This window comes from Spongiivirga sp. MCCC 1A20706 (assembly GCF_046524175.1).
In the GTDB taxonomy this organism is placed as follows: Bacteria; Bacteroidota; Bacteroidia; order Flavobacteriales; family Flavobacteriaceae; genus Spongiivirga.
In genome coordinates, this window is the sequence record NZ_JBEFZF010000004.1 from 57,672 (window position 1) to 115,342 (window position 57,671).

Annotated in this window: 53 protein-coding genes (1 of these 53 only partly in view); 26 read left to right on the forward strand and 27 right to left on the reverse strand. The window is 37.0% G+C overall.

The window, feature by feature from the left end:
* The 5 genes from trhA to pruA all read right to left on the reverse strand — a co-directional run.
* Positions 1 to 463: the 5' portion of a PAQR family membrane homeostasis protein TrhA gene (gene trhA, locus ABN763_RS10530; RefSeq protein WP_410485422.1), read on the reverse strand. The gene continues 158 nt to the left of window position 1, outside the view; only the first 463 of its 621 coding nucleotides appear in the window; the start codon lies at positions 461 to 463; the stop codon falls past the left edge of the window.
* A gap of 97 nt (positions 464 to 560) precedes the next feature.
* Positions 561 to 1,103 carry a DUF4287 domain-containing protein gene (locus ABN763_RS10535; RefSeq protein ID WP_410485423.1) on the reverse strand — a complete coding sequence of 181 codons (543 nt, stop codon included), beginning with the start codon at positions 1,101 to 1,103 and terminating at the stop codon, positions 561 to 563.
* 3 nt (positions 1,104 to 1,106) lie between these two features.
* Positions 1,107 to 1,688 carry an SRPBCC domain-containing protein gene (locus tag ABN763_RS10540; protein ID WP_410485424.1) on the reverse strand — a complete coding sequence of 194 codons (582 nt, stop codon included), beginning with the start codon at positions 1,686 to 1,688 and terminating at the stop codon, positions 1,107 to 1,109.
* Positions 1,689 to 1,742: 54 nt separating this feature from the next.
* Entirely contained in the window at positions 1,743 to 2,573 is an 831-nt protein-coding gene (locus tag ABN763_RS10545; RefSeq protein WP_410485425.1) for a DUF6597 domain-containing transcriptional factor, read from the reverse strand.
* Positions 2,574 to 2,648: 75 nt separating this feature from the next.
* Positions 2,649 to 4,274, reverse strand: coding sequence for an L-glutamate gamma-semialdehyde dehydrogenase (gene pruA, locus ABN763_RS10550; protein WP_410485426.1), 1,626 nt, complete (start codon positions 4,272 to 4,274; stop codon positions 2,649 to 2,651).
* Between the two features lie 123 nt (positions 4,275 to 4,397).
* Between pruA and ABN763_RS10555 the strand changes: the two genes are divergently transcribed.
* On the forward strand, positions 4,398 to 5,132 hold the full coding sequence (locus tag ABN763_RS10555) for an NRDE family protein (protein ID WP_410485427.1): 735 nt from the start codon (positions 4,398 to 4,400) through the stop codon (positions 5,130 to 5,132).
* Complete coding sequence (locus tag ABN763_RS10560; RefSeq protein ID WP_410485428.1) at positions 5,111 to 6,142, forward strand: DUF6695 family protein; 1,032 nt, start codon at positions 5,111 to 5,113, stop codon at positions 6,140 to 6,142. The genes ABN763_RS10555 and ABN763_RS10560 overlap by 22 nt, the downstream gene beginning before the upstream one ends.
* Here the strand turns inward: ABN763_RS10560 and apaG are convergent.
* Together apaG and ABN763_RS10570 are read right to left on the reverse strand one after the other, a co-directional pair.
* Positions 6,111 to 6,497, reverse strand: a complete 387-nt coding sequence (gene apaG, locus ABN763_RS10565) for a Co2+/Mg2+ efflux protein ApaG (protein ID WP_410485429.1) — start codon at positions 6,495 to 6,497, stop codon at positions 6,111 to 6,113. The genes ABN763_RS10560 and apaG overlap by 32 nt on opposite strands.
* Before the next feature lie 87 nt (positions 6,498 to 6,584).
* A complete protein-coding gene (locus tag ABN763_RS10570) occupies positions 6,585 to 7,823 on the reverse strand; it encodes a DUF5103 domain-containing protein (protein ID WP_410485430.1) in 1,239 nt (412 codons plus the stop codon).
* 180 nt (positions 7,824 to 8,003) lie between these two features.
* On the opposite strand from ABN763_RS10570, the gene ABN763_RS10575 reads away from it, so the two are divergent.
* From ABN763_RS10575 to ABN763_RS10610, 8 genes are all read left to right on the forward strand, one after another.
* The gene (locus tag ABN763_RS10575) at positions 8,004 to 9,359 is read left to right on the forward strand and encodes a Na(+)-translocating NADH-quinone reductase subunit A (RefSeq protein ID WP_410485431.1); all 1,356 of its coding nucleotides are present in this window, start codon (positions 8,004 to 8,006) and stop codon (positions 9,357 to 9,359) included.
* A 10-nt stretch (positions 9,360 to 9,369) separates the two neighbouring features.
* On the forward strand, positions 9,370 to 10,524 hold the full coding sequence (locus tag ABN763_RS10580; RefSeq protein WP_410485432.1) for an NADH:ubiquinone reductase (Na(+)-transporting) subunit B: 1,155 nt from the start codon (positions 9,370 to 9,372) through the stop codon (positions 10,522 to 10,524).
* An 11-nt stretch (positions 10,525 to 10,535) separates the two neighbouring features.
* Positions 10,536 to 11,264, forward strand: coding sequence for a Na(+)-translocating NADH-quinone reductase subunit C (locus tag ABN763_RS10585; RefSeq protein WP_410485433.1), 729 nt, complete (start codon positions 10,536 to 10,538; stop codon positions 11,262 to 11,264).
* A 6-nt stretch (positions 11,265 to 11,270) separates the two neighbouring features.
* Entirely contained in the window at positions 11,271 to 11,972 is a 702-nt protein-coding gene (locus tag ABN763_RS10590; protein ID WP_410485434.1) for an NADH:ubiquinone reductase (Na(+)-transporting) subunit D, read from the forward strand.
* A gap of 22 nt (positions 11,973 to 11,994) precedes the next feature.
* Positions 11,995 to 12,609 (forward strand): NADH:ubiquinone reductase (Na(+)-transporting) subunit E, encoded by a 615-nt coding sequence (gene nqrE / locus ABN763_RS10595; RefSeq protein WP_410485435.1) that lies wholly within the window; start codon positions 11,995 to 11,997, stop codon positions 12,607 to 12,609.
* A 12-nt stretch (positions 12,610 to 12,621) separates the two neighbouring features.
* Positions 12,622 to 13,914, forward strand: coding sequence for an NADH:ubiquinone reductase (Na(+)-transporting) subunit F (nqrF, locus tag ABN763_RS10600; RefSeq protein WP_410485436.1), 1,293 nt, complete (start codon positions 12,622 to 12,624; stop codon positions 13,912 to 13,914).
* A gap of 80 nt (positions 13,915 to 13,994) precedes the next feature.
* Entirely contained in the window at positions 13,995 to 14,354 is a 360-nt protein-coding gene (locus ABN763_RS10605; RefSeq protein ID WP_410485437.1) for a Na(+)-translocating NADH-quinone reductase subunit F, read from the forward strand.
* Entirely contained in the window at positions 14,311 to 15,363 is a 1,053-nt protein-coding gene (locus ABN763_RS10610; RefSeq protein ID WP_410485438.1) for an FAD:protein FMN transferase, read from the forward strand. Before ABN763_RS10605 ends, ABN763_RS10610 begins: the two co-directional genes overlap by 44 nt.
* Before the next feature lie 7 nt (positions 15,364 to 15,370).
* On the opposite strand, the gene ABN763_RS10615 is transcribed toward ABN763_RS10610, so the two are convergent.
* From ABN763_RS10615 to gpmI, 5 genes are all read right to left on the reverse strand, one after another.
* A complete protein-coding gene (locus ABN763_RS10615) occupies positions 15,371 to 16,135 on the reverse strand; it encodes a class I SAM-dependent methyltransferase (RefSeq protein WP_410485439.1) in 765 nt (254 codons plus the stop codon).
* 49 nt (positions 16,136 to 16,184) lie between these two features.
* Positions 16,185 to 17,003, reverse strand: coding sequence for a type I methionyl aminopeptidase (gene map / locus ABN763_RS10620; RefSeq protein WP_410485440.1), 819 nt, complete (start codon positions 17,001 to 17,003; stop codon positions 16,185 to 16,187).
* A gap of 86 nt (positions 17,004 to 17,089) precedes the next feature.
* Complete coding sequence (locus ABN763_RS10625) at positions 17,090 to 17,584, reverse strand: GyrI-like domain-containing protein (protein WP_410485441.1); 495 nt, start codon at positions 17,582 to 17,584, stop codon at positions 17,090 to 17,092.
* A gap of 8 nt (positions 17,585 to 17,592) precedes the next feature.
* The gene (locus ABN763_RS10630) at positions 17,593 to 18,135 is read right to left on the reverse strand and encodes a thioredoxin family protein (RefSeq protein WP_410485442.1); all 543 of its coding nucleotides are present in this window, start codon (positions 18,133 to 18,135) and stop codon (positions 17,593 to 17,595) included.
* A 121-nt stretch (positions 18,136 to 18,256) separates the two neighbouring features.
* Positions 18,257 to 19,774 (reverse strand): 2,3-bisphosphoglycerate-independent phosphoglycerate mutase, encoded by a 1,518-nt coding sequence (gene gpmI / locus ABN763_RS10635; RefSeq protein ID WP_410485443.1) that lies wholly within the window; start codon positions 19,772 to 19,774, stop codon positions 18,257 to 18,259.
* A gap of 264 nt (positions 19,775 to 20,038) precedes the next feature.
* Between gpmI and ABN763_RS10640 the strand changes: the two genes are divergently transcribed.
* Positions 20,039 to 20,452, forward strand: coding sequence for an ankyrin repeat domain-containing protein (locus ABN763_RS10640; RefSeq protein ID WP_410485444.1), 414 nt, complete (start codon positions 20,039 to 20,041; stop codon positions 20,450 to 20,452).
* Between the two features lie 92 nt (positions 20,453 to 20,544).
* Here ABN763_RS10640 and ABN763_RS10645 read toward each other — a convergent pair whose 3' ends face one another.
* Both ABN763_RS10645 and ABN763_RS10650 read right to left on the reverse strand, forming a co-directional pair.
* Positions 20,545 to 21,312: a M48 family metalloprotease gene (locus ABN763_RS10645; RefSeq protein ID WP_410485445.1), complete on the reverse strand. Its 768-nt coding sequence runs from the start codon at positions 21,310 to 21,312 to the stop codon at positions 20,545 to 20,547.
* A 116-nt stretch (positions 21,313 to 21,428) separates the two neighbouring features.
* The gene (locus ABN763_RS10650) at positions 21,429 to 22,160 is read right to left on the reverse strand and encodes a M15 family metallopeptidase (protein WP_410485446.1); all 732 of its coding nucleotides are present in this window, start codon (positions 22,158 to 22,160) and stop codon (positions 21,429 to 21,431) included.
* A 112-nt stretch (positions 22,161 to 22,272) separates the two neighbouring features.
* Between ABN763_RS10650 and ABN763_RS10655 the strand changes: the two genes are divergently transcribed.
* From ABN763_RS10655 to ABN763_RS10665, 3 genes are all read left to right on the forward strand, one after another.
* A complete protein-coding gene (locus ABN763_RS10655; RefSeq protein ID WP_410485447.1) occupies positions 22,273 to 22,644 on the forward strand; it encodes a SnoaL-like domain-containing protein in 372 nt (123 codons plus the stop codon).
* A 221-nt stretch (positions 22,645 to 22,865) separates the two neighbouring features.
* Positions 22,866 to 23,438 carry a thrombospondin type 3 repeat-containing protein gene (locus ABN763_RS10660; RefSeq protein ID WP_410485448.1) on the forward strand — a complete coding sequence of 191 codons (573 nt, stop codon included), beginning with the start codon at positions 22,866 to 22,868 and terminating at the stop codon, positions 23,436 to 23,438.
* A gap of 55 nt (positions 23,439 to 23,493) precedes the next feature.
* Positions 23,494 to 24,198, forward strand: coding sequence for a hypothetical protein (locus ABN763_RS10665; protein ID WP_410485449.1), 705 nt, complete (start codon positions 23,494 to 23,496; stop codon positions 24,196 to 24,198).
* A 24-nt stretch (positions 24,199 to 24,222) separates the two neighbouring features.
* On the opposite strand, the gene ABN763_RS10670 is transcribed toward ABN763_RS10665, so the two are convergent.
* From ABN763_RS10670 to pepE, 5 genes are all read right to left on the reverse strand, one after another.
* Positions 24,223 to 25,374 (reverse strand): gliding motility-associated C-terminal domain-containing protein, encoded by a 1,152-nt coding sequence (locus ABN763_RS10670; protein WP_410485450.1) that lies wholly within the window; start codon positions 25,372 to 25,374, stop codon positions 24,223 to 24,225.
* An 11-nt stretch (positions 25,375 to 25,385) separates the two neighbouring features.
* On the reverse strand, positions 25,386 to 26,468 hold the full coding sequence (locus tag ABN763_RS10675; protein ID WP_410485451.1) for a hypothetical protein: 1,083 nt from the start codon (positions 26,466 to 26,468) through the stop codon (positions 25,386 to 25,388).
* 82 nt (positions 26,469 to 26,550) lie between these two features.
* On the reverse strand, positions 26,551 to 27,429 hold the full coding sequence (locus tag ABN763_RS10680; RefSeq protein WP_410485452.1) for a hypothetical protein: 879 nt from the start codon (positions 27,427 to 27,429) through the stop codon (positions 26,551 to 26,553).
* A 175-nt stretch (positions 27,430 to 27,604) separates the two neighbouring features.
* Positions 27,605 to 32,230: a beta strand repeat-containing protein gene (locus tag ABN763_RS10685; RefSeq protein WP_410485453.1), complete on the reverse strand. Its 4,626-nt coding sequence runs from the start codon at positions 32,228 to 32,230 to the stop codon at positions 27,605 to 27,607.
* Positions 32,231 to 32,439: 209 nt separating this feature from the next.
* On the reverse strand, positions 32,440 to 33,141 hold the full coding sequence (pepE, locus tag ABN763_RS10690; protein WP_410485454.1) for a dipeptidase PepE: 702 nt from the start codon (positions 33,139 to 33,141) through the stop codon (positions 32,440 to 32,442).
* A gap of 85 nt (positions 33,142 to 33,226) precedes the next feature.
* Here pepE and ABN763_RS10695 point away from each other — a divergent pair, with 85 nt between their 5' ends.
* From ABN763_RS10695 to ABN763_RS10725, 7 genes are all read left to right on the forward strand, one after another.
* On the forward strand, positions 33,227 to 33,961 hold the full coding sequence (locus ABN763_RS10695) for a carboxypeptidase-like regulatory domain-containing protein (RefSeq protein ID WP_410485455.1): 735 nt from the start codon (positions 33,227 to 33,229) through the stop codon (positions 33,959 to 33,961).
* Positions 33,962 to 34,058: 97 nt separating this feature from the next.
* Positions 34,059 to 34,823: a hypothetical protein gene (locus tag ABN763_RS10700; protein ID WP_410485456.1), complete on the forward strand. Its 765-nt coding sequence runs from the start codon at positions 34,059 to 34,061 to the stop codon at positions 34,821 to 34,823.
* Positions 34,816 to 35,610: a hypothetical protein gene (locus ABN763_RS10705; RefSeq protein WP_410485457.1), complete on the forward strand. Its 795-nt coding sequence runs from the start codon at positions 34,816 to 34,818 to the stop codon at positions 35,608 to 35,610. Before ABN763_RS10700 ends, ABN763_RS10705 begins: the two co-directional genes overlap by 8 nt.
* A gap of 68 nt (positions 35,611 to 35,678) precedes the next feature.
* Positions 35,679 to 36,194 carry a DUF6702 family protein gene (locus ABN763_RS10710; protein ID WP_410485458.1) on the forward strand — a complete coding sequence of 172 codons (516 nt, stop codon included), beginning with the start codon at positions 35,679 to 35,681 and terminating at the stop codon, positions 36,192 to 36,194.
* 59 nt (positions 36,195 to 36,253) lie between these two features.
* Entirely contained in the window at positions 36,254 to 38,563 is a 2,310-nt protein-coding gene (locus ABN763_RS10715; RefSeq protein ID WP_410485459.1) for a M1 family metallopeptidase, read from the forward strand.
* A gap of 215 nt (positions 38,564 to 38,778) precedes the next feature.
* Positions 38,779 to 39,051 carry a twin-arginine translocase TatA/TatE family subunit gene (locus tag ABN763_RS10720; protein WP_410485460.1) on the forward strand — a complete coding sequence of 91 codons (273 nt, stop codon included), beginning with the start codon at positions 38,779 to 38,781 and terminating at the stop codon, positions 39,049 to 39,051.
* Positions 39,051 to 39,617, forward strand: coding sequence for a phosphatase PAP2 family protein (locus tag ABN763_RS10725; protein WP_410485461.1), 567 nt, complete (start codon positions 39,051 to 39,053; stop codon positions 39,615 to 39,617). Before ABN763_RS10720 ends, ABN763_RS10725 begins: the two co-directional genes overlap by 1 nt.
* Here the strand turns inward: ABN763_RS10725 and ABN763_RS10730 are convergent.
* Both ABN763_RS10730 and asnB read right to left on the reverse strand, forming a co-directional pair.
* Positions 39,614 to 40,255: an O-methyltransferase gene (locus ABN763_RS10730; RefSeq protein WP_410485462.1), complete on the reverse strand. Its 642-nt coding sequence runs from the start codon at positions 40,253 to 40,255 to the stop codon at positions 39,614 to 39,616. The genes ABN763_RS10725 and ABN763_RS10730 overlap by 4 nt on opposite strands.
* A 262-nt stretch (positions 40,256 to 40,517) precedes the next feature.
* The gene (gene asnB / locus ABN763_RS10735) at positions 40,518 to 42,206 is read right to left on the reverse strand and encodes an asparagine synthase B (RefSeq protein ID WP_410485463.1); all 1,689 of its coding nucleotides are present in this window, start codon (positions 42,204 to 42,206) and stop codon (positions 40,518 to 40,520) included.
* Positions 42,207 to 42,470: 264 nt separating this feature from the next.
* On the opposite strand from asnB, the gene ABN763_RS10740 reads away from it, so the two are divergent.
* A complete protein-coding gene (locus ABN763_RS10740; protein ID WP_410485464.1) occupies positions 42,471 to 43,019 on the forward strand; it encodes a DUF2911 domain-containing protein in 549 nt (182 codons plus the stop codon).
* Positions 43,020 to 43,262: 243 nt separating this feature from the next.
* Here ABN763_RS10740 and ABN763_RS10745 read toward each other — a convergent pair whose 3' ends face one another.
* From ABN763_RS10745 to ABN763_RS10755, 3 genes are all read right to left on the reverse strand, one after another.
* The gene (locus ABN763_RS10745; protein WP_410485465.1) at positions 43,263 to 44,885 is read right to left on the reverse strand and encodes an amidohydrolase; all 1,623 of its coding nucleotides are present in this window, start codon (positions 44,883 to 44,885) and stop codon (positions 43,263 to 43,265) included.
* A gap of 129 nt (positions 44,886 to 45,014) precedes the next feature.
* A complete protein-coding gene (locus ABN763_RS10750; protein ID WP_410485466.1) occupies positions 45,015 to 46,739 on the reverse strand; it encodes a TonB-dependent receptor in 1,725 nt (574 codons plus the stop codon).
* A gap of 27 nt (positions 46,740 to 46,766) precedes the next feature.
* On the reverse strand, positions 46,767 to 49,793 hold the full coding sequence (locus ABN763_RS10755) for a tetratricopeptide repeat protein (protein ID WP_410485467.1): 3,027 nt from the start codon (positions 49,791 to 49,793) through the stop codon (positions 46,767 to 46,769).
* Between the two features lie 169 nt (positions 49,794 to 49,962).
* Between ABN763_RS10755 and ABN763_RS10760 the strand changes: the two genes are divergently transcribed.
* Both ABN763_RS10760 and ABN763_RS10765 read left to right on the forward strand, forming a co-directional pair.
* Positions 49,963 to 50,646 (forward strand): cell division ATP-binding protein FtsE, encoded by a 684-nt coding sequence (locus ABN763_RS10760; protein WP_410485468.1) that lies wholly within the window; start codon positions 49,963 to 49,965, stop codon positions 50,644 to 50,646.
* A 47-nt stretch (positions 50,647 to 50,693) separates the two neighbouring features.
* Positions 50,694 to 51,608 carry a glutaminase gene (locus tag ABN763_RS10765; protein ID WP_410485469.1) on the forward strand — a complete coding sequence of 305 codons (915 nt, stop codon included), beginning with the start codon at positions 50,694 to 50,696 and terminating at the stop codon, positions 51,606 to 51,608.
* Between the two features lie 3 nt (positions 51,609 to 51,611).
* On the opposite strand, the gene ABN763_RS10770 is transcribed toward ABN763_RS10765, so the two are convergent.
* A complete protein-coding gene (locus ABN763_RS10770; RefSeq protein ID WP_410485470.1) occupies positions 51,612 to 51,872 on the reverse strand; it encodes a uroporphyrinogen decarboxylase in 261 nt (86 codons plus the stop codon).
* A gap of 76 nt (positions 51,873 to 51,948) precedes the next feature.
* On the opposite strand from ABN763_RS10770, the gene ABN763_RS10775 reads away from it, so the two are divergent.
* Positions 51,949 to 53,763, forward strand: a complete 1,815-nt coding sequence (locus tag ABN763_RS10775) for a serine hydrolase (protein ID WP_410485471.1) — start codon at positions 51,949 to 51,951, stop codon at positions 53,761 to 53,763.
* 56 nt (positions 53,764 to 53,819) lie between these two features.
* Here the strand turns inward: ABN763_RS10775 and ABN763_RS10780 are convergent, their stop codons facing one another.
* Positions 53,820 to 54,911: an amidohydrolase family protein gene (locus tag ABN763_RS10780; RefSeq protein WP_410485472.1), complete on the reverse strand. Its 1,092-nt coding sequence runs from the start codon at positions 54,909 to 54,911 to the stop codon at positions 53,820 to 53,822.
* Positions 54,912 to 55,037: 126 nt separating this feature from the next.
* On the opposite strand from ABN763_RS10780, the gene ppgK reads away from it, so the two are divergent.
* On the forward strand, positions 55,038 to 55,769 hold the full coding sequence (gene ppgK, locus ABN763_RS10785; RefSeq protein ID WP_410485473.1) for a polyphosphate--glucose phosphotransferase: 732 nt from the start codon (positions 55,038 to 55,040) through the stop codon (positions 55,767 to 55,769).
* A 3-nt stretch (positions 55,770 to 55,772) separates the two neighbouring features.
* Here ppgK and ABN763_RS10790 read toward each other — a convergent pair whose 3' ends face one another.
* Complete coding sequence (locus ABN763_RS10790; RefSeq protein ID WP_410485474.1) at positions 55,773 to 57,563, reverse strand: MAC/perforin domain-containing protein; 1,791 nt, start codon at positions 57,561 to 57,563, stop codon at positions 55,773 to 55,775.
* Between the last annotated feature and the right edge of the window lie 108 nt (positions 57,564 to 57,671).

Here is a 57,671-nt window from a genome sequence, read left to right on the forward strand (position 1 = left end):
CTGAAGAATGGATGGAGGTCATGGCTTCCCAATCCCAGACAATCAACCACCCCATAACCGCATATAATATTAGGGAGATCGCTTCAAACTTTCCGGTAAAAAATAGTTTTAGTAAGGTACCGACTGCGGTTATTCCCCAAACTACGTAAAAAAGTGGCCAACCTTTACTTTCAATTAGACTTATAAGGCAAACCGGAGTATAAGTGCCGGCTATAAGAAAATAGATGCTTATGTGATCTAACTTTCTTAAGTTCGATTTACTTCTAACATTTTCAATGCTATGATATAGTGTAGATGCTGAAAAAAGTAATACAACAGAAAAGCAATACGTAATGATCGAAATAGTGCTGTAGCTGGTTTTACTATTGTTATCGGTTAATAATATGAATAAGCCAATTACTCCTAGTATAGCGCCCAAAAGGTGCGAGCCGGCATTCCAACGTTCTTCGGTTTTTGAATACATTGGGTCAAAGATAAATGAAAAAGGAGCGCTACGCTGCAAGAATCTAGAGCCAAAAAACAAGACCGTGAAAGGTTAGATAATCTATGAAATATTGAGTTTATATCGACTCGTCGTAGGCTTCCTTTAGCCATTTGATCAATTCTTGATCGATATCATTTAGGTTCGTTAATTGAACACGATGTGTGCACATGGTGCCAAATGGTCCTGAGTTGCCTAATCGATCTGTAGTTGGTTTGTTTTTGAACTTCAACCCCAGATCAATTCTTGTTTTTGTGGCAGGCTTTATTAATGCAAATTGCCGTTTTCGAATAATACTAACGCTAGTTTTTTTGGGCGTAATGGTCACGTCATCCCCAAAATTGCTTACTACAGAAATAAGCTTATCATGCATGGGTTTTAGCGTTTCTTTTCCTCTGTATTGATTGAAGACAAGATCGTCTGTGCTATCATTATCTTCTTTTGATAGACTGACAATGGTATTGGCAAATCCATGAGTTACACCATGCTCTTCTTTTAAAAACTTAACAGCTTGACCATGTTTTTCAAATGATTTTGTTTTTAAGATTGTTTTCCACTCTTCTAACGACTTACCGGTTTTTTCCGGCATATTATTAATCATAGTTTGTAGTGCCTTTTCCATACATTAAAATTTTACTTTTTCACCTGTTTCTAAATACTTAATCAGGTTGAGATACCCTGCCTCATTCCCCTTTATAAAGAAGTGAAGTAATTCTTTATACTTTCTAGTGTTTTTATATCCTATCCCGTAAGAAGTAACTTCCGTGTTCGATGCATTAATTTCATCAAAATAAATAATGTTGTAGAAATCTTGAGCATCTTTTTTCATAAACTCTGGAAAGTGCGGAGATAGTTCCGCTTGAAGTGTGATTACTTTTTTAGGAACAAAATTGATGATGTTATTGACGATTGTACTGCTATCTCCGATTGTTGCATTTTTATCGTAACTAGATCGAATGCTTCCACCTATCTTAAAATCAACTTCAGCTAAAGGAACAAAAACAGATTCCCAGCCTTTTTTGGTTGTAAACACATTCCAAACGTCTTCTAATGGTGCCTTTATGTAAAATTTTTGAATTAGGACAATGTTACCTGTATGTGTTGAATCAATCGTTGATTCTACTCGATTTTTGTTTATAAGATTTGTTTGAGAAAATGTCAAACAAGAAAATAAAAAGGTGCACCCTAGAAGAAAACAACGTTTCATATTTTTAATTTGAACTAAAATACAATATCAAATACACTCCGGTATTGTAAAAAATTAACCTTTGCTATCAAGTGGGAAAAAGTTAGGTTGATTTTTATGATGATCAAATGCAATGAATTCTTCTGGATTGAAGCCTGAGAATTCTTTAAACTCTTTTATAAAATGAGCTTGATCGGCATAGCCCGTATCATGCGCTACTTTAGCCCATTCTGGTTTTTCTTTGTTTTGAATTTGCCCTAACAGATTATTAAAACGCATTATTCTGTGAAAAACCTTAGGAGTAAGTCCAACATATTTTTTGAATTGTTGTATTAAATGTTTTTGAGTTTTTGAGTATTGCCTGATAATTCCACTGTGATTGGCAACTGGATTTTTGGTGAAACTATCAATAATTGTAATAAGCTCTTCTTTCGGTGTTCTGGTTTGATCATACTCAGATTTCAACCAACTTTGTACTTTAGAAAATTTGGTTTTGAAATCTTCGATTACCATTAATTCGTTTCTTAGAATAACTATTTCCTCGCCAAAAATTGAACTGGCATCCACCACACTGTTATTAAGTTCATTGACAGAAATTTTTAAAAACGGATGTGCTCCATAAGGTTTAAACTGGATTACCAGCATTTCTGAGTTTTCATGTGCTGATATAGATAGATAATTCTTATGCATTCCAGATATCCATACGTTATTAAAAATTCCGTTTGGTTCTAAATTGTCATTGTCAAAAGTGTTTCGTTCGATACCATCTAATTCAAAAATAATAAATAGATGCCCTGTTGGCACCACACGTTCGATAGAATGATCGGGCATAAAACCCTTGTAATAAAATATAGACTCGATGTAAGTGCTAAAAGGTTGGGAAAGTGGACAAATTTCGAATTGCATTACATCAATAAAAAAGGGTTGAGCTTTCAATGTACTAAGAAAGACTCAACCCTAAAAATTATTTTGTAATACTAACTACCCTAAAAACGGATAACGATAATCTGTTGGTGTAACAAAGGTTTCTTTAATTAACCTTGGAGAAACCCAACGGAGCAAGTTTTGTGCTGATCCTGCTTTGTCGTTAGTTCCTGAAGCGCGTGCACCACCAAATGGTTGTTGACCAACTACTGCTCCTGTTGGTTTATCATTTATATAAAAGTTCCCAGCCGCGTTTTGCAATGCAGTGGTTGCTTCTTCAATGGCGTAACGATCGGTTGCTAAAACAGCACCTGTTAATGCGTAATCCGATGTCTCATCAACTAATTGTAATGTCTCCATCCATTTATTGTCATCGTAAACATAGACAGTAACTACAGGTCCAAATAACTCTGTTTCCATTGTAGTGTATTTTGGATCTTTAGCCACAATTACAGTTGGCTCAATAAAGTACCCTTTGCTCTTGTCATAACCACCACCTGCAAAAACTTCTGAGTCACTATCAGCTTTTGCTTGATCAATATATTTCGCAAGCTTATCAAATGAGCCCTCATGAATAACCGCTGTCATGAAGTTACTCATGTCCTCCGGGCTCCCCATTTTAATACTATCAATATCCGCTTTTACGAAATTTAATATTTCGTCAGCAGTCGATTTTGGTAAGTACACCCGAGAAGCAGCGCTACACTTTTGTCCTTGAAATTCAAATGCACCTCTAGTAATTGCGGTAGCAACTTGTTTGGTATTGGCTGATGGATGCGCTACAATAAAGTCTTTACCGCCAGTTTCCCCTACAATTCGTGGATAGGTTTTATAATTATGGATATTCTCACCAATCTTTTTCCAAAGTTCTTTAAAAACATAAGTCGATCCGGTAAAATGTAATCCTGCAAAATCAGGGCTGTTTAACACAGTTTCCGTTATCATAACAGGATCACCATAAACAACATTAATAACCCCGTCTGGAACGCCCGCTTCTTTAAAAACATCAACAATCACCTGAGCGGAGAATACCTGGCTGTCACTTGGTTTCCAAACTACTACATTACCCATCATTGCCATGCAACTGGTCAAATTTCCTGCAATTGCAGTAAAGTTAAATGGTGTAACGGCATAGGTGAATCCTTCTAACGGTCTATATTCAACGCGGTTCCATAAACCTTCGTTACTATCTGGTTGCTCAGCGTAAATCTGAGACATGTATTCAACATTGAATCTTAAAAAGTCGATTAACTCACATGCTGCATCAATTTCCGCTTGATGGATGGTTTTTGACTGAGCGATCATAGTAGCTGCATTGATCTTTGCGCGGTAAGGACCCGCAATCAAATCAGCTGCTTTTAAAAAAATAGCCGCACGTTGTTCCCATTTCATTTGAGACCACTTTTTTCGAGCTTCTAAAGCGGTACTAATGGCCTTTTCTACATGACTTTTATCAGCTAAATGATAGGTGCCTACTACATGTTGATGATCATGTGGCGGGGTCATATTTCGGGTATTACCGGTGCGAATTTCTTCACCATTAATGTACATTGGTATATCAACATTACCGTTAAAATATGATTGATATTGTGCTGCCACAGCATCTCGTTCTGGTGTCCCCGGTGCGTAAGATTTTACGGGCTCATTAATTGCGGTTGGTACTTGAAAAAAGCCTTTTGACATGGATTTTTTAGTTTTTGTGTTTAAGAGCAGCAAAAGTACCAAAAAAGCAACATTTAAATAACTGCGCAGAAGGCGTTTCTCATATTTTTTGTAAGTTGCCAACAGATTTCTGACCAAACCTACATGTGTACAGTTACTTTTTTATATAAGGGTGATGATCAATTCATTCTTACTTCTAATAGAGACGAAGCCCCGGCACGTAAAACAGTGCCGCCAACCATATATAATGATCTTGGCATTAAAATGATCTATCCTAAAGATGTGGTTGCTGGTGGAACGTGGATAGGCGCTAGCGAACAAAAGAGGATTGTTTGTTTGCTTAACGGCGGTTTCGAATTACATAAAAGAAAATTACCATATCGTAAGAGTAGAGGACTTGTTGTAAAAGAGTTTCTTGCGGCTTCTGACATTAATTTGTTTTGCAATACCTATAACTTTGATAATCTAGAGCCTTTTACCATGATTTTAGTTGATTGGAATGAAGGGCTACAGTTAATTGAAATTGTTTGGGATGGTGAAGAAAAACACCAGCGAGAACTTCCTTTAACATCACACATTTGGTCTTCTTCAACCTTGTATACCGATGAAATGAAAGTAAAACGAAAAGACTGGTTTGAGGATTTTAAAATGCAAGCTGATTTTAGTGAAGAAGCCATTTTGAATTTTCATAGAACAGCCGGCGATGGTGACATTACAACTGATGTGATGATGAATCGTGTTTTTGTAAGAACTGTTAGTATTACGCAAATAAAAAAGAATAGTCGAGATATCGATGTTCAATATATTAATGTGTTGAACGAAGAAGTTTTAAGTACCAACCTGCAATTAAATAGTTCGTGGAGTATAACGGAAAGATAATATCAATAGCGTATCCTGATACTTTTGTCACGATGTCTACCGAAGCAATTTGTAAAGTTTTACCTTGGGTGGGAATCGGCACAAAAGAATATTTAAAGGCAGGCCATGCGGCCCTTGTTTTGATATCCAATGATACAGAAATGGCCTATTACTATGATTTTGGTAGATATATTACTCCACAAGGGAAAGGGAGAGTTCGAGGCGCATTGACTGATAGCGAACTTGAAATTCCTTTTAGGGCAACCTTTGACAAAGATGGTACCTTGATCAATCTGGATGATTTTTTATTGTGGTTAGATGCAAATCCTCATAAAACTCATGGCGAGGGTCGATTAGTAGCTTCGGTTTGTGAAGATATTAATTTTGAAGCGGCACAGCATTATATTATGAACTTGCAGCGTAAAGGGAGTATACCTTACGGTGCATTCGACAAGAGAGGAAGCAATTGCTCTCGTTTTGTAACGGATACCATTTTATTTGCTACCCGTAACCGTCGTATAAAACTAGGCTTAGGCTTCAACAAACTTTTTACACCTAGTCCTTTAGGAAATGTTCAAAAGGCAGCGACTATTGGTAAAATGTTTTCTGTTGAAAATGGAAATATTTCGGTTTATGATCGATCGGTGTTTGTTGAGAATCTTACCAATTACTTTCATAAAAAGCCTGGAGAAATCACTTTTGATGAAGAAGAAAAGTACCCGCTTCCTGCCAATGCGCAATATCTCTCTGGTACGGGTTGTGGTGCGTATTTTGTTCTTGAAAAGGTGCAGAAACGGTATGAATATCGTATTCAAAAATACGATGATCATGGACGCTTAGATCATGATGGTATTTTTGAAGTAAACGATGCTGATTTCAATATAAACCAGTTTTATCAATTTATGTATGACAGCAATTGTCAATATTGTCACATAAAACAAAACGGTTATATATTTCAGTTCGATTTTTTAAGAAAAACTATAAAAAAGGAAAAAACACCTAGTTTACGGCAAAAGGGGCGCTTAACTTAAAGTTAGGAATAGTCGCTTTAATATGACCGTTGGTGTTTAGATTAATAAGGTTATAATAGCCTTGCATAGCACCTATTGGAGAGGAAAGCAGGCAACCGGAGCTATAAACATGTGATTTTCCTGGTGCGATAACAGGTTTTTTCCCAACGACTCCTTCGCCGTCAACAGTTTCTGTAGTATTTAGCGCATCAAGCACTTCCCAATGCCTTGAGAGTAATTGCACGGTGTCTTCGCTTAAGTTTTCGATAGTTATTTTGTAGCCAAAGGCAAAGTGCATTTTATAATCTTTATAAAACGTACCTTCAAAATTAGTCGTTACCGAGATTTTAATACCGCTGGTAATTTGTGTAACCATGAGTTCACTTAAGGTGATTAAAGATATTAATTTTAGTGAGTGAATGGTAAACTTTAACTATTTGCTTTTGTAAGAAATGTGAAATAATTAGTTGGTAATGACTGAAGAATCACCAAGGCCGACACCGATTACACTATCATACATAGCACCGAATTTTCTAAAGTAAACTAAAACCGTGTAGTTGTTTTCGGTTTGAGATAATGAGCCACTAATTGAAACATCATTGATAATTCCGTTGTCGACCGTTACATATTTGTAGTTGTAAAAACCTTGTTTAAAAAGTGCATTACCTTTATATAACCCAACCTTTTGATCTAAAAGCAATTCATATTCATCGGTTACCTGATAATTATTAAATTTTCCTACGACATATACTTTTTGCAGCCCAATATCACTGTTGTAAGGCAGACTAAAATGCATTCGGGCATAATCGGCTTCAATATCGGGGTCTCCGTTAACTGAAGTGACTAAAAAGTCTCCATTAATATCGGGATTGTAAGTATAGGGAAGACCACTTCTTATTTCGTCGGTATATAGATATTGATTATAAATTGTACCAAGCTCAACATGTGATACATTAATATTCGATGTGCGAATGTCTTTACTGTCAAAATTTAGAAACTCATTTCCACCATCAAATCGTGCCTGCTCATCGTATCGATATTGCAGTTTATTTCCTAGTACAAACTGAGGTTTAAGATCAGTGATAGCGGTATCCCAAAGATAATTTTGTAGGATGGCTACTTTTATTTCTTTTTCCGGATTACGGTATTGCAAGCTATTGGTATTAATGTCAAGTTGTACCACTTGTTTTTGGTCAATTACAGCAACGTCACGAGCTCGTTTAATGGTGACACCGACATTAACTATGTTTTCATACACTATAAAACGTCGGGAAAACATGAGGTCGCCCTGCTGATTAAAAATTTCAAGAATATAATTGCCGCCGATTTTAAAGCGGGTTTTGTTATTTGGTAAACTCAGCTCATAGTGCGAATAGATCGTTAGCGCATTTAATGAGTTACGGTAATTAATTATTCTTTCGTTGTCAAAGCCGTCAAGAAATCGGTTTTTAGGAATGTTAGAAGGTGTCCAATCAAAATTACAATGTGTCAACTTGTAATAGTAGTTGGCTTCGTCGCCATTTAGGTCATCAAATTTTAACAGTACACTTTCATTTAATTTAATAATCGGAAACTGATCATCATCATCGCTACCTTTAAAAACAATCGTTTTGATGTTTTCTGGCGGATTTTCCTCATACTTTATCTGGGCAATGGCAAAATGACCAACAAAAATAAAAAGCAATAAATGTTTAAGGTTCATGCTGATAAATCCGATTTATTTTGGCTAAAGATAAACAAAATGTGTGCCTAAGTTAATTTTGTTATTTAGAATAATTATAAATAAAAATTACAGCCAATTCACACCTTTTAGATTGGTGTTTTAATTAGTAAATTTGCACGAAATTTTAGAACGGAATTTTCTAAATAATATTCTGGAAATATGTCTAAAGACATTCGAATTAAAAAGGGTTTAGATATTAAACTCAAGGGGCAAGCAGAAAAGGTTTTATCCGATGCTCCTAAATCACAAATTTTTGCAATAAAACCCACTGATTTTCACGCTGTAATGCCAAAAATGGTAGTTAAAGAAGGTGAAAGTGTAAAACAAGGTCAGGTTATTTTCTTCTCAAAATACAGCGATCAAGTCAAATTTGTTTCACCCGTAAGTGGTGTTTTAAAGGAAATTGTACGCGGAGCAAAACGAAGAATTCTGGAAGTGCGTATTGAAGCGGATGACAAAAATATCGCTGTCGAGCATGGATCGAAGAACCCGACTGAAATGTCTGGTGAAGAGATCAAGAATTTTATCTTAGAGAGTGGTTGTTGGCCATTTATTAAACAACGACCGTATGATGTAATTGCTAATCCGGTGGATGCGCCTAAAGCTATTTTTATTTCAGCTTATGCTACCGCTCCTTTAGCTGCTGATATTGAATTTGCTCTTAACAACGAAGAAGAGGCATTTCAGACTGGTGTAAATGCTATTTCTAAGCTAACGGAAGGGAAAACACACTTATCAATTGATAAAACGGGTAATTCCTTTTTGAACAATATCAATAATGTTGAGGTTCATCGAGTTTCAGGACCACATCCTGCTGGAAATGTTGGGGTACAAATACATCATATCGACCCGATAAATGCAGGTGAACGCGTTTGGGTAATTAACCCTGCGGATGTAGTTATTATTGGTAAGCTTTTTTTAACCGGTACGTTTGATCCGTCTAGGATAATTGCCGTTGCAGGTTCTTCAATAAAGAACCCTAAATATTATAAAACAAAAATAGGTGCTCAAATTTCAACTTTTGTATATGATGCAGGAGTTGAAAATCCTGAGCGTGTACGTATGATCAACGGAGATGTTTTAACAGGTGATGAAGTTCAGCCAGATAATTTCCTAGGTTTTTACAACACCACGTTCTCAGCGATTCCTGAAGGAAATAATTACAGAATGTTCGGATGGGTTCCATTTATTGGGAATAATATTCACAGTATGTCACGAACTTCATTAGCGTGGTTGTTTAAAAACAAGCGTTTTGAAGCAAATACCAATTTAAATGGTGAAGAACGAGCTTTAGTAGTAACCGGTGAGATGGAGAAAGTAATGCCGATGGATGTGTTTCCTATGCAACTTATAAAAGAATGCATGGCCGGTAACATTGAAAAAATGGAAAACCTAGGTATTTATGAGGTAGCACCTGAAGATTTTGCCTTGATCGATTATGCATGTACTTCTAAAATTGAGGCACAGGCTATTATTCGTGAAGGCCTAGATATAATGATTGAAGAAGTTGGATAAAAAATAGACTATGAAATTTTTAAGAAAACAACTCGATAAAGCAAAGGAAAATTTCAAGCCAGGAAGTAAGTTTGAAAAATTTGCTCCAGCGCTTAACGCATTCGATACCTTTTTATTTGTACCTAATCACACTACAAAAAAAGGGGCTCATATTCGAGATGCGGTAGATTTAAAAAGAACAATGATCACAGTTGTTCTTGCATTAGTACCAGCCTTGATATATGGTATTTATAATGCAGGTGCTCAATATTTCGGCCAGACAGGTGAAGAGTTCACCTTTATGGATGCCTTTATACATGGTTCGTGGAAGATTGTTCCTATGATTGCTGTATCCTATATTGTAGGTTTAGGTATTGAATTTGGGTTTGCTGTGTATCGCGGTCATGAAGTAAATGAGGGATATTTGGTAACGGGCTTGCTAATACCAATGATCATGCCGGTTGACATCCCATTGTGGATGGTGGCTGTGTCAACTGCTTTCGCAGTAGTAATTGGTAAGGAAGCATTTGGAGGTACCGGAATGAATATCTTAAATCCAGCACTAACAGCACGTGCATTTGCCTTTTTTGCGTATCCTACGTACATGTCAGGAAACGAAGTATGGGTCTCTGAAGCTTCTGCTTCAAAAGTAGATGCCATAACTGGGGAAACCATTCTTGGTTCTCTTGCTTCGGGAAATGAAGTGAGTTATACGTTTATGGATATGTTTAGCGGAGCCATTCCTGGATCAATTGCAGAAACTTCTACACTGTGGATATTAGTAGGAGCAGCCGTATTGATCCTGACTGGAGTTGGAAGCTGGAGAATCATTGTAAGCGGCTTTATTGGTGCTGCTGCTATGGGACTTATTTTTAACGCATTTTCAGTAAATGCATTAATGAGTTTTGAGTGGATGAATCACCTCGTGGTTGGAGGACTGGCATTTGGTGTTGTTTTCATGGCAACAGATCCTGTTTCGGCGGCTCAAACTACTAGGGGAAAATGGATATATGGCTTCTTGATAGGACTTTTCGGCATCATGATTCGCGTATTCAATCCAGCCTATCCCGAAGGTATTATGTTGGCAATACTGTTAATGAATGTATTTGCACCAACAATTGATCACTATGTGATACAGGCAAATATTAAAAGAAGAAAGAAACGTTTGGCGGCAGTCCAAGCTTAATTATATCAAGCATGAATAGAGATAGTAACGCGTATACATTTTTATTTGCAGCGGCAATGGTTGTTGTGGTAGCGGCATCACTAGCTTTTGCAGCAACATCGCTTAAAGATCTTCAGCAAGAAAATGTGCGTAAAGAAAAAATGCAAAATATTCTGTATACCATCGGAATTGAAACTGATAGAGATGGCGCGGAAGAGTTATTTGGAAAATACATTCAAGAGCAACTTGCTTTAAAACCTGGTGGAGGTGTTGATGCTGAAAGAGATGCTTTTAAGATTGAACTTTCAAAAGAGGTTAAGAAGCCTGTAGAAGAGCAGCGTTTTCCTTTATATGTTGCCAATGTAGAAGGTAAAAAGTACTATGTTATTCCTTTATATGGTGCAGGACTCTGGAATGCCATCTGGGGATATGTTTCCTTAGAACAGGACATTAATACAATTAAAGGAACCATTTTTGATCACACCGGAGAGACATCTGGTCTTGGTGCCGAAATCACCCAAAAGTGGTTTCAGGATCGTTTTGAAGATGAAAAAATCTTTAACGAATCGGGCGAACTAGTAGGGGTTACTGTATTAAAAGGTAATAATGATCCTAACGGAGAAGATAAGACAGATAATGAGGTAGATGCCATATCGGGTGCTACCATTACTGGTGATGGGGTAACCGATATGTTTAAAGAGCGTTTACAGCACTACCTTCCTTATATAAAATCACAAAAAGCAACATTTGCTTTAAAATAATCATCCATGGCAGAGAAGAAACAAACCAAGGAAAATCAGGAAAAACCCGTTGTACTTTTTGTGGCGGAAGAAAAAGAGCCGTTGTTCTCTAAAAAGAACAGAAAACTGCTTAGTGACCCTCTTAATGACGACAACCCAATTACCGTTCAGGTTTTAGGCATCTGCTCGGCATTAGCAATTACAGTTCAGTTAAAACCTGCAATTGTGATGAGCTTGTCGGTAATGGCGGTAATGGCTGCAAGTAATGTCATTATCTCTTTACTGAGAAATTTAATTCCTAACCGTATTCGTATCATCGTACAGCTGGTAGTAGTGGCGTCGATGGTGATTTTGGTAGATCAAGTGCTTCGCGCTTATGCATATGATGTGAGTAAAGAGCTTTCCATTTTTGTAGGATTGATAATAACCAACTGTATCGTGATGGGGCGTTTAGAAGCCTTTGCTTTAGGTAATGGCGTTTGGAAATCGTTTTTAGATGGTGTAGGGAATGCGGCTGGTTATGCGTTTATCCTGATTTTGGTTGCGTTTTTCAGGGAGCTTCTAGGGTCTGGTACCTTATTTGGCTTTAAGATCATTCCACAATCATTTTACGATGCAGGATATGAAAATAACGGTTTGATGTTGTTATCTCCAATGGCATTAATCGTAGTAGGCTTGATTATCTGGGCGCAAAGAGCCAGAAATAGAAAATTGATAGAAAAGAACTAGTACATCAGCTAAATAGTATATTATGGATCACGTAAATTTATTTGTAAAAAGTATTTTCATAGAAAATATGGTGTTCGCATACTTCTTTGGTATGTGTTCATATTTGGCGGTGTCAAAAACAGTAAAAACTGCCGTTGGTTTAGGTGCAGCTGTTATTTTCGTTTTGGCGATAACCGTGCCAATCAACTTCTTGTTAGATGAGTATGTACTGCAACCAGGAGCTTTAAAGTGGTTAGGTGCTGAGTATGCCGAAATAGACTTGAGTTTCTTGAGTTTTATCATGTTCATTGCCGTAATTGCCTCTATGGTACAATTGGTTGAGATGATTGTTGAGAAATTTGCGCCTGCATTATATGGTGCTCTTGGTATATTCTTACCACTTATTGCAGTAAACTGTGCAATTCTCGGAGGATCATTGTTTATGCAACAAAAAGACTTCGGTGGTGTAAGCGAATCATTAGTGTATGGTTTCGGTTCTGGTATCGGATGGTTTTTAGCAATTGTTGCCATTGCAGCGATACGGGAAAAAATTGCGTATTCAAATGTACCGGCTCCTCTAAAAGGACTGGGAATTACCTTTATCATAACAGGCCTAATGGCGCTTGGTTTTATGAGTTTTATGGGTATTAAATTGTAAGAGAAAATAGATATGGATATTTCAGTAATCATAGCCAGTTTAGTCGTATTCTTTATCTTGACATTTGCCCTTGTGGGTATTTTGTTAGGTGCTAAAGCTAAACTGTTACCTTCAGGACCTGTTAAACTAAAAATAAACGGACAAGAAGATGTAGAAGTTTCCTCAGGTGGGACTTTGCTCGGAACATTAGGGAATAACAAAATATTTTTGCCATCTGCTTGTGGCGGTGGCGGGACTTGTATTCAGTGTAAGTGTATCGTTTCTGAAGGTGGAGGAGAGATTTTACCAACCGAAGAGCCTCACTTTACAAGAAAAGAGATTGCCGAAGGATGGCGCCTTGGTTGCCAAGTGAAGGTAAAGCAAGATATGGTGATCGAAGTACCTGAAGAGGTTTTCGGTATTAAAAAATGGGAGGCTACCGTTGTGCGTAACTGGAACGTAGCTTCCTTCATTAAGGAATTTGTAGTAGAGATTCCTGAAGAAATGGATTATGAAGCAGGAGGGTATATTCAAATTGAAATACCACCATGCGAAATTAAATATCAAGATTTTGATATTACTGCACACCCTGAAGAACATGATGATCCCAAGAAATTCCAATTAGAATGGGATAAATTCAACCTTTGGCCATTGGTAATGAAGAATTCTGAAACCGTAGAACGTGCTTATTCTATGGCTTCTTATCCTGCAGAAGGAAGAGAGATCATGCTAAACGTGCGTATTGCAACCCCGCCATGGGATCGTGCTAAAAATGGGTGGATGGATGTGAATCCTGGAGTAGCATCTTCTTATATTTTTAACCAAAAGCCAGGCGATAAAGTGGTTATTTCTGGTCCTTATGGTGAGTTCTTTATTAACGAATCAGAAGCTGAAATGCTTTATGTAGGTGGTGGTGCCGGTATGGCGCCAATGCGATCACATCTGTATCACTTATTCAGAACCCTAAAAACGGGCCGTAAAGTTACCTATTGGTATGGAGGTCGTTCGAAGCGTGAGTTATTCTATACGGAGCACTTTAGAGCCTTAGAGCGCGATTTTCCTAACTTCAAATTTTATATCGCTTTATCTGAACCTTTAGAAGAGGACAACTGGAAAGTAAAAGACGGTTTAGATGGTGAAGGAGATGGTTTCGTAGGTTTTGTTCATCAAGTGGTGATTGATAATTATTTATCAAAACATGAAGAGCCAGAAGAAATAGAAGTATACTTCTGCGGACCACCATTAATGAATAAAGCGGTTGAAAAAATGGCAGAAGATTTTGGTGTGCCACCGGAAAATGTGCGTTTCGACGACTTTGGAGGGTAATCATCAAAAGACTAAATAATATCTAACCTGCAAGGTTTTCAAAAATCTTGTAGGTTTTTTGATTTTGACCTTTTCTATCGATGCAACCTTTAACTGAGCAAGAGTTACACAATCTGGCGATGAATATCGTTGGTAAAGACCTGGAAAGCAATGGCTTCGAGTTCATGGCAGTAAACAGCAAACTAAAAAAGAATCCTCAGTTTGTTTGTTTAAAGAATAAAAAGCTTCATTTTGTCATTGTAAAAGCGGTGTCATACCCGGATGATCCTGCTAATTACGATCCCATTTTTATGCAGACGATTAAAGAACATGCAATAAAGTTTAAAGCACGCTGTTATTATGCAGGTGTAGGGTTGGCAAATACTAAAAATTTAAACACACCTTTAACTAAAAAAGATGATTACACGATTAATTACAAAGGACTCATTGAAATCAAATAGAGTATTCACATTGGCTCTTGGCTTCATTGTGATATCATTTGCTTTCACAAGTTGTGGTTCCAATGGGATGAAGGTGCATAAAGGCACTGTCTTTGGGACATCATATACCGTGAAGTTTTTCAGCGATAAGAAATTCGATTCACGTAAAAAAATAGATTCTGTTTTCCAGTTGGTTAACAGTTCGATGTCAACCTATATTCCTGATTCTAAGATTTCAAGAATCAACAAAGGCGATACCACTGTAATACTAGATGCTCCTTTTAAAGAAGTACTAAGCAGGTCGTATAGAATATGGGGACAAACTTATGGGTATTTTGATCCTACGGTGGGTGCATTGGCTGACGCTTGGGGTTTCGGCCCCAGTGGTGATTTTATAGAAATGGATTCGACTAAGGTCGACAGTATTATGGAATTTACTGGATTTTCTAAAATAAAGTTGACTAGTGAAGGAGATCGCATTCTTAAAGCGGATCCTAGGGTAACTTTAGATTTTAATGCGGTTGCCAAGGGCTATGCTGTTGATTTGGTAGCAAGAGTGCTAATCACTGAAAAAGTTGATAATTTTTTGGTTGAAATAGGCGGTGAGGTAGTTGCATCAGGGCAAAATTTAGAATCAGAAAAACCATGGGTTGTAGGTGTTGAAAACCCTAATCGCGAAGCAAGTAACCAATTTATCGCAGCGGTTACGCTAGATAAAAAGGCACTCGCAAGTTCTGGCAATTACAGAAAATTTCGCATTGATGAAGGAACTGGAGAAAAGTATGTTCATACCATAGATCCTAAAAGTGGATTTACCAAGAAAGGAGATATTTTAGGAATTAGTGTGTTGTCCACATCCTGTTTAAAAAGTGATGCTATGGCGACGGGACTTATGGCAATGAATCAATATTTGGTGAAGGATTTTGCCAGAAAAAATGCCGATATCGAGATTTTAATGGTGTATCTGGACGAGAATGAGGAAGAAAAAACTTGGATGACCTCGGGATTTCAAGAGTTAGTGGTAGAATAAAATAAATCTACTTTCTGCAAACTGGAATAATTTCTCCTTTTGCCAGTCGATATTTATCCACTAATTCGTTAGATAAGGTCGCTGTATAATTAACTTCTTCAACTGTGAATCCGATTGTACGCAACTTATCAAAATAATCTCGGCCATAAACACGGACATGATCATATTGACCAAAAATCTTGGCACGTTCTTTAGGATCTGTAATACTATTATCTTCAAAAGTAGAAGCGCTATTTAAGTCCTGGGGGATTTGAAAAATTCCCATTCCACCAGGCCTTAGAATTCTATATAGTTCTTGCATTGCTTTGGTGTCATCGGGAATGTGTTCTAACACATGATTGCATAAGATGATATCGTATGTATCATCTTCGAACGGAAGATTGCAAATATCGGCTTTGACATCAGCTAGTGGTGAATTAAGATCAGTGGTGGTGTAATCTAAATTTTGTTGTTTTCTAAATCCTTTATAAAATGCTTGTTCTGGTGCAAAATGCAATACCTTTTGAGGTTTTGTAAAGAAATCAGTTTCGTTTTTAAGGTATAACCATAATAGGCGATGGCGTTCTAGTGACAAGGTGCTCGGTGATAACACGTTTGGGCGTTGTTTGCCATAGCCATAGGGAAGAAATTTTCTAAAACTTTTCCCATCAATTGGATCAGTATATTTTTTCCCTTTTAAAAAGAGAACCAATAATGGACGCACAAAAAAACTCAACCGTATTAATACTGGCCTTGGTATGGTGTTTAAAATTAACTTAAAGAGTTTTTTCATATTTGGTTGTTACCCTGAGCTGGATGCTTTGCGAAGCTCTGTGTAATAACTAAAAAACAATTTCTTTAGCTCGAAACTCCTCCTCTTCATCGCTTTCAATTCCTAAGGCTTCATAGATATAATGAAAAGTAGAAAGTATTTCTGGTTTTCCGTTTACTAGTGCAACGTCATGCTCGAAATGAGCACTAGGCTTTCCATCTCGGGTGACGATTGTCCAGCCATCCTTTAATTGCTTGATTTTTTCGGTACCCATATTAATCATAGGTTCGATCGCTACTACCATACCTTCAATAAACTTTTTGCCACGCCCCCTTCTACCATAATTTGGCATTTCAGGATCTTCATGCATTTTTCTTCCTAAACCATGACCAACTAGTTCACGCACCACGCCGTAGCCATGACCTTCGCAATATTGCTGAATTGCATAACCGACATCTCCTACACGATTACCGGCTTTAAACTCTCGGATACCTATATAAAGTGACTCTTTAGTAACCTGAAGTAGCTTCTTGGTTTCTTCTGCTACATTACCAATCTCAAATGTATAGGCATGATCACCATAAAATTCATTTTTTAAAGCACCGCAGTCAATGGCAACAATGTCACCATCTTTAAGGGGAATATCTGTTGGTAGACCATGCACCACTGCTTCATTAACACTAGTAAGCAGGGTCGAGGGACAGTCATATAAACCTAAAAAACCGGGAACAGCACCATGATCTCGAATAAATTCCTCCGCTAAAGCATCCAATTGATTGGTAGTAACACCCTCTTTAGCTTCTGTAGCCAACATCCCTAATGTTTTAGAAACAATTAGTGCGCTTTCACGCATTAATTCAATTTCTTCTGCAGATTTAGTAATTATCATTTAATGAATTTTGTAGCGCACAAAGTTAGCAAAACAAAGTCATTACAACTAAACTAAGCTGAGCTGTAAAGCAAATACTGAAAATATTACTTCTTTTTTATCGGTACCCAAACCTCTTCTTCAGAGTTTGGGTTATCATGGCCCAAATAGGTGTCACCTAAAACTTCAAAATGGTTGCGATGATCCAACTGGTAGATTGATTGTGGTAACCATTCTTGATGAATGTATTGTAATGTTTTTCTAAACTGAGTCATCGTTCCTTTATGGTTAAAAACAGCATATAAACCACCTACTAGTTGTTTCGGTTCAATTCCTTCCGGGAGCATATTTTGATCGCTAACTTCTATTCCTGCAATATAGGTAAACTGAGTATAAGGTGTGAATGTTTTGTAATCATAGGCTTGATCATAAACCTGAATAGAGTATCTATTGTTGCTTACGGTATTGGTAATTTCATTTCGCTTTGGCATTAGCTGTTGCCATGCACGCGGCATTCCAAATTCTTCGATTGATGTTCTTACACTTACCGCAGCCAATAATTTTTTCGGTATAGTTGTTATTTTTGGTTCAGTGAGTATCATTATTTCGATTATTCTGCGTAGGCATGTTTATATTCGTTTCCACTTAAAATAGCCAACATGTCTTTTTCAAGACTCTCTATAGGGAACTCAACAATTCGGTTTATTTCCTTACCGTCCTTGTATAATATTATGGTAGGGACATTAATGATATTCAGTCCTTTTTCTAGTTCTTGCGGTGTAGTTTTATCTCGCGTAACCGCTATCAACTCCAACTTGTTGTAGTTAAAACTGGCAGCATCCATGATCTTATAAAAGTTAGGGACCTCTCGCTGACTATCCTCGCACCAAGTACCCATAAATAACTTTATCGATACATTTTTTAGCAATGGTTTTATCTCTTGTATACTAGTATCATCAGCTACGTAGTTATTCGCATTTTTGCCAAACCAGTACGAAAAGGGTTCTTTTTCAAGGCCAGCTCTGTTAGCAGGGCCTACCATGATCGCAGTGTATTCTTCATCTGGATCAGGAACAGTAATATTAATAGCTGTTTTTGACTTACAGCCCATGAGAACAATAAAAAAAAGAAATAAAAGAATGTTATTCTTCATCTGTTCAAGTTTTATCATTTTTTAAAAGGTGAGATGAAATATGCCATTAAACACTAAAAGAAATCATCTTTTAGTTATCATGACTCATTTCATAAAACATGATTTACTAGGGAGATTATGTTTATACTAACGAATGTTGCGTCATTTCTTTCGGTTTTTCAATACCCATCATATCTAGAATGGTAGGAGCCATATCACCTAAAATACCATCTTTAATCTTTTTTAATTCTGGATCTATTAAAATTACCGGAACTGGATTGGTTGTATGCGCCGTATGCGGACTTCCATCGGGATTAAGCATCGTTTCGCAATTACCATGATCTGCAATTAACAAGGTACTATAGCCATGTTCTAAACCGGTAGTTACAACATCTCTTACACATTTATCTACTGCTTCGCATGCCTTTATGGCTGCTTCCATCACTCCAGTATGACCTACCATATCACCATTTGCGAAATTAAGACATACAAAGTGCGTTTCCTCCTTTTCAAGTTCGGTTACCAAAGCATCTTTAAGTTCATAGGCACTCATCTCCGGTTTCAAATCATAGGTAGCTACTTTAGGAGAATTTTTGAGAATACGCTGTTCACCATCAAAAGGCTCTTCTCGACCACCATTAAAAAAGAAAGTAACATGTGGATATTTTTCAGTCTCCGCTATTCTAATTTGTTTTTTACCATGGGTGGCAAGGACTTCGCCCAGGGTTTTTTCAATATTATCTTTGGTATATACTACCTGAATACCTTTAAAAGTTTCATCATAATTGGTAAGGGTTACATAATAAAGGGGTAGTTTTTCCATTTTATATTCTGGAAAATCACGTTGCGAAAGTGCATCCGTAAGTTGGCGTCCCCTGTCCGTTCTAAAATTGAAGAATATAATAACATCATCCATTTCAATGTTTCCAACGGGAGTACCCTCAGAACTGACCATCACAATCGGTTTGATAAACTCATCAGTAATATCATTGTCATAGTTTGCTTGAATAGACTGTAAAGCGTCGATTGAATGTTCACCTTGGCCCTTTACCATACAATTATATGCTAAAGCTACCCGTTCCCAACGTTTGTCACGGTCCATAGCATAATATCTACCAGTCACTGTTGCCAAGGAAGCGTTGGTTTTGTTCAAGGTAGCTTGTAAATCTTGGATAAAACCCTTTCCAGATTTGGGGTCTACATCACGTCCATCTGTAAATGCATGAACATACATATTTTTAACTCCACTTGCATGGCCTGTTTCAAGCAATCCTTTTAAATGGTTAATATGGGAGTGCACACCACCGTCTGATACCAAACCTAAAAAGTGGACTTTCTTATTATTGGTTTTTGCATAGTCAAAAGCATCTGTTAGTACTTTTTCTTTTTCCAAAGTGTTGTTTTCAACAGCAAGATTAATTTTTGCTAAATCTTGATATACGATGCGCCCTGCGCCCAAGTTCATATGTCCTACCTCACTGTTACCCATCTGTCCTTCAGGCAAGCCCACATTCATACCGTCAGTTCGTAAAGTTGCATGAGGGTATTTATCATATAAGCCGTCTATAAATGGTGTATTGGCATTGTCGATCGCAGATACTTTAGGATCAGGAGACATGCCCCAACCATCTAGAATCATAAGGATAACTTTCTTATTCATAAACACGAGTTAAAATCAATTAGCAAAGATACTAAGATTGTGTTGTAGGTATTGGTGCTATATTCTTAAAAATGTGTCCCAGAAATTATGAATATTTCATCCGCTTAGGGTGGAGATTATCCGAAAATAAGAGACCTATATTGTTAACATTTTTGTTTACAGATCGTTAAAATTAGGTTATTTATAATTTTTTTGTGATCGGTGCTTGATTTTGATACGTAATTTATTTAATGAATCTAATCATTAATCAAAAAATCAATCATCATGAGAAAAACTTCAGTTTTTGTGCTGTTGTGCTTATTTCTTAGTACCGCAGCTTTTTCAAACCACTTTGTTTTAAAGAAAGAAATCATCATTGAAAAGCCAGCTGCAAAGGTTAGTGCTTTTTGTAAAGCTATTGTAAAAGGTGACGTTGACACTGTAAAGAAAATGATAAATTTAGGTGAAGACGTCAACGAAAAATCTAATGGGCTTAGTCCATTAATGTATGCTGCTCGCTACAATAAAACAGAGATCGCAGCTTTGCTTATTGAAAGTGGCGCTAATATCAAGGCAACTTGCCCTAAAGGATATACTGCGCACAAATACGCATTGTTATCAAATGCTGATGACGCCGCCAAGGTTATTGAAAAGGCCTTGAAAGATCAAAAGAAAAAGAAGAAACGACGAAAAGCTTAAGTACTTCCTTAAGGTTATTTGAATTAGTTAGTTAGAAGTAAAAAGTCCCAGAGAATCTGGGACTTTTTTATTTGCTATACTTTGTGCATTCACTAGGTGCCACGGTATTCACGAATTGCTTCCTTAATTTTTTCGATTCGATTATCCGGGTCAGGATGGGTGCTTTGAAATTCAGGAACCCTGTTAGGTCCTGCAGCAGCCTTTAGTATTTTCATGACGCCAATCATTTCTTCAGGATTATATCCTGCTCGCATCATAAAACGTACTCCTAATTTATCACTTTCAAGTTCATCATCGCGACCATTGCCTAGTAGAATGTTTTGCCCAATACCACCTACAACACCACCCATGTCTGCACCGACAGAGGCACCAGTGGCTAAAGTTTGCCAATGTTTTGACTCAGCAATCCGTTCAGCACTATGTTTACCCAAAACATGTCCTATTTCATGACCTAATACACCTGCCAATTGATCTTCAGTTTGTAATCGCGAAAACAATGCACGCGTAATAAAAATTTGACCTCCTGGTAATGCAAATGCATTTATTGTGCGGTTATCGGCCAGCAAATGAAATTCGTAACGATAAGGAGTTTCTCTTGCCATACTGTTATCAACTAATTTCTTTCCAACATAATCAACTAAGGCCTGTGCTTTGGAGTCAGGGTCCAAACCCCCGTGTTGCTGCGCCATTTTAGGAGCACTTTCAAGACCAATTGCGATTTCTTGGTCAGTAGACATATCGATATTTTGAACACGACCCGTATAGGGATTTTCCTGCTGATTACTGCATCGCTTAAAATAAGCAAATGCCACAATAGCAAGACCAATTAATAAACGAATTTTTAACTTACTTCCTCTCAATTTGATTTAACGTTTAAGGTTTTAATTTGGCTTAAAATTTATTAGGTAGGGTTCAAGGTGCTGCGTTTTCAAAATTTCAAAACGCTAAACTTTCAATTCTAAAGATACGAAATTGTCTACTTAAGTAGCTCAGGGTTAATGTCCAAGATATTTTCATTGATATATTGATTGATAAAGTCTTCAGTGAAATACTCACTACCCATTAGCTTTTCTTGCTGCAGCATCGATTTAACATCTAATGTTCTATATTCTTTAAGCATAGGTATAGAAATAGCTGCATAACTAACATGCCACGGTTCATATTTAAATCCTTTTCTATTAGCATTAGAAGTGTACACTGTGTAAAAGCCAAAAGACTCAGAGTACTCATCTAACCACTCTCGTAGTTTACAGAAAGGTCCATTACCATGAAATTTTGAAGCAACTAATACGTCACCTTCCACTTTTTTACTTCCGTCTATGATATCAATGTCAGTTCCCCAGTGGTGCCTTGATGTACCAGGAATCGTTGAGTATTCAACAATTTTACGAATAGCCTGAATAGGGGAGTGTCCTTCTTTTGTAAAACGCTCGTACTTACGAGTCCATATTCTATTTTGATGGTCGTAATTCCGATAACTGCTAACAGCTTTAATTTTGATCCCATCCTTTAAAGCCGCTTTGCACATTTTGGTATATGCGTCAAAAGCTTCTTTTCTTAAAAGAAAACCATCACCAAAAAGCTCTGGATTTCCTTTTCCTATTAACTCTTCTTTTGAAAAATTATTTTTCCAAATGCGAAAACTAGATAGGCTTAAAATACCAGCAGTTGCCATTGCAGTGGATTTGAGAAAAATACGGCGTTGCATAATCTTATTAATTAGCTATAGCCCTAAAGATAGTAATGAATTAACTTTTTATTTAAAATAAACAGAAGGTATTTTTTTATCTTGAAAGCTAATAATCTAAAAACCAATCATTATGACAACCAAAGAAGTAGCTGATAGGCTCGTTAGTTTATGCAGAGAAGGTAAATACGAGGAAGCCTATAACGAATTATATGCTGAAAATTGCATTAGTCAAGAAATGCCGGGAATGCCAAACGCACTAGCTGAAGGTAAAGAGCAAATTATTAAGGATTTTCATCAATGGCAAAATAACATTCAAGAAATGCATGGCGGTGAAGTAGGAGATCCAATGGTCGCAGGCAATCATTTTGCAATACCAATGTCATATGATATTACCTTTAAAGAAGGAGGGCGACAAGCAATGGAAGAAATATGTATGTACCAAGTGCAAAATGGGCAGATAACCAAGGCCTCATATCATTATGAGGTCCCGGAAATGGGATAAGTAAGTAATAAATAAATCTGAAATAGAAGCAGGCGGATGTAGACTACATTCGCCTATTTTTTACTAAAAAATGTTAAATAATATGCATTTCATCGATTAAATATGTTTTTTAGCTTGTCGTATCATTAAAAGAGCATATATTCGTCAACGGCTTTATAAAAACTTTACGAACAGATTGATCCCTAACTAGATCTGTAAATTAATTATTAAAATTTTAATTTATGGATAGAGAATTACTTTTACTATTACTTTTTTCTTTTTTTGTTGCATTTGGAAATATATCCAATGCCAATGCAAATACTACTTTTTTGAATAATGAAACTACGTCAACATTTTCTGATGTTGATGGAGATGGAGTATTGGATGTAAATGATAATTGTCCTACAATAGCAAACCCCAATCAACTAGACACCGATAATGATGGTATTGGTGATGTTTGCGATGATGATGATGACAATGACGGTGTTTTGGATAGTCATGATCAATGTGCTGGTTCTATGAATTTTACTGTGGATGTGAATGGATGTCCCGTTTTTACGCTCCCTTCTAACAATTTTGAAATCGGATTTGCCAAAGAAGAATGTTCTGTAAACAGCACAGAGGCCATGATCAGTATCAGTACTATTGAAGAACATGATTATGAACTTACGTTGATTGATTCCGACAAAAATGCAGTGCAATATAGCTTTAGAAAAGAAATTGAGATAACGGGGCTTACTCACGCTTCCTATGTCCTGATGATTACAGTTAGAAGGCAGCCGAATTTTTTAAGGAGATACACAATTAATTTGTAATAGAAGCTGGAGTTTCTATTAAAATTTTATCACACTACCCTAAATACTTACACATATGAAATACAATTATATTTGCGGAATACTAGGCCTTATTTTTTTTACTACTGCTTGTAATGAACCTACCAATGAAGAGATTTTTGAAAGTGATTTTTTTGCGGCCAAACTAGAATACCCTGTAGATAATATACCTTGTAGTACGCTTTCTTTTAATGGGGAAAATGCTATCGTGACCTTTAGATGGGAAGAGTCAAATGATAATGTTGACTATTACAATTTGTTCTTGACTAACAATAGCACATTCGAAACCGCTATTTTTGAATTAGAAACGAATAGTTTGGATATTGAGGTTAGTGTTAACGATAGTTACTCGTGGTACGTTAGCACTTTTTTTGAAAACAATCCATTACATAAGGTCAGTTCGGTATCAAATTTCATCATAGAATCTTCCAGTTATAGTGTGCATCCCCCGAATGCTGCAATGCCGATTAGTCCTAAACGCGGAGAGTGGATTAGTTCAAGTTTTGTCAATTTAAGTTGGATGTGTACTGATCGTGATGAGGATATAGTAAATTATGAAGTGATATTAGATACAAAGTTTCCACCAATAGAAGCAGTAGGTTCAACCCAAAATAATGAATTGACGCACGCAGTTAATTCAGGGACACTTTATTATTGGATGGTAAATACCGAGGATTCGCAAGGAAATATAACAAGTTCAGAAGTGTTCCAATTCCGAACAGATGATGTTAATTTTAATTAGAATTTGGATATACTAGTTGGTAAATTATCGGTTGATGTATATATAACCCGTCACTTTTTCGCCAGTATCCTTGAATTCTAAAATATAGAAGTACGTACCAACTGGTAGTCCTTTATCCCTAGAAATTGTTATACGACCATCAGAGGTTCCGTTCCAATCGTTTGTATATCCGTCGGCCTCATACACCTTAACGCCCCAACGGTTGTAAATTTCTAAATGATTTTGTGTTCTATTTCTTGTGGCTTCAATTACCAATACATCATTTATACCATCACCATCGGGACTAATACCATAATTTAGGTTTTCAGCAGTCGTATTAGCGGCTCCTATAGTGATAATAGCATAATCACTCGGGCTGAAGGTAAATGAAGTAATACTACCAGACGTAATATCTCCCGTGACCTCAGTATTTCCAAGATCCTGCCATTCGGCATCGTTTTCATTCCAGCCTACTACTAATAAATTTTCAATATCATCAACAAGAAAACTAATGTTGCTGTTAGCGTCCCAAGTAAGAGTGACTGAGGTTTCAGTTTTACCATTTAGATCCCAGAATTCTGTAGGATTTACTGACCCAATTCTTCCCTGTTTAGTATTGGTATTAAAATTAGTTCCAAAAGTCGATGGGCTATTCGGATCTTCAAAAAAGTATGCACCACTAAAAAATTGTTGGGACGAACTTGAAGAAACACTCATCGGTCGAAAACGGCTATCATCGCCTATAGGAAAGGTAAAAGCATCAGTTCCTGAAACGGATGAGTACCCATCAGTATGACTAGTATTGACAACTCCAGAATAAAAAGCATCATTAATAAAATCTAAGGATACACCCAATTGGTTCCGGTCCGTAACCACTAATCCGGTAATAAAATTTGCACCGTTTGATACACCAACAGCTGTTCTTAAAAAAAGATTATTTGTAACGTCAATTTCCAGATCGTTAAAAACCACAGCGTTGCCAGATACTATAAGCGGATTATTCTGATTATAAAACCCTGCTAGTCCCAGATTTTGATTGAATACCCCTTGATTAATTAAGTCAATGTGAAAACCCATTTGGCCTTGATCATGAATTTGCACGTTTCCGTTATTTTGAAAAGCAACTTGTGCATTAACAACCAACGCAAAAGTGCAGCTTATTACAGTAATCAGCGTATATGGAATTTTCTTTTTCATTGCTATTAATCTTATTTTCTTGTGGCAACTTCAATTAACACTTGTGGATTAGAAACACCTCCCGCGACTGTGGGAAGAAAACACTGAATAAAATCACCCTCAGAAACATCAATATTTATGGTGTTATCATGGCCGCCCTCGGCTGCGGTCACCGTAAACGTCAATATTGGAGCAGTATTATCATTACTGCGTATCTGTATGTCAAACGTATCTACGTTATTACTTTGTACAGTAATGGCGGTGATGGTAGCATCTCGAATCATGCGCCAGCCGTTATTATTCGATTGTGAACCATTAAATTGTCTTAAATATTCATTGGAGGCACTTCCGCTATTTCTGCCCCACCCGAGCATAACGCGATCTACACTTAACCATTTGGTTCTTGTAGCATCATATGTATATAACAATCCATCCGTATCAACAAACATTTGCCCTCCTAAAGTTCCTGTAGGGGTCGTTGCACTTGGTTGAATTCTTAACGGAACATCGGCACTTTCTATATCTAACTGCGCATCTGGAGTATTGGTATTAATACCTATTTGTCCACCTTGCTCCATGAAAATACGATAGTCGGCAACGCCGGTTTCCACAAAATTTAAACCGTTACCCAATAGGTTCCAGTGCCATTCCGTTGTTCCTGTGTTGTCCTGAAAAGCCATTACATCGTCACCATTTGCCCTGATGATAAACGGATGGTTGCCAAATTGAGTTGCTTGGTTTACACGAACAGTTTGGTTTCCTTGCGAAAGGCGTAATCGCTCAGCACCATTTGCTGAAAGAACGAAATCTTCCGCATCTGTAGTGCCTATAAAATCAGTTGTATCGTCGGTACCTGCGTTGCCATCAGTTTTCCAAGCACTATTGTTAGTCGTCACTTCCAGCCAATTCGTACCATTGAATTCAAAAACTGAATTTTCGGTGGTATTAAAAACTAATGATCCCACTCCGGGGGAAGCAATTCCATTCATTTCTGTTGTTGTTACTTGAACCAATGTTAATATAAGGTTCGGATCCAGTTGTGCCTTTACCTGAAGTATAAAACAGATAGCTACACAACAAATGATTTTTTGTGTTAGGGAATAAAAAATCTTCATTGTTTTAGTAATGGTTAATATTTAAAGCTCGCTATAAAGTGTTTTTAGTTTATTGTTGTTTTAATTTGTTTTTATTGTCATGTTATTTTCGCCAAGCAATTTCAATAAGCACCTGTGGAAAATCGATGTCAGTCCCATTTAGATAACATTGTAAAAAATCTCCTTCATCAAAATCCACATTAATCGTATTGTCATGCCTTCCCTCTTCATTGGTAAGCGTTAAACTTGAAATTATTGTTGTTGTATCATTTTTTCTAATTTCAATTGTGCAACTTTCAGCAGCGTCTGTTTGAACGGTAATAGCTGTAATGGTGCCGTCTCTTATCATTCGCCAACCATTGTTAATAGAAAATGCACCATTGTATTGTCTTAGATATTCATCGGTTGTATTAGCACTGTTTCGACCCCACCCAAACATTGTTCTGTCAACACTTAACCACTTTGTTCGCACAGCATCATATGAATACAGTAATCCATCATTGGCAACAAACATTTGCCCACTCAATGAACCGGTAGGTGTTGTGGCATTAGGTTGTATTCTGAGTGGGACTTCCGTACTCAAAATATCCAGTTGGGCATTTGGGTTGGTTGTATTTATTGCTACACGTTGATTGGTTTGGGAAACTCTAAATGCTTCCAGATTATTGGTCCTGAAAACTAAATCCTGACCATCTGTCGTTCCAATGAAATCATTTGTTGGGTTCGTTCCTGAATTTCCCGAAGTGCTCCAGGTGGTGTTTCCTGCAGGAACTTGTTCCCATGATCCAGTATACTGAAAAACTGCATTTTCAGTACTATTGTAGATTAAGGCTCCAATAGGCGGAGTAATACTATTCATTTGCGTTGTGGTCAAACTTACTAATGTTAATATAAGATTAGGATCTTGCGCATTAATTTTCATAAAAGCTACTACCGTAATTACACAGAATAGCTTTTTTAGTTCTTTAAAAGAATTGCTCATAATTGATTAAATTTTAATTATCTAGTGGGCAACGTATTAGTTTTATTTGGCTTAATCCATTTAAAACTAGTAGGTTGCTGTTAATTAAAAGAGAGCAATTTAGGGGTGGCCGTTCTAAAATGAACAGCTAATACATCTCTGGGTTTAGCTTTGTTTTTTACATATTTAGATTATTTTAAATTCCAGGAATACGAATGATTGTAAACATAAATTCTGAATCGAATCGTGCTCTATCGGTACCACCGTTATCGTTATCACCTATAATCACATCAAAACTGGTACCCGTTTGGTTGTTATATGAAATTCCAGGATCGTCATTGCCCGCGCCGCCTCGACCTGGTTGCGATAATTGTATTATATAATTGGTTCCGATATTTAATGTCCAACTAACCGTATAATTACCAACACTGTTTCTTACGGCGGTGGCGTTAAAAATTGTACCACCACCTGCAGAAGCTACTTTACCGGTAGCAAAAATTGTTGGAACTTCGATCACATTTCCAACGGTATCCACCGCAAGTCCTGAATCTGGTTGTTTTGCTGCTGTTACTTGTGTATCGGTATTATCTTCACCATATCCTTCTAATTGCATTTCTTGCGTTGTTTTTATGCGGAAAGGAATTGAAGTGCCAGCTCCGCCAACTGCTGTTCCATAATCTCTAATTTCGAAACTATTGTCGGCCGAATTATTAATGAGTCCCCAATTTTGAATAACCGATGTTCCGGCTGCATTAAGGTTCGCAAAGAAAAAGAAGGCGTCACTGCCATACCGATCAAGTCGGATACCTGAATCGGTTCCTGCTACGTGAAATTGTCGTTCAGGAGCATCTAACCCAATTCCTACTCGACCATTATCCTGGATTACAAACTCTGTTCCAGAAGTTCTGGCTGTCGTTCCGTCTGATTGCGTATCTAATTCCACTCTGCTTGCACCTGAATTATTAATGAAGGCATCATCTGTATCATCAAAGATTGTTTTATCTTCCCACTGTGGTGCACCAGCGGCGTCTGTAGTTAGTACCTGATCTGCTCCGGCGTCTGCGATCTTGGCAGTAGTGACCGCATCATCCACAATCTCAGCAGTATTCACCGCATTATCGAGTAGTTCTGCATTTCCAATAGCATTATCCGCCATCTTCGCATTGGTAATTCCATCGGTAGCGACTTGAATACTTGCATCAACTAATGTAGCTCCAGTACCGGTAGTTACGGTAATGGATGCATCAGTAGCAGTAAGATCTTCACCTGTGATATTGTTTGCATCAAGTGTACCCCATTCCACATCAGTTCCTGCCGCGTTGGTTTTTAATACTTGATTTGCAGTACCGTTTAAAATGTTCTCGACTTGGACCGCATCATCTGCTAGTTTGGTATTGTCAACAGCATCGGCAGCTAGTTTTCCTGTAGTCACATTTAAATCAGTAATCTTGGCAGTAGTGACCGCATCATCCACAATCTCAGCAGTATTCACTGCATTATCGAGTAGTTCCGCATTTCCTATAGCATTATCGGCCATCTTCGCATTGGTAATTCCATCGGTCGCGACTTGAATACTTGCATCTACTAATGTAGCTCCAGTACCGGTGGTTACGGTTATGGATGCATCAGTAGCAGTAAGATCTTCACCTGTGATATTGTTTGCATCCAGTGTGCCCCATTCTACTGCCGTACCCGCTGCATTGGTTTTCAGCACTTGATTTGCTGTACCTTCCAAAATATTATCAACTTCAACAGCATCATCTTGCAGTTCTGATGTTCCAACAGCATTGGCGTTTATTTCAGATGCATTTACCGAATTTGGCCCAAGGTCGGAGGCTGTAATGGTATTGTCAGCAATAACACCTCCTGCGCCACCAACTATTGCTCCATCTGCAATCTTGGCCGTAGTGACAGCATCATCAACAATCTCAGCGGTATTCACTGCATTATCGAGTAGTTCCGCATTTCCAATAGCATTATCGGCCATTTTCGCATTGGTGATACCATCGGTCGCTACTTGAATACTCGCATCTACTAATGTAGCCCCAGTACCAGTAGTTACGGTAATGGATGCATCAGTGGCAGTAAGATCTTCACCTGTGATATTGTTTGCATCAAGGGTACCCCATTCTACATCGGTTCCTGCTGCGTTGGTTTTTAGAACTTGATTTGCAGTACCGTTTAAAATGTTCTCGACTTGGACCGCATCATCTGCTAGTTTGGTATTGTCAACAACATCGGCAGCTAGTTTTCCTGTAGTGACATTTAAATCAGCAATCTTGGCTGTTGTAACCGCATCATTAACAATCTCAGCAGTATTCACTGCATTATCGAGTAGTTCCGCATTTCCAATAGCATTATCTGCCATCTTCGCATTGGTGATACCATCGGTCGCTACTTGAATACTCGCATCTACTAATGTAGCCCCAGTACCAGTAGTTACGGTAATGGATGCATCAGTGGCAGTAAGATCTTCACCTGTGATATTGTTTGCATCAAGGGTACCCCATTCTACATCGGTTCCTGCTGCGTTGGTTTTTAGAACTTGATTTGCAGTACCGTTTAAAATGTTCTCGACTTGGACCGCATCATCTGCTAGTTTGGTATTGTCAACAGCATCGGCCGCTAGTTTTCCTGTAGTGACATTTAAATCAGCAATTTTGGCTGTTGTAACCGCATCATTAACAATCTCAGCAGTATTCACTGCATTATCGAGTAGTTCCGCATTTCCAATAGCATTATCGGCCATTTTCGCATTGGTGATACCATCGGTCGCTACTTGAATACTCGCATCTACTAGGGTAGCCCCAGTACCAGTAGTTACGGTAATGGATGCATCAGTGGCAGTAAGATCTTCACCTGTGATATTGTTTGCATCAAGGGTACCCCATTCCACATCGGTACCAGCGGCATTTGTTTTGAGTACTTGATTTGCAGTACCGTTTAAAATGTTCTCGACTTGGACCGCATCATCTGCTAGTTTGGTATTGTCAACGGCATCAGCTGCAAGCTTCGCAGTGGTGACCGCATTGTCAGCCAGTTCTGTGGTGGTAATTCCCGATGCTGCAACACCAAGTGTAAAAGGATCACCTGCATCGCCTGCTCCTGAACGTACTAACGTACCATCGGTAGCGTTTGTTATTTCATTTCCGATAACACCATCCACTTCAGTGATACTAAGAGTTGATTCATCAACCAATACCCAATCAGTCCCATTATATCGAAGTACTTCACCATCAGTGGTACCATCTGCTATTTTAGCAAGCGAAACGGCATCATCAGCAATCTCACTAGTTTCAACAGCTCCGTTTGTTAAATCTAATACTCCCGTAGGAGAAACAGTGGCATCGCCACTAATAGCTGCTGTAATGGATGCAAAATCAACCTCTAAAGCACCTGTTCCAGCATTTTGTAAGAGTCCGTTTCCTGCTACATCGCTGTTTATTTTTGTAGCATCAACTGCATCATTAGCAATTTTTACTGTTGATATTCCACCGTCAGTTACTTGGATATCGGAATTGATTAAAGTAGCACCAGTTCCGTTGTTCACAGTAATACTAGCGTCTCCAGCTGTAAGATCATTGCCTGCAATATTACCAGGACCTAAAGTAACGTTTCCGTCAGCTGCAGGATTTACACCATTAACGCTTCTGGTGATATTGTTGATATTCGTATCAACGCCATTTTCATCAGTATAAGTAATCGTGCTTCCGGTAGCCGATATGCTTGTGAGAGTCTCATGATTAGCTACTAAAGCTGTCAGGTCGATTGTATTGGCGATTCCATTTTCGTCTGTAAAGCTTAATGTGCCCGCGGTGGCATCAACGGCAAGAGACGTTACCGATTCAAAATTGTCAATGATGGGTTGAAGGTCTACACTGGATAGTATACCATTTTCATCTGTATATTCTAAGGTTCTTCCATCGGCATTTAAAGCAAAAATGGTAAGCGTTTCTTGAGCTGCCACAAGTGCAGACAGGTCTACAGTATTAGTTATCCCGTTTTCATCAACATAAAATAAGTTACCAGCAACGGCATCCACCGCAACCGATGTATTGGTTTCAAAGTTATCGATAACCGTTTCCAGATCTACTGAGGTTGTATTCCCATTCTCATCGACATATTCAAGGGTTTTTCCGTCAGCGTTTAATGCAAAGGAGGTAAGTGTTTCTTGCGCAGCTACTAAGGCAGACAGGTCAATTGTATTGGTTGTCCCGTTTTCATCAACATAAAACAGATTGCCAGCAGCAGCATCAATTGCTACCGAAGTGTTCGTTTCAAAATTATCAATGATGGTTTCCAGATCTACTGAAGTAGTCAGCCCATTTTCATCGGTATATTCCAATGTTTTTCCGTCCCCATTTAAACTAAAAGTAGTTAGCGTATTATTTGTATCAATTGCAACAGGTGCCCCTCCATTGTTAAAAGTAAATGTGCCATCTCCGTTATCAGTGAATCTCGCTTTTTCAATAATTACGGCAATGTTGTCTTCGTTTGTGTATGTAAAAGTTCCATCGCCATTATCTACTATGGCAGTAACTGTTTCGTTTGTGAGTGCGCCACAAAGACTTACCCAGGTTGAATTTGCATATTGAAAAATGCAATTTAGATCAGTATTGTAGACCATAGCACCATTCAAGGGTGTAATTGCATTCATTTGGGTATTAGTGACCCTTGTTAAAACAAATACCCTTTCGGCACTTTCTAGTTCTAAAATAGATGCGTTATCAATCTGATCTGGATTATTACCTATCTTCACTTGCGAGTACAGTGAAGTGGCACAGGTAATTACTAAGAATACCAGTGTTAACTTATTCTTCATAACTTGGAGTTTTAAGGGGCTTTCGAGGATACAAAATTTATTTAATCAATAAATGTAATAATTTCATCGTTTACATAGGAATTTTCAAACATGTAATTACAACTTAATAGCTTATGAAATTGGTATAGTAGGGTTATTTTGTAAAAGTTCAGATTTAAACGGGAAATTCAAAAAATTGATACGAGCATATCGAGTAAGTGTCTTTTTTTTTAGATGAAATCCAATAAAGCGTTACTTGCCAATTCATAAGGAGGTTGTTTCTTTTTAAAAATCCGAGCGCTAAAAGGACCGCGTAATGTGATTTTTTCATGTTTTATATCGAGCCAGCTACCTTCTCTTAAGCCTATAACGGGCGTTTCATTTTGTGTAAGATATTCTTTAATCCTAGTTTCCCTAGTTTCACCCATAAATGTGCTGTCTGGATCTGGATCCTGATAGTGGGGATTTATATTAAAAGGAAGGGTGCCTAGGGTATTAAAACTAGAGGGATACACAATTGGCATATCATTAGATGTTTGCATACTTAATCCGCAAATATTGCTCCCCGCACTGGTGCCTAAATACGGAGTGCCTTTTTCAATGCTTTCCCGCAACGGAGTAAACAAATCAAGATCGTGTAGGGTTTTTACCAATAGAAATGTATTACCTCCACCCACGTAAATCGCTTGAGCTTTTTTTATTGCGTCAATCGGGTCATTAAACTCATGAATTCCTACTAGCTTGCCAATGTTTAATAAGGCACTAGCAACGCTACCTGTATATTGATCATGCGAAATTCCATTAGGTCTGGCGTAGGGAATAAAAAGAATCTGTTCAATACCCTTAAAAAAAGCAGTAAGTTCTTCATTAAGGTATGCAAGAGGTTTCTGTCCGTGCAGGGTCGAAGTGCTGGCAACGATCATTTTTTTCATTAGTGCAACTAGATTTGGTCCAATTTAACAAAAGTTTATAGCAAAGAACAAGTTATCTTTAAGCTTTGGTTGTTTTCTTTACATTATGCAAAAATTAATCTACTTACTTCTTTTTATTTCAGTTTCAACTTTGTCTATTGCTCAAGAAACAGATCGCGAATTGTTACGCGGCACTGTTTTATATAGAAACTCGGTGGTTACGGGCGAAAATGTGATTAATGCGAATACCCAAAAAGCAACCATTACCAATAATTCAGGCCAATTTGAAATTTTTGTAAAACAAGGGGATACGCTTGTTTTTTCAGCAGTGAATTATAAGTTTAAATCGGTGGTGGTAACCAAAGATATTTTAGAAAAAAGACGATTAGTTGTTGAGGTAAAGGAAAAAGTGACCGAGTTGGACGAGGTTGTAGTTTCGCCTGAATCAAAAGAACGATTTCTAGAGCTTGAAAAGGAAAAATATAAAAAATACGACTACGAGCGCGATCAATACACCCGACTTCAAAATTATGCAACAAACAGCGGTACTTTTTATAATGGAGTCAATTTCGTGAATATTTTCAAAGCACTTCGTGGTAATAAAAAGAAAGATAAGAGTGCAAATGAACCCTTGAAGGTGAGTGAATTTTTACGAGAAATGTATGAAGATGAATTTTTTGTGGTAGACTTGGGGATAGAGCAAGCTGAAATAGGAAAATTCCTTTTTTATTGCGACGATAAAATTACGTCTCAAGATCTTACTGGAAAAAACAGAGAGTTTAAACTAATTGAGTTCTTAGTCGATCAAAGTATCGAATACAAGAAAATACCAAAGGAATAAAATTTCTTGAATACTGTTTAACAAAAGTTTATTGCCGTTTTAAGTTTTTAATAAGAGTTAGTCTGTTTTCTTTACTGCAACTAAACAAACTAACTGCATGGCTAAACAATTACGCTGCTTTTTCTTTATTGTACCATTTTTATCAGTAACACAAGCTCAAGATGTTTTTGAGCTGAACGGGACGATATCATATGAATCATTTAATGTTGCCGATGTTCATGTGATAAATAAAACCTTTGAAAGAAATACCATAACTGACGAAAATGGAAAGTTTAGTATCCTCGCTCGAGTAGGAGACAGCATTGTATTTTCTGCTGTGCAATTTAAATTATATAGTGTAGTAGTTTCTTCAAAGCAGCCTATTACCGTTGTAATGCAAGAACGCGTGAACGAATTAGACGAGGTGGTACTTTACAATAAATTGTCAGGTAATGTTGCTTTTGATATGAAAAACTCTGAGGCATCGAAACCTATTAACTTCTACGATCTTGGAATACCCGGTTACACTGGGCCAAAAAAAACACAAGCTGAGCGACGGGTTTATACTGCAACCTCGGGCAGTGGTTTAATACCATTAATGCCAATTATTAATGCCTTAACGGGAAGAACAAAAAAACTTAAAAATCGTCTAAAGCTTGAAAAAAAACTAGCCAACATCGATCGTATGCAAAAACGCTATGAACAAACAATGATCGATGTTTATCAACTTCCAACTGAAAAAGGATATGATTTTTTCGATTTTTGCTCGGAGGATACTAGATTTGAAAAAATCGCGAATACTGATTCAGCTTTTGAACAGCTTGATTTTTTTATAGAAAAGATGAAAGAATATCAAAAATCCGTTGTTGGGTCTAATGAGTAAACTTAAACTAAATATTGTCCTAGGGTTTTTGTTTGTTATTAGCGGAGTTCAGGCGCAAATAACATCATCCGGAAAAATTGGCGGACAAATTGTGCACGATTCGCTATCGGTTGAAGGGGTTCATGTTATTAACAAAACGTCACAAAAAAACACGATCACCAATGAGAAGGGGTTCTTTGAAATTGTGGCAAAGTTGAATGATACTATCGTATTTTCTGCGGTACAATTTAAGTTAAAGAATATAGTAGTCGAACAAGGTATTATTGATGAAGGTTTTGGCGAAGTCCTACTGGAAATGAGGGTGGAAGAATTAGAAGGTGTGACTTTGTATAATAAATTATCCGGCGACCCGGCTTTTGATCTTAAAAATTCGGGAGTAAAGAAAAAAATTAATTTTTATGATTTAGGCATACCCGGTAGTACCAAAGCGCCGCCAACACAATCAGAAAGGCGTTTACAAGAGGCCTCAATGGGTAAGTTTCAATGGGGATTTCTAACAACAATTCCCTTAAATCCCATTATAAATGCTATTTCCGGTCGGACAAAAATGCTAAAAAAACGAGTAAAACTAGAAAGTGAGGAGGCATTTATAGAAAAGATCAAAGAACAATTTGAGCCAGTACTAATGGATGTTTACGGGCTTAAAAAGGAGGAATCATATCGATTTTTCTATTTCTGTTCGTTGGCAGAAACCTATGGTTCAAAATGTCGAAATGCAAATTCAGTGGTGCAAATGGAGTTTTTGATCGATCAATTGAAAGAGTTTCAGAAAATTGAAAAAGAATAGTTTTTGTCAGGTCAGTTTTTGGAACGGTTATTGAAAAACATTTATTAGTATTTCAATACTTTTGCAATATGAAGTTTAGAGTTCACAGCATACTTTTAATTAGCATTTCTTTTTTCTTAATGGGGTTTTCTGCCAAAGATGAAGCCCACAAGTACTACGTAAGCACTACTGACATTGAGCAAGCTAAGAAGGGGAATAATCTGCAAATAACCATCCGGCTGTTTATTGACGATTTTGAAGATGTCCTTCAAGAGCGATATGATGATGCTATTGTGTTAAATGAACAAAACTCCTCTAAATCAATTGAAACGATAATTGGTAAATACCTAAATAAGAAGTTAACGATCAAGGTAAATGGTATAGAGGCGAAGCTTAGTTATTTGGGTAAGGAATTTGACAATGATATCGTAAAATGCTACGTAGAAATTGTCAATACAGAAGAAATCAAGAATGTATCCATTACTAATCAGTTGCTATTTGACCTATTTGAAGAACAGCAAAATATCGTTCATCTTCGTCTTAAGGGAAAGCGTAAAAGTTTTGTGTTGATCAAAGAAAATGATAAAGGAATGTTAAATTTCTAATCAGCTTTTATCAATCCTCAGGTTATCGTTAATTTCCCGCATCAAAATTCACATCAATAATGAAGAAATTACAATATGCAGTATGTAGTGCTCTTTTTTTAGCTGCCGGTTTGGTCAATGCGCAGCAAGAAGAGAAGCAAGACAGAGAGTCTGGTCATATTAATGAAAACAAGTTTAGACAACTTTACCAGGAAATGTCAACGCCTAATATGTATCGCACGGCAGCTGGGGCTCCGGGTGCGGCTTATTACCAGCAACAAGCTGACTATAAGATGGATATTACCCTTGATGATGTTAATGCTAAGTTATCAGGATATGAAACCATTACCTATTACAACAACTCCCCTGATGATTTAGAATATCTATGGGTGCAGTTAGATCAAAACGTTCGCAAAAAAGATGCTCCTGGATTACAAAAAAATGGTAGCGGTTTCGGTTTTGCAACGCAGCCTGGTCGTTTTGTTAATAGTTATATGAAAGATCCTTTTGACGGTGGTTTCAACATTGAAGCGGTTACTGATGCGAACGGAAAAGCATTAAGCCACACCATTAATCAAACCATGATGCGTATTAATATTCCGAAGCCTTTAAAAGCTGGAGAAAAAATATCATTTAATATTAAATGGTGGTACAACATCAATAATCACGTAGAAGGACGTGGTCGTTCGGGTTACGAATACTTCGCAAAAGATGACAATCGTGCTTATGTAATTGCACAATTCTTTCCAAGAATGTGTGTATATAGTGATGTAGAAGGATGGCAAAACTATCAGTTCTGGGGTAATGGTGAATTCGCATTACCATTTGGAGACTATGAGGTGAATATTACAGTACCTGCTGATCACATATTAGATGGTACGGGAGTACTTACTAATAGAAAAGAGGTCTATACCAAAGAAATGATGAAGCGCTATGAAAAGGCTAAAAAGACGTATGATAAGCCTGTAATTATTGTTTCTCAAAAGGATGCTGAAAAAGCCGAAAAAACAAAATCTACCAAAACCAAAACCTGGAAATTAAAAGCAGAGAATGTTCGTGATTTCGGATTTGCAACATCAAGACGCTGGATTGTAGATATGCAAGCAGTTAAGATTGGTGCAAAAGATGTAATGGCGGTAAGTATGTATCCTAAAGAAGGAAATCCACTTTGGGAAGAGTATTCTACAAAAGCGGTTGTTTCTACACTGCAATCGTACTCTGCACATACCTTTGATTATCCATATCACAAAGCGATTTCAGTTCATGCTAAAAATCAAGGGATGGAATATCCTATGATTTGCTGGAACTACGGTCGTCCTAATGAAAAAGGAGAATATAGCGATCGTACTAAATTCGGAATGATTTCTGTAATTATTCATGAGGTAGGTCATAACTTCTTCCCGATGATTGTAAATAGTGACGAGCGCCAATGGGGGTGGATGGATGAAGGTCTAGATACCTTTATGCAATATATCGCTGAGCAGGAGTTTGGTGAGAAATTTCCAGAAGCGATTAAAGGAAATGAAAAATATCCTTCGCGTAGAGGCGAACCCTCTAAGATCGTGAATTATATGAAAGGTGATCAGCAATATATATCACCTATTATGTCAAATCCTGAAAACGTATACCAGCTAGGAAACAACGCATATGGTAAGCCAGCTACAGCTTTAAATATCTTAAGAGAAACTGTTATGGGTAAAGAACTTTTTGACCATGCATTTAAGACTTATGCGCAGCGTTGGATGTTTAAACACCCAACTCCTGAAGACTTTTTCCGTACAATGGAAGATGCATCGGCAGTTGATCTTGATTGGTTTTGGAGAGGCTGGTTCTACAGTACTGATTATGTTGACATAGGCGTAAAAGATGTGAAGAAATATTATGTGACTGCTAAACCCAATAAAGAAGCTAAAGAGTATGTTGCGGCTAGAGGAAGAACAGTAGCTGATTTACCTCCATTAGTATATCTTGTCGAAGAGGGAAGTGAAGACTACAATGAGAATATGAAGGGTAGCAGTCCTTTAGAAGGTGCGACTACTTTAAAGGAGTATGTTATGGATAACTTTTCTGCTGAAGAACGTAAAAACTTAAAAACACCAAAGTATTTTTACCAAATTACGTTCGACAAGCCAGGAGGAATCCCAATGCCTTTAATTGTAGAGTATACCTATAAAGATGGTTCAAAAGAAACGATCACGTATCCTGTACAAGCATGGAGAAAGAATGATGCTGAGATCAGTAAGGTACTAGCTACCGATAAAGAAGTTGTCGGTATTGTTGTAGATCCTGAATTGCGTACTGCGGATATCGATATGTCTAACAACTCATGGCCTAAGAAGGAGACTGAGTCTGATTTTGACAAGTTCAAGAATAAGGTAAAAGGAGAATAATTCTTCTTGAGCAGAAAATAGGAAGCCGATGGAAACATCGGCTTTTTTTATTCACACAACATAGTATTGCAACATTATAATGTATTGAATAGGCATTCTTCATAGGTCCTCAAGTACACGGTGCTATGATATTTATAAAATTTCTATAATACGACCGCATTCATTCAAATGGTTTCAAGCATACTCATTATATTTGTGTAACTAAAACTCATAGGATGTTTTTAATGATCAGCGGTGGTGAAATTGTTTTCATACTATTTATAGTAGTAATGGTTTTTGGTGCTGATAAATTACCGGAGATCGCCAGAGGGCTGGGTAAAGGTATGCGCACACTGAAAGATGCTACTAACGATATTAAAAACGAAATTCAGAAAAGTGCTGAGAAAAACGGAATTGATACAGATGTTACCAAAAACATTTCTGATGAGATAAAGAAGGTAAAAGAGGATATCGAAGATTTCACTGGTCCGGTTAAACGAAACTTCTAATGTTCGATAGTTTACTATCGTTAGATAGAGAACTACTCATTTACTTAAATAATTTAGGTAGTGAAACCTACGACTCCTTTTGGATTTTTGTTACCCATCAGAAAAATTGGATTCCTTTCTTTTTGTTTATATTCATTAGCTTATTCTTAAAAATTCGACGTAACGAGTTTTTGAAATTAATGCTTGCAGTAGCTATTACATTGGCTTTTACACTAATTCTTACCGAGGGTACAAAAGAGCTTGTGCAGCGTTTGAGACCGAGTCAAGAACCAGATTTACAAAACATTTTAAGAATTTTAAGTAGACCAACTAACTATAGCTTTTTTTCCGGTCACGCTTCTACCTCGTTAGCAGTTGCTGTTTTTCTTTGGTTGAGTTTGCGCAGAAGAATGAAATGGATAGGGATCTTCTTTATTTGGCCTGTATTTTTCGTTTCAAGTAGAATTTACCTTGGAGTACACTATCCGAGTGATATTTTAATGGGTTTGATAGTGGGCGCTACCATAGGGTTTCTTGCTTATCAAATAGCTGTAAAAAAACTACATTTACTTGATCACACCAACTAGATAACCCTGCTTACAGTTAGCCCGTCTCTAATAGAAAGCAACACTGTTTCTAAACGTTTATCATTTTTTAAAATGCGATTGTATTCAAGCAGTGTTCGCGTAGATTCATCATCATCTTGTAGCTTTTCAATGACCTTTCCGCTCCATAGTACGTTATCAGAAAGAATGACTCCTCCTTTATTCATTTTATCAATAACAAGGTTGAAATAGTTGCAATAATTTGGCTTGTCTGCATCAATAAAAACAAGATCAAACTTAAGGTCCATTTTGGGAATAATATCAATAGCATTTCCTAAATGTTGAACGATTTGCTTACCTTTTCCAGATTCATCAAAATATTTACGCTGAAAATCAACCAGTTCCTCGTTAATGTCAATGGTGTGTAAAGCTCCATTCTTTTCCATCCCTTCAGCTAAACATAAGGTAGCATAACCGGTATAAGTTCCTATTTCAAGAATGGTTTTGGGTTGCACTAATTTAGAGATCATACTAAGAACCCGACCTTGGTAGGGTCCACTAAGCATTCTTGGTTGCAATACTTTTTGATATGTTTCTCTGGTAAGCTGTTGCAGTAGTTCGGGCTCTTTCGCAGAGTGATCTATGATATATTGATCTAATTTTTCTGGTAAAAAATTCAAATTGAAGGTATTTTGAGCCACAAAATTACCAAAATAAAGAAAGTAGGTATAAAAAACACCCTGGCTTCTTTAGATTCTTGCACCATACAGAATCTTTAACCAGGGTGTTCACACCAATTCAATGAAACCCACATTTCACAAAGCTCAGAATAGTGAAAAGTGTTAGTTGAATTAAATCCTAATTATCTTTATAGCTTTTGAGATCAGGATTTTCTTCACTTGGTTTCAATTTTCTATATACTAACCTCGGAGTAGGGTTCACTTAGAACACCACTTCTTCCGTTTTTTCGTAAGCATCGTCATGCACATTTGCTACTGCACGGCCACTTGGGTCATTCATGTTTTTAAAGGCTTCATCCCATTCCAAAGCAATTTTGGTACTACATGCCACTGAAGGTTCTTGCGGAACGCTTAAAGCAGCAGCATCACTAGGAAAGTGCTCAGTAAAAATAGAACGGTAGTAATATTCTTCTTTGGTAGTTGGCGTTTGAATAGGGAAGCGGAAAGCAGCGTTCTTCAATTGCTCGTCACTTACTTTTTCTTCAACCAATTCTTTTAAGGTATCAATCCAGCTATAGCCTACTCCATCAGAAAACTGCTCCTTTTGTCTCCAGGCAACACTTTCCGGTAGGTATGATTCAAATGCCTTACGAATCACCCATTTTTCCATTCGCTCACCGTTGATCATTTTATCTTGTGGATTAATGCGCATTGCCACATCCATAAATTCTTTATCTAAAAACGGAACACGACCTTCAATTCCCCACGCTGCAAGTGACTTGTTAGCTCTTAAGCAATCATACATATGAAGTTTACTTAATTTGCGAACGGTCTCTTCGTGAAATTCTTGCGCATTTGGTGCTTTATGAAAGTACAAATACCCACCAAATAGCTCATCCGCACCTTCGCCTGACAACACCATTTTCACCCCCATAGATTTTATAACACGGGCCATTAAATACATTGGGGTAGAGGCGCGAATTGTTGTTATATCATAGGTCTCTAGGTTGTAGATTACATCTCTTATCGCATCTAAGCCTTCCTGTATAGTAAACTTAATTTCATGATGAACAGTACCGATATGATCGGCTACTTTTTGCGCTGCAGCTAAATCTGGTGAACCTTCTAATCCAACGGAAAACGAATGAAGTTGTGGCCACCAAGCGGCTTGTGTATCACCTGACTCTACCCGCTTATCAGCATATTTTTTTGCAATTGCTGAGGTAACCGAAGAATCCAATCCGCCGGAAAGTAATACTCCGTATGGTACATCAGACATTAGTTGACGATGCACCGCTGCTTCTAACGCATCGCGTACCTCCGCTATTACTGTCTCATTTTCCTTTACGGCATCATATTCTGTCCAATCACGTGTATACCACTTAGTAAGTTCGCCATTGGTACTTGATAGGAAATGCCCAGGAGGAAACAATTCAATTTTTGAACAAGTACCTTCTAGCGCCTTTAATTCAGACGCAACGTAGAAGGTGCCAAACTGATCCCAACCCATGTATAATGGAATAATTCCCATATGGTCTCTTGCAATTAAGTAACTGTCATTTTCAACATCGTATAAAGCAAAAGCGAAAATCCCATTAAGATCATCTAAAAAGGCAGTTCCTTTTTCTTTGTAGAGGGCCAAAATTATTTCGCAGTCGGAAGCTGTTTGAAACTCATAGTCAGTAATTAATGTTTTTTTAAGTTCCTGATGATTATAGATTTCCCCATTTGCGGCTAAGATTAATTTTTTGTCAGCACTAAACAGGGGTTGTTTTCCCGAAGCAGGATCTACAATCGCTAATCGCTCATGTGCTAAAATGGCATTATCATGATTATAAATGCCGCTCCAATCTGGACCACGGTGTCTTATTTTTTTAGACATGTTTAATAGCTGCGGCCTCAAAAGTTCGCTATCCTGTTTTAGATCAAATGCACATACAATACCACACATAATTCATTTCTTGTTTCAAATTCTGTTACAAATAATGCTTTAAACTTCCATTTTAAAAACAGAAATGTTTATATTGATTATAATATGTTGTTATTTAAGTAATGATTCATTTAATTTGATAGTAAATTGTCTGCTTTTTCATTGCAGAAGTATCAATGTGTAAGTTGTCGTTATTTTTTAACATCTAGAGCTGAAATTTTAACATAGCGTATGGGTTTTGATTGGTAGCTTTAAACTCTTAAAAACGAATTCTTAAATAAGAGCATGAAAAACAAATTTTTTACAGGCGCTTGTATCGTAGTATTAGCCCTGTTTACTTCAATCAATGTAAACGCACAAGATTTTCCAGGACTAGATAAAAGTCCTATGGATGCTGCTTCATTTCCGTCTAGCTATAGAGTCTCTGATAAAGCAATGAAAGTTACTTACAGTAGACCACAGCTTAAGGAAAGATCTTTATCGAGCTTAGCTCCAAACGGAAAGGTATGGAGAACCGGAGCAAATGAATCTCCGGAGATTACTTTTTATAAAGATGCCACTTTTGGTGGACAAAAAGTAAAGGCAGGAACCTACGCACTTTTTACAATTCCTGGAGAAAAAGAATGGGTAGTAATTTTAAATGGTAATTTGAATCAATGGGGAGCTTACTCTTATGATAAGTCAAAAGATGTAGCTCGAGCGACAGCTAAAGTTGAAAAAGTATCTGGTAAGCCAGTTGAAGCATTTGCAATGGTATTTACTGAAGCTGATGGTGGTGCACACTTGAACATGGCTTGGGGTGATGTTAAAATCGCAGTACCTGTAAAAATGTAATTACCTTATAGCGCTTAACAATATAAAACGAAACATTTATTGTTAGTTGTTAGAAAAAGGCTAGTTTCTTATGTGGAAGCTGGTCTTTTTTATTTTTAAGGTAAAAGGCTATGGATAATGGGTAAAAGGTTGTTCCATATTTTAATAATCGGCATCTAATACCCATTGTGTCATCATCGAAGCTGAGTAGGGGGAGTTGTAAAGTTTCGAATTCCAATTTTTTGAATCTTTCTAAACTCTAAACTAATTCACTTTCTCACCATTTAAAAACGTTGCTTCTACCTTAGTCGTTGGAATCTGAGAAGCATCAACCTCCATAATATTCTTATCCAAAATCACGAAGTCTGCAAACTTACCAACTTCAATACTTCCTTTTTCGTCTTCTTCAAAATTAGAATGTGCCGCCCAAATAGTCATTCCTTTTAAAGTCTCTTCTCTGCTTAAGGCGTTTTCCATTTGAAATCCACCTTCAGGATAGTTGTCAAGGTCTTTTCTTGCGACTGCCGCATAAAAGGTTAAAAACGGACTCACACGCTCAACCGGAAAGTCGGTGCCAAGAACTACGGTTCCTGATTTGTTAAGTAGTGTTTTAAAGGCGTAAGCACCTTTTACCCGCTCTTCTCCCAGACGGTCACCCGCCCAGTACATATCACTTGTGGCATGTGTTGGCTGTACCGATGGTATAATGTTGTCATTAAAATAATCAAAATCGTTATCGGTGATTACCTGAGCATGTTCCACCTTCCAGCGCATATCTTTTTTGCCTTTTAAGGCCTTTTTATATGTACGTAACACTACAATATTGGCTGAATCACCAATAGCGTGTGTATTCATCTGGTAGCCGGCACCGACAATTCGGTTTGCTAACGATTCCATTTGATCAGCTGGAGTAATCATAGCTCCAAAATGCCCGTCATGATCGCTATAAGGCTCTTTCAAAGTGGCCCCTCTCGATCCCAATGCACCATCACCGTATACTTTTACCGAGCGAACATTGAGTCGGTCAGTTTTTATTTTTCCTTTGGTTAAAAAGTGGTCAAGATTTTCAGGGTAGTTACTTGCCATGGCATATACTCGCATTTTGAGATCACCGGTATTTTGTAAGCTATCAATAAGGTAGATAACTTCTTTGCTTAATCCGGCATCATTTACAGTAGTTAGCCCAAGACTAAAGCATATATTTTCAGCCTCTATTAGTGCTCGAATTTGCGTTGCTTTGCTAGGTTGAGGTATTACTGCTTCAACCAAACTCATTGGTCTATCAACAAGAATGCCTGTGGGCTTACCGTTTTTTAAAACAACACTACCACCAGCCATTTTAGTATTTTCATCTATTCCTGCAAGATCTAAGGCTTTTTGATTTGCTAAAAATGCGTGACCATCCACACGTTCAATAGCAAGTGGCGTATCTGGAAAAAGAATATCCAAAGTGTCTTTGACCGGAAACTCTTTAACTTTCCAGTCATTTTGATCCCAACCTCTACCTTGTATAAACGATGCTTTTTTATCTTCTTGAAAATCGACTATACGCTGTACTACTTCATCAAAACTCTTTGTGCCCACTAAATCAACTACTTGTTGGTTGAGCCCTAATCCATAAAAATGACAATGACCATCAATAAGCCCAGGTGTAATTGTTTGTCCCTTGGCATCAATTGTCTTTTCAGTTTCGTATATGTCTAAAATATCTTTGGAAGTGCCTACTGCTACGAACTTTCCGTCTTTTACAGCAAATGCATCCACTTTATCAAAATCATCATTTACCGTATAGATATTTCCGTTGGTTACAATAAGATCGACGGATTCTTTTTTGGTACAAGCTAAAAGAGTTAACGAGCAAGAAATAGAAATAATTATTTTTTTCATTTTTGGTGAGCCTTTTAAACCCTTAAAAATAATCGAATAAAAAATAACCTCTTGAATCTCATTTTAAAATTCAAGAGGTTATTCATAAAAAAAGCTCATTAACTGGGTAAATGAGCTTTTTTAATAGCATTATTTTAAGTCAAATCCATAGGTTATACCAGCTAGAAATTGGAAACCCTGGACGGGATAATTTTCCCATTTCTGATAATTTTGATTTGTTAAATTATTGATATTCATAAAGATAGTAAATTTTTCGCTTATTCTATACCCTAGGTAGGAATTTATGTCAAAAAAGCTTTTTAAGGTAGTTGCTGCTCTATTAGGGTCAATCGGAAAAACATTATTTTGACGAGCTCCTGTATAAAAAATACTACCCCCTAAATACCAGTTTTTATTTATTTGATAATCAACCATTGCATTGGCTGTTACTTCTGGTAAGTTCCATGCTGTATCAATATTATCAGTTTTATAATCATATATGGTTGCTCGGGCCGAAAGCGAAAGATCAGAAGATATTTCATAACTCAATTTTCCACTAAATGAAAGTGTTTTCACGTTATCATAGATGACACCAAATGAGTTGCCATACGAGTATCCTTGATCGTTTAATAAATTATTGGCTGGGTTACTCACATAAAAAGGATGATCATTTTTTACACTAAATCCTCCTTGAACCGAATACCCTACATTGGCAGATAGTTTACCTTTCATACCCACATACGCATCATATTTTACATCGGTAGGAATAACGTTAAGTGTTGGGCTTACAAAACGGTTGTCTTGATAAAATTTGTAATAATTGTTTTGCACCAGATCACCTTCAACACCACCAAATAAAATCACATATTCGTCAACAAGTCGATATGAAGCTGTAACTCTGGGGTAGATAAAAACATCACCATCTTCAGTTTCTGCATTAAAACCATAATATACCGCAGCACCTAAGTTTAATGTTACATCATCGCGTAGTAAAGTAAGACCACCACTTAAACCTGTTTTTAAATATTGATAGCTCAACCCGACATTATTAAAATACTCACGATCAAATGCTCCTGTTAAATAATCAGCAGTAAAGGTGGCGGTGATAAGTTCATTTTCAATAGGAAATTGAATACTGGGATTTATCACAATATGCGTTTCTCTTGAATCAAATGAATCCCAGCTTCTGCGAACATTGAGATCTACACCTTTGAAAATACCATCTTCAAAAGTGATTTCACCACCAATAAAACCACTTAGAAAGTTTTGTTGCGGATCGATAACGGCAATTTGTTGATCGCTAAATGTAGTTGGGATGGTTAAACCATACCAATTATACAATTGGTGCTGCAAACCTCCGTTTGCTTCCCAAGAAAAATCGCGTTCATTTCTTGAGAACTTTAATCCAAGATCCGTATCGAAAAACTTATCATCTAAAATAACATTGTCTATACCTCCTTGTGAGGAGTGGTGTTTTAGTGAAATATTTAAATCGGTATCTCGGTCAATTTCCTGGGTGGTATAAAAATCGAGTTTAGCAGTATTAAAATTACCTAAACCAAAACCGATATAGGTGTCATAAAGCTTTTCTCGAGGTGCTTTTTGAATGACTTCTGCTTTTCCTTTTGCTGGAGTAAAGGTAGAGGCTACTGGTTGCGAGAAAATCCGGTAATTTACGGTCTTACGTTTTGTAGTGGTTGAATCTGTTAAGGTCGGATTCTCTTTAATTTTAAAAGCGTCAGATACTTTAGGCGTATATGGCTTTACCACGTTAATAATTTCCGTATCTATTTCTTTCTCTTCCTCTTGAGCAAATACAACAGAACAGGTGGCAAGCAAAAGAAATAACAAATAGTTTTTAATTGTTTTGATCATTTTTTTTGTGATGTAGATTGATGAAAATTAACGGTTGCCATCCGGCCTCACAGACTCATTTCGTTTTGATTCTTCCGTTTTGATTCGTTGCAGCTCCGCTTTCGCTTCGGTAACAATGTCTTCGTATTGTGTAAAGTTTTTGATAACACTTTCTAACACATAAGTAGCTTGAAAAGCATCGTCTAGCTTATGAAAATTCTTGGCCATGATGATAAGTCCTCTTGCCGCAAACTCTTTACTAGAGGCATAATCTTTTACTAATTTCTGTATGGTTGTATTCGATTGCTCATATGCACCATCTTTATGCTTAAAATAGCCATCATAATACAATGCCTCAGCAGCAAGTTTGCCCATTGCAGTTGTTAAAACATCAGCATAGGCAGATCTTGCTTTCGATTCATCTCCAGTTTTAATGGCCGATCGTGCAATGATAATCTTAGCATCCGAAGCCAATCGTTTATTAATTTTAGAAGATGAAAGTACTTTTTCGGCATAAGCTACGGCAGCGCCATAATCTTTAAGCTCATAATTGGCTTTCATTAAATTAGATTGTGCAAAGGAGATGTTTTGTGCATATCCTGCTTCATTTTCTAATCGTTTTAAGAGTGGTTTTGCTGATTGATAATCAGATTGCTCCAAATAAATCTGTGATAACCTAGCTAAAGACGGCTCTGTAAAATCCGTGGATGCTCGGTTAACCACATATTGGTAATGAAGTATTGCTTCTCCTTTTCTATCTTGCTCAAACAAGGCTTGTCCTAGCATAAAATTGGCGTTGTATGCATGACTACCATTAGGGAAAGAACTTAAGTACGATCGCAAGCTCCTAACGGCTGCTTTCATGTTATTTTCTTGAAACTGTTTTTCAGCAGCCTCGAACGTAGTGTTTTCTAGTTCAGAATCGGTAATCTCAATAAAATCAAGGCCTTTTACCCAACGGGCATATTCATCTACGGTACCCATATCAACATATACCAAACGTGCGGAAGCCACCGCGGCATTTGCCTCGGGCGTACCGGGGTAATCTCTTGCTACTGTTTTAAATTTGACAAGTGCATTTTGGTTGTCATTGGTGTTGTAGTATACCAACCCTTGTTTTAATAATGCTTTTGAAGCATAGCTGCTGCCTTTGTATTGGCTGATCAATCGGTTGTAGGCTTCGATTCCTCTTTGATTTTGTTTTTGCGCGATATAGGTATTGCCTAATTCAAAAAGCGCATCGTCCTTTAGCTTGGACCGCGGTTGTTCATCAATAAAGGTATTGAGCTCTTTGATTTTGCTATCATTCCGTTTTAAAAAACCATAACTAAGAGCCTTTTGAAAATATGCATAATCCGTATCTGATCCACCTGATTTAATGGCCTGGTTGTATGCCTCAATAGCGGGCCAATATTTACTTGATACAAAATTACAATCCCCTAACCGCAAGTAAGCATCAGTCGTTTTGGATTGGTTGTCGCTCCTGCTTTTTACAAAATCATTAAACTGACTGGTAGCCTGGGTATAGTTTTTTTGCTTAAAATATGCGTACCCCAAATTATAATGTATGCTTTTGTACTCATTAGTTTGTGAAGCCCCAGCTTGATTCAAAAATTCCTTAAAACCAATAACGGCGTCAGCATTTCTTTTTAATCTGTAATCGGCTTCCGCTTTCCAGAACAGAGCTCTTGCTGTGTATGCAACATCAATTTGATTTTTAAGAGATTTTTCAAAATAGTTTACCGCTTCATCATAATTCCCTTCATTAAAAACTTCAATAGCACGATAAAATGCAACCTTCTGATAGGTTGCTTTGCTATCATAATTATTTCCTTTTTCAATAAGATCTAGCGCGGCTTCATAATTTTTTGAAGTGATGTACGACGAAATTAATAGCTCATTAATCTCTTCTTTAAACTGACTATTGGGATAGCGCTCTATATATTCATTTAGAACTTCAGGTACGGGCTGATAAGCATTGCCAATTTCATAGCTTAATTTCGCATAGTTTAGCCAGGCATCTTCCTGAATTTTTGGTTCAAAGTCCATTGCTGAAGCATTCTTGAATGCATTTAATGCCTCTTGTTTTTTACCGCCATTTAAATAACATTCACCCAAATGATAGTAGGCGTTTTGCGCCACTGCATTTTTACCTCCTACTATTTTATTGAATTGTGAAATGGCGCCATCGTAATCTTGCTGTTTGTAGTACGCATAACCTAATTGATAATAATCAACATTATTCCAGCGATTCCTTTTTCCTTTATAGGCTTCTAAATAAGGAATTGCTTCTTTGTACTTACCTAAGTTGAAATAACTCTCACCAATAATTTTAGAAAGTTCAGACTTTTCTTTTCTGTCTCCTTTTTTAAGTTGTTTTTGTGCTAGGTCAACCGCTTTTTCAAAATTTCCTAACTTAAAGTTCATATCAGCCTGGTAGTACGATAGCTTTTTGTTGAAACGATCATCACCCGAAACTTCATCAAAATAACTGCTGGCCGTTTGATAGTCATCACCTTGATATGCCATAAAACCTTTGTAATATTTGGCCTGACTACCATATTCTTTTGAAGCAATTAATTGATTGAAATATTTTTCTGCCTGTCCATATTGTTTGGTGGTAAAGTGGCAATAGCCTGTATTGAAGTTATAACGCTCTTCTTCCTTATTACTTAATTTAGAAGCATCAGTGCGATTATACCATTTTAGCGCATAGGTGTACTTACCTTGACCAAAGTAGTAATCGGCTACATCTAGAAAAGCAGCATTTCTTTTAATACTTGTCGGATGGTTTTCGACAAAAGCTTCCATTAGCTTATCAGCCCCTCGCTGACTAAGCCTAATAGCACAATTGGCGATATAATAGTCGCAGTCGGCTAGTATACTTTGGTCCTTAGTTTGCTTCTTTATCTTTTTGAAAACAGCTTGCGAAGCTTGATACTGCTTGTTGTTGTAAAGAGTAATTCCTTCGTTATAAGGTTGTAAGTCAAATGTATACACTTTTGACTGTTGTGCGGAAGCCGAATAAAGGCCCAATAGTAAGAACAGGCTCCCCAAAAATTTCCTGTATGTCATTTACCAAGAATTAAAATTCAATTGTCATGTTTGCGTTAATAGGATAACGCAGCAAATGGTGGTTAATTATTTTTGTGAATAATTATTGAATACCAAAACCCATTATTTAACAGCTAACGTAAATAAGTTGTTATTTTTAATCAAGATTAATTAGGAGATTATTTTAAATATGTCAGAAACTGTTTTAGAATTAAAAGATGCGTCGATTTTTCAAAAAGAGAACTTGGTATTATCTGATGTGTCCGTAACTGTAAACAAGGGCGATTTTATTTATTTAATTGGAAAGACAGGTACTGGAAAAAGTAGTTTCATGCGCACATTATATGGCGACCTTCCTTTGAAAAAAGGAGCGGGACATATTGTTGATTTTGATCTACCTAGTTTAAAAGAAAAAGACATTCCGCACCTACGTAGAAAACTCGGAGTTGTTTTTCAAGATTTTAAATTACTCAATGATCGAACAGTAAATGCGAACCTAGAGTTTGTTTTAAAAGCAACCAGTTGGAAAGACAAAGAGCAAATGAAAACTAAGATCGAAGAGGTCCTTGATAAAGTTGGAATGAAAACGAAAGGCTTTAAGTTTCCTTATCAATTATCAGGGGGTGAACAACAACGAGTAGCTATTGCTAGAGCACTATTGAATGATCCTGAACTTATTTTGGCTGATGAACCAACGGGAAATCTCGACCCCCAAACCAGTGTTGAGGTTATGGAAGTTCTAATGGAAATCAATAAAAACGGAAATACCATTTTGATGGCAACACATGACTATGCACTTATCTTAAAATACCCTTCAAAAACACTAAAGTGTGACGGAGCCAAGGTATTTGAAGTTGTACAGAAAAGTCTTTAAGATGTCGTTTTACAAACAATGATCTGTTTCTGGAATTCTAAAAAAGTATGGACTACCAAAATATTCTGAATAACATAGAACAGGAGGTTTTGTCAAAAAATGTTACCGGCAAGGTGGCTGCCTATATACCCGAATTGTCTTGTATTTCAGCTGATAAATTGGGAATGCACTTATACTGTATTAATTCCGGCCATTATCAATTTGGAGATAGTAATGAGCGGTTCTCTATTCAAAGTATTTCCAAGGTATTTGCTTTAACCATGGCAATGTTAGTTCATACGGATGATTTGTTTAAACGTGTTGATGTTGAACCTTCGGGGGATCCGTTTAATTCACTAATTCAACTAGAGCGGGAACAAGGAATTCCTAGAAATCCTTTTATTAATGCCGGTGCATTGGTAGTTTCGGATACATTGATGTCTCATTTTGAAAATCCAAAGGAGGAGTTTTTAAAGTTTGTACATACAATTACGCAAAACGATTCTATTGATATCAACGAGGAGGTGTATTTATCAGAAAAGAAGCATAGCCATCGCAATGCTTCTTTAGTTCATTTAATGAAGTCTTTTGGTAATATAAAAAACGATGTTGATCAGGTATTGGATTTTTATGTTTATCAATGCGCAGTAGCCATGTCTTGTAAAGAGTTGGCTACAGCCTTTATGATATATGCCAATGGGGGCTCTTTATTGAATGGTGAATCTGAGATAATTACCCCTTCAAAGGTTAAACGCATAAATGCCATTATGCAGACCTGCGGATTTTATGACGAGGCTGGAGAGTTTAGTTTTCGAGTTGGATTGCCTGGTAAAAGTGGTGTTGGTGGCGGGATCGCAGCTATCCATCCAGGACAATATGCAGTAACGGTATGGAGTCCACCGTTAAATCCAAAAGGAAATTCAGAATTAGGAATGTTATGCCTTGAAAGGCTTACAACACTAACGGGCTTGTCAATTTTTTAATGCTTACTTTCTCTTTAAAAACAAATAGTAAAAGTTAATTGCTAGAATAGCTACATTAGTAATAATAACTGGCCAAGAATTTAATAGAAAGCCATAGGCTACAAAAAGTCCGCAACCAATTGAGTTAACCATTCGTAATTTTCTAATATCTTTCATTAAAAATGAGGCTAAAACTCCAGCTGAAGCCCCATAACCGACCCATTCGGTAAGTGTTGTTAAATCTTCCATAAATAAGGTGCAATGATACGTAACTTTCTGTTGCAATTTCTAATTTGGGATTAAAACTGTAACAATCTTAATACAACGCAGTCTAACATTCAAAATCAATCAACCTCTCAACATGAAAAAAAGTATCGTATTAGTAGCCGCTCTATTTTTGGTAAGTGTTCTTTCGGCACAAAAAACAGATAAAAGGCTAGCTGGTCTAGACAAGCAGCTTAATCAAGTTTTAACCGATTGGAATGCTGCAGGTTTTGCAGTAGCAGTCGTTAAAAAAGATAGAGTACTTTATGCCAAAGGTTTTGGGTATCGTGATTATGAAAACAAAAAACCTGTTGATGCTAATACCTTATTTGAGATTGGCTCGAGTACAAAAGCATTTACTTCTTCTTTATTAGGAATGTTAAGAGAAGAAGGCTCAGTAGATTTTAATGAAAGTCCCCGTAAATATATTCCGTATTTAGCATTTCAAAACGATCAGCTTAATACTGAAGCAACAGTAAAAGATTTTATGAGCCATCGTTCGGGCTTGCCTAGGCATGATTTTGCTTGGTATATGTTTAATACTGACGATAAGGATAGTTTATTACAACGAATAGAACACCAAGAGCCATTTGCAGGAGTTCGTGAGCGATGGTACTATAATAACTATGGTTTTTTAATTCAAGGTGTAATTACCGAAAAAATTACAGGAAAAAGCTGGGAAGAAAATATTAAAGAACGCATTTTCGAACCATTAGGAATGTCGCGCTCTAATACCAATATTAGTGGATTAAAAACTGATAATAATGCAGCGTTTGGATATGAAGTGAAAGATGATGAGATCGTTAAAATGGATTATTATGATATATCCGGTATGGGGCCTGCTGGAAGTATTGGTAGTAGTGTTAACGACATGGCAAAATGGGCTATGTTGTGGTTAAATAAGGGTAAAAATGGAGAAAAACAGATACTGCCGGAAGGCTATATTGATGAGGCAATGAGTTCGCATGCGGTGGTAAGTGCCGGTTTGCCAAGAAAAGAATCTCCAGATATGTTTTTTGCAAACTACGGCTATGGCTGGTTTTTGGCATCGTACAAAGGCCATTATAGAGTAGAGCATGGAGGTAATATTGATGGTTTTTCTGCAAGTGTAAGCTTCTTTCCAACTGATGATCTAGGAATTATTGTACTTACCAACCAAAATGGCTCATCTGTACCAAGTATAGTAAGAAACACCATTGCGGACAGAATGTTAAAAGTTAGAAAAGAAGACTGGAGCAAAAAGCTGAAGGACCAACTTAATAAAGGAAAGGAAGATGGAGAGGAAGCCGCAGATGATACATCATCTAATAAAGTTGAGGGGACAAAAACATCACATGCATTAGTTGCATATACAGGTAAGTATAATAACCCGGGTTATGGTACTTTCGAAGTGAGCGTAAAAAATGACTCGTTGTTTGCGGAATTTCCAACGTTAAAATTTTGGTTAGAGCATTACCACTATGACATTTTTGTTCCGCATAGAATGTCTAAAGATGGCAGTATCGACATTGATGAGGACCAAGAGGTAGTTGGCTTAACCATTAGCTTTAAAACAGGCGCTGATGGTGAGATTAGCGGTTTAGAAGGTGCACTAGAACCTACAATTGATCCAATTACCTTTTCTAGAAAACCGACTTCCGTAGCACTTACTCAAGATGAGGTTCAAGCGTATGTCGGTGAATATGATCTTTTTGGGCAAACCGTGAAGTTTTATACCAAAGATAGTGAGACCTTATACGCTTTTATTAAAGGACAACCTGAATATGAGTTAATCTACACCGGTAATAACGTCTTTGCATTAAAGATCCTTGACGGTTATAAAGTGGCTTTTGATGTAGTGAAGAATGGAAAATTTGATACCGCTACCTTCAAGCAACCCAATGGGAACTTTAAGGCTCATAGAAAAGAATAAATTTTTATTCTAAATGCCAGTTTAAGTGTGTTATTTAGGACATTTAAACTGGCATTTTAATTTGGGAAAAGACTTTTGTCGATATTTGGAATAACCCTTAATGCATTCTTGTAATAAATCTTTTTTAATACGGTATCCGTTAGGTTCAGACCATACATTTTCCAGAAAGCATGATATCGTTTGTAATACGGAAAGTATTCATCATTTGATTCTAGTACTCTGAAATAGGTATAATACTCTTCTGGTTTCCAATAATCTTTGCCAAACATAACCCTGTCCTGATATTTAGTAAGAAATTTCTTCGCATTTCTAGGTTGCCGTCCAAGCTCAGCAATCACAGCTCCTATTTCGGTATACATATTGGGCATTTCGTCCATTAGTTTTCCTAAAGTTGTTAGATCATTCCCAAGCCATCCTAAATGAGCATTAATAAATGTGGTGTTTTTATGTTTTCTAAAAATATCGTGCTGTTCTGCAATAATAGTTTCCCAAGACCCAGTTACTTTTGCGTCTCTTTTTCTTCTTGATCGTAATTTTAGTTCCAACCAGCGTTCATTTTGGTTATCATGCGCATCCCAAAAAGGTTTTGGATCTGCAGAGTGAATTAAAACAGGAATGCCTAGCTCACCACATTTTTCGAATACAGGGGCAATACGGGAGTCATTAATTTTTATTCTATTTCCCTTACTATCCTTATTATCCATCGTTTGGCTCTTGTAAATCTTGAGTCCATTCGCACCGGAGTTGACATCGCTTTCTAATTGCGCAACTGTTTTTTGTGTCCATCCTTCTTCATCGATGCCATTTAAAGATATGTTGGTGAATATGATGAATCGCTTAGGTGCGTTTTCTTTTACATTTTTCATAACACCGTTAAAATGCGCATCGTCACCGCGTCCGCGTCCTGATAAATTAACCATTACGGCCATATTAAGTGCATCCATTTCTGCAGTTAAGGCAGCTAAGTTTTGTTCCGGCATTCGCCATTGATGATTATGAACATCAATAAATGGAAATTTAGCTTTTTTAATAATCGTCTCAGGAGTTTTTAGGGTAGAGGGTGGATCGTAATCTTCAAAATCCATTCGTTGAGAAAACATTGGCAGACTTAACAAAAGACTTCCTGCAATCAAGAGTAATTTTTTCATGATTTAAAATTACTTTTTTAGGACTTATCTCATTCTTAATAAAATGAAAAAGTTGTTTCAAAAAAGATATTTGGCATTTATAATAATTAATGTGAAATTTGGAGCCTTTAATCTCAAGCATAGGAAATGGAAGTATTGGGTATTGACGTAGGTGGATCTGGAATAAAGGGAGCCATTGTAAATACAGAAACTGGCCAATTAGTTACAGAAAGACACCGAATACCAACACCAAAAGGAGCAAAACCTGATGATGTTGCCCAAGAAATTAAAGAAATGCTTGAGCATTTTCAGTGGACGGGTAAAGTAGGTGTGGGTTTCCCTGCTGTAATCTTAAACGGTGTTGCTAAATCTGCAGGTAACATTCATAAATCATGGATTGATACCAACGTAGTTGAGCTTTTTAAGCAATATACAGGAGTTGATTGTATTGTTGCTAACGATGCAGATGTAGCTGGCTTAGCAGAAATGAATTTTGGCGCAGGAAAAGGTCAGAAAGGATTGGTGCTTATGATTACTGCGGGAACTGGATTGGGTTCAGGAGCTTTTTATAATGGTCAATTAATTCCGAATTTTGAGTTAGGTACTTTCCCTTATAAAGATTATAAAAAAGTTGAACATTATGCAGCTGATTCTGCCAGAAAAAGGGACAAGCTTTCTTTAAAAGATTGGTCAAAACGCTTGAATAAATTTTTAAAAATTATTGAAAAAATGTTCATGCCCAACCTAATAATTCTTGGAGGGGGTTCGAGTAAGAAAATGGATCAGTTTAAAGAAAATATTACGGTTAAGACAAAGATAGTACCAGCGGAAATGCTTAATAACGCAGGTATTGTTGGTGCCGCTATGTTATGTAAGTAACAACTAGTATAAGGGTAATACCTCTACATCAAAGCTAATATTAATGTTAAGGTCGCTAAGTTCCCGTTCTTTGTTTAAATCATAGCACCAAAGACTAACAGCACCTCCGTTACGTTGCATCATTTCACTTAATGGTACAATACTTTCGCCAAAAATAGTGTCATCGTATCGACTTCCTGTACCATCCTTTTCTGTAAATTCCCCTTTGAAATAAAAATTGATATCTTCTCTGAACGCGATAGGAATTTGATTAAGATCTATAAATACCATTAACTCACGAATATCAAAATCTCGATTCCAATCCTGTTTTAAAGGTAATTGAACTTTTTCTTCATCTTCTAAGAGGTTCCAAACAGCACTTTTTTCAGGATAGTAGCGAATTGCTTTTGACCAAATAGAATCTTCCAGACCCTCCGGTTTTTTAATATCCATGATCAAATTGGCTTGGCTAATAGTGTTTTTGGGTCTAGCAGTATCATTAGATTTATCCAGAAATATACCAAAACAGTTAAGTTTAAATCGTAGCACTGAGAGTGGTTCTGATTCAACCTTTTTAGGTTGAATCAGCCGACTAATTCGTTGCAGTAGTTTTCTTCTTATCTGATTTTCTTTTGAATCTTGAAAAAAGGGCGGTGTTAATAATTGGTCAATTGGAAGCAATTCCTGTTTTAACGGGTGTAAATTGGGATCTGAAATTGATGACGAACTAATTTTTTTAATGAGTCGAATTTGTTCATTTTCCTTTAAAATTGAATCTGTAAAAGAATTGAAGGAAGTTGAATCTTGCTTTTCTTTTGAGCGAAGTATATTTTTTAAATTGAGATTATTACTAGCAATTTCAAGTACATCACCACTTTTTAATGCTGAAAGTTCTAAAGAAATTGGTCCGTAAATTATGCGATGAGTATAATGAGTTCCCCATTCTTCAAAAAACATTTTATAAGGCTCAAGTTCTTTTGGAAGTGAATCGTAGCGCAATGAATCGGGAATGATCCTTAGCACTGGTAATTGTTTTACCGCTTCAACAAATTCACTATTCAATGTACTACCCGCGGGATCAAGTTGAAGGGTAAAATGTTCTTCGTTTATTTCATGCCAGCTATACAGCCTGGCTTGGTTTAAAGAATCGTTTTCAAAAACTTCAAAAATGTTACTTTCTGTACTGATAATGGTATCGAAAGGCGTGTCAACCAGATAATGACCCCTAATGAGCTGTTGAAGTTTACGGTTTGAATTAACCAATTGATGAAAGCCACCCCCAATTGGATTTTGATTTGGGATTACTTGGAGGTAATCTTCAAATAAATAGCTTTCTTCCAATAACTGCCAATTTCTGCTAGTGCTGGTTAATGGCGAGAAGATCTTTTTTGTAAGACCGCTGTTTTCAAATACAGGGTCTGATTTTAAGATGTTAACCCCATAAAGAATTTTGTCATATTGCGGTAATTGCTTGTAGCGGTTTTGAAGCTCAGCAATCGTTTTTCTGGTAATTTGAAGTACAATGCGCTGCTGATCAGTACTATCAGCTTGATAAGGTAATATTTCGTAATCTGGTTGTTCTAATGGTTTAAAATACAACTTATCACCCTTATTAAAGTCATATAAGTAAATACTGTCGTTTCTCTTCAATATTGCTTCGAAAGGTTTTTCTGAATCAATACTTTCTTTTAGAATAGAAATTTCAGTATCAGGTAGTGGATTTTGAATTAAAATAAATCGGTCTTTATCAGTACATGAACTGAATAAAATAACCAATAAGACTACTAGAATTCGCACCGTGGCACTATGGGGCATGTTTTTGACTGATTTTAATAACGGAAAGATAGAAAACGACGAAACAATGTGCAATCATTAGAAAGTTAAACCGCTGCTGAAAAAGTAGAGCGTTTCACAAATAGCTAA

What these genes read in the sequence shown, in the direction of transcription:
- ABN763_RS10535 (WP_410485423.1), bottom strand. Translation starts at nt 1,103, where the DNA reads ATGGAAAAGGCACTACAAACTATGATTAATAATATGCCGGAAAAAACC.
- ABN763_RS10540 (WP_410485424.1), bottom strand. Translation starts at nt 1,688, where the DNA reads ATGAAACGTTGTTTTCTTCTAGGGTGCACCTTTTTATTTTCTTGTTTG.
- ABN763_RS10545 (WP_410485425.1), bottom strand. Translation starts at nt 2,573, where the DNA reads ATGCAATTCGAAATTTGTCCACTTTCCCAACCTTTTAGCACTTACATC.
- pruA (WP_410485426.1), bottom strand. Translation starts at nt 4,274, where the DNA reads ATGTCAAAAGGCTTTTTTCAAGTACCAACCGCAATTAATGAGCCCGTA.
- ABN763_RS10555 (WP_410485427.1), top strand. Translation starts at nt 4,398, where the DNA reads ATGTGTACAGTTACTTTTTTATATAAGGGTGATGATCAATTCATTCTT.
- apaG (WP_410485429.1), bottom strand. Translation starts at nt 6,497, where the DNA reads ATGGTTACACAAATTACCAGCGGTATTAAAATCTCGGTAACGACTAAT.
- ABN763_RS10570 (WP_410485430.1), bottom strand. Translation starts at nt 7,823, where the DNA reads ATGAACCTTAAACATTTATTGCTTTTTATTTTTGTTGGTCATTTTGCC.
- ABN763_RS10575 (WP_410485431.1), top strand. Translation starts at nt 8,004, where the DNA reads ATGTCTAAAGACATTCGAATTAAAAAGGGTTTAGATATTAAACTCAAG.
- ABN763_RS10580 (WP_410485432.1), top strand. Translation starts at nt 9,370, where the DNA reads ATGAAATTTTTAAGAAAACAACTCGATAAAGCAAAGGAAAATTTCAAG.
- ABN763_RS10585 (WP_410485433.1), top strand. Translation starts at nt 10,536, where the DNA reads ATGAATAGAGATAGTAACGCGTATACATTTTTATTTGCAGCGGCAATG.
- ABN763_RS10590 (WP_410485434.1), top strand. Translation starts at nt 11,271, where the DNA reads ATGGCAGAGAAGAAACAAACCAAGGAAAATCAGGAAAAACCCGTTGTA.
- nqrE (WP_410485435.1), top strand. Translation starts at nt 11,995, where the DNA reads ATGGATCACGTAAATTTATTTGTAAAAAGTATTTTCATAGAAAATATG.
- nqrF (WP_410485436.1), top strand. Translation starts at nt 12,622, where the DNA reads ATGGATATTTCAGTAATCATAGCCAGTTTAGTCGTATTCTTTATCTTG.
- ABN763_RS10605 (WP_410485437.1), top strand. Translation starts at nt 13,995, where the DNA reads ATGCAACCTTTAACTGAGCAAGAGTTACACAATCTGGCGATGAATATC.
- ABN763_RS10610 (WP_410485438.1), top strand. Translation starts at nt 14,311, where the DNA reads ATGATTACACGATTAATTACAAAGGACTCATTGAAATCAAATAGAGTA.
- ABN763_RS10615 (WP_410485439.1), bottom strand. Translation starts at nt 16,135, where the DNA reads ATGAAAAAACTCTTTAAGTTAATTTTAAACACCATACCAAGGCCAGTA.
- map (WP_410485440.1), bottom strand. Translation starts at nt 17,003, where the DNA reads ATGATAATTACTAAATCTGCAGAAGAAATTGAATTAATGCGTGAAAGC.
- ABN763_RS10625 (WP_410485441.1), bottom strand. Translation starts at nt 17,584, where the DNA reads ATGATACTCACTGAACCAAAAATAACAACTATACCGAAAAAATTATTG.
- ABN763_RS10630 (WP_410485442.1), bottom strand. Translation starts at nt 18,135, where the DNA reads ATGAAGAATAACATTCTTTTATTTCTTTTTTTTATTGTTCTCATGGGC.
- gpmI (WP_410485443.1), bottom strand. Translation starts at nt 19,774, where the DNA reads ATGAATAAGAAAGTTATCCTTATGATTCTAGATGGTTGGGGCATGTCT.
- ABN763_RS10640 (WP_410485444.1), top strand. Translation starts at nt 20,039, where the DNA reads ATGAGAAAAACTTCAGTTTTTGTGCTGTTGTGCTTATTTCTTAGTACC.
- ABN763_RS10650 (WP_410485446.1), bottom strand. Translation starts at nt 22,160, where the DNA reads ATGCAACGCCGTATTTTTCTCAAATCCACTGCAATGGCAACTGCTGGT.
- ABN763_RS10655 (WP_410485447.1), top strand. Translation starts at nt 22,273, where the DNA reads ATGACAACCAAAGAAGTAGCTGATAGGCTCGTTAGTTTATGCAGAGAA.
- ABN763_RS10660 (WP_410485448.1), top strand. Translation starts at nt 22,866, where the DNA reads ATGGATAGAGAATTACTTTTACTATTACTTTTTTCTTTTTTTGTTGCA.
- ABN763_RS10665 (WP_410485449.1), top strand. Translation starts at nt 23,494, where the DNA reads ATGAAATACAATTATATTTGCGGAATACTAGGCCTTATTTTTTTTACT.
- ABN763_RS10670 (WP_410485450.1), bottom strand. Translation starts at nt 25,374, where the DNA reads ATGAAAAAGAAAATTCCATATACGCTGATTACTGTAATAAGCTGCACT.
- ABN763_RS10675 (WP_410485451.1), bottom strand. Translation starts at nt 26,468, where the DNA reads ATGAAGATTTTTTATTCCCTAACACAAAAAATCATTTGTTGTGTAGCT.
- ABN763_RS10680 (WP_410485452.1), bottom strand. Translation starts at nt 27,429, where the DNA reads ATGAGCAATTCTTTTAAAGAACTAAAAAAGCTATTCTGTGTAATTACG.
- ABN763_RS10685 (WP_410485453.1), bottom strand. Translation starts at nt 32,230, where the DNA reads ATGAAGAATAAGTTAACACTGGTATTCTTAGTAATTACCTGTGCCACT.
- pepE (WP_410485454.1), bottom strand. Translation starts at nt 33,141, where the DNA reads ATGAAAAAAATGATCGTTGCCAGCACTTCGACCCTGCACGGACAGAAA.
- ABN763_RS10695 (WP_410485455.1), top strand. Translation starts at nt 33,227, where the DNA reads ATGCAAAAATTAATCTACTTACTTCTTTTTATTTCAGTTTCAACTTTG.
- ABN763_RS10700 (WP_410485456.1), top strand. Translation starts at nt 34,059, where the DNA reads ATGGCTAAACAATTACGCTGCTTTTTCTTTATTGTACCATTTTTATCA.
- ABN763_RS10705 (WP_410485457.1), top strand. Translation starts at nt 34,816, where the DNA reads ATGAGTAAACTTAAACTAAATATTGTCCTAGGGTTTTTGTTTGTTATT.
- ABN763_RS10710 (WP_410485458.1), top strand. Translation starts at nt 35,679, where the DNA reads ATGAAGTTTAGAGTTCACAGCATACTTTTAATTAGCATTTCTTTTTTC.
- ABN763_RS10715 (WP_410485459.1), top strand. Translation starts at nt 36,254, where the DNA reads ATGAAGAAATTACAATATGCAGTATGTAGTGCTCTTTTTTTAGCTGCC.
- ABN763_RS10720 (WP_410485460.1), top strand. Translation starts at nt 38,779, where the DNA reads ATGTTTTTAATGATCAGCGGTGGTGAAATTGTTTTCATACTATTTATA.
- ABN763_RS10725 (WP_410485461.1), top strand. Translation starts at nt 39,051, where the DNA reads ATGTTCGATAGTTTACTATCGTTAGATAGAGAACTACTCATTTACTTA.
- asnB (WP_410485463.1), bottom strand. Translation starts at nt 42,206, where the DNA reads ATGTGTGGTATTGTATGTGCATTTGATCTAAAACAGGATAGCGAACTT.
- ABN763_RS10740 (WP_410485464.1), top strand. Translation starts at nt 42,471, where the DNA reads ATGAAAAACAAATTTTTTACAGGCGCTTGTATCGTAGTATTAGCCCTG.
- ABN763_RS10745 (WP_410485465.1), bottom strand. Translation starts at nt 44,885, where the DNA reads ATGAAAAAAATAATTATTTCTATTTCTTGCTCGTTAACTCTTTTAGCT.
- ABN763_RS10750 (WP_410485466.1), bottom strand. Translation starts at nt 46,739, where the DNA reads ATGATCAAAACAATTAAAAACTATTTGTTATTTCTTTTGCTTGCCACC.
- ABN763_RS10755 (WP_410485467.1), bottom strand. Translation starts at nt 49,793, where the DNA reads ATGACATACAGGAAATTTTTGGGGAGCCTGTTCTTACTATTGGGCCTT.
- ABN763_RS10760 (WP_410485468.1), top strand. Translation starts at nt 49,963, where the DNA reads ATGTCAGAAACTGTTTTAGAATTAAAAGATGCGTCGATTTTTCAAAAA.
- ABN763_RS10765 (WP_410485469.1), top strand. Translation starts at nt 50,694, where the DNA reads ATGGACTACCAAAATATTCTGAATAACATAGAACAGGAGGTTTTGTCA.
- ABN763_RS10775 (WP_410485471.1), top strand. Translation starts at nt 51,949, where the DNA reads ATGAAAAAAAGTATCGTATTAGTAGCCGCTCTATTTTTGGTAAGTGTT.
- ABN763_RS10780 (WP_410485472.1), bottom strand. Translation starts at nt 54,911, where the DNA reads ATGAAAAAATTACTCTTGATTGCAGGAAGTCTTTTGTTAAGTCTGCCA.
- ppgK (WP_410485473.1), top strand. Translation starts at nt 55,038, where the DNA reads ATGGAAGTATTGGGTATTGACGTAGGTGGATCTGGAATAAAGGGAGCC.
- ABN763_RS10790 (WP_410485474.1), bottom strand. Translation starts at nt 57,563, where the DNA reads ATGCCCCATAGTGCCACGGTGCGAATTCTAGTAGTCTTATTGGTTATT.